General features: G+C 32.0%; 46 protein-coding genes. 33 read left to right on the forward strand and 13 right to left on the reverse strand.

Going from position 1 to position 45,828, the window contains the following annotated elements; translation table 11 throughout:
• Positions 1–60 precede the first annotated feature (60 nt).
• Positions 61–507 (reverse strand): RidA family protein, encoded by a 447-nt coding sequence (locus KHA90_RS22140; protein WP_213306782.1) that lies wholly within the window; start codon positions 505–507, stop codon positions 61–63.
• A gap of 163 nt (positions 508–670) precedes the next feature.
• Here KHA90_RS22140 and KHA90_RS22145 point away from each other — a divergent pair, with 163 nt between their 5' ends.
• The 11 genes from KHA90_RS22145 (at position 671) to KHA90_RS22195 (ending at position 12,483) form a co-directional block, all read left to right on the forward strand.
• Positions 671–1,564, forward strand: a complete 894-nt coding sequence (locus KHA90_RS22145) for a helix-turn-helix domain-containing protein (protein WP_213306785.1) — start codon at positions 671–673, stop codon at positions 1,562–1,564.
• Positions 1,565–1,956: 392 nt separating this feature from the next.
• Positions 1,957–2,382, forward strand: coding sequence for a helix-turn-helix domain-containing protein (locus KHA90_RS22150; protein ID WP_213306788.1), 426 nt, complete (start codon positions 1,957–1,959; stop codon positions 2,380–2,382).
• A 187-nt stretch (positions 2,383–2,569) separates the two neighbouring features.
• Complete coding sequence (locus KHA90_RS22155; protein ID WP_213306792.1) at positions 2,570–2,974, forward strand: septal ring lytic transglycosylase RlpA family protein; 405 nt, start codon at positions 2,570–2,572, stop codon at positions 2,972–2,974.
• A 177-nt stretch (positions 2,975–3,151) separates the two neighbouring features.
• A complete protein-coding gene (locus KHA90_RS22160; protein WP_213306795.1) occupies positions 3,152–5,728 on the forward strand; it encodes a DUF2339 domain-containing protein in 2,577 nt (858 codons plus the stop codon).
• Entirely contained in the window at positions 5,715–6,941 is a 1,227-nt protein-coding gene (locus tag KHA90_RS22165; protein WP_213306799.1) for a hypothetical protein, read from the forward strand. The genes KHA90_RS22160 and KHA90_RS22165 overlap by 14 nt, the downstream gene beginning before the upstream one ends.
• A 244-nt stretch (positions 6,942–7,185) precedes the next feature.
• Positions 7,186–7,953 carry a ParA family protein gene (locus KHA90_RS22170; RefSeq protein ID WP_213306802.1) on the forward strand — a complete coding sequence of 256 codons (768 nt, stop codon included), beginning with the start codon at positions 7,186–7,188 and terminating at the stop codon, positions 7,951–7,953.
• Between the two features lie 5 nt (positions 7,954–7,958).
• On the forward strand, positions 7,959–8,861 hold the full coding sequence (locus KHA90_RS22175) for a ParB/RepB/Spo0J family partition protein (RefSeq protein WP_213306805.1): 903 nt from the start codon (positions 7,959–7,961) through the stop codon (positions 8,859–8,861).
• Positions 8,861–9,421 carry a DUF5683 domain-containing protein gene (locus KHA90_RS22180; protein WP_213306808.1) on the forward strand — a complete coding sequence of 187 codons (561 nt, stop codon included), beginning with the start codon at positions 8,861–8,863 and terminating at the stop codon, positions 9,419–9,421. Before KHA90_RS22175 ends, KHA90_RS22180 begins: the two co-directional genes overlap by 1 nt.
• A 37-nt stretch (positions 9,422–9,458) precedes the next feature.
• Entirely contained in the window at positions 9,459–10,160 is a 702-nt protein-coding gene (gene dapB, locus KHA90_RS22185; protein ID WP_213306811.1) for a 4-hydroxy-tetrahydrodipicolinate reductase, read from the forward strand.
• Positions 10,161–10,222: 62 nt separating this feature from the next.
• Positions 10,223–11,779, forward strand: coding sequence for a signal peptidase I (lepB, locus tag KHA90_RS22190; protein WP_213306814.1), 1,557 nt, complete (start codon positions 10,223–10,225; stop codon positions 11,777–11,779).
• 89 nt (positions 11,780–11,868) lie between these two features.
• On the forward strand, positions 11,869–12,483 hold the full coding sequence (locus KHA90_RS22195; protein WP_213306817.1) for a WbqC family protein: 615 nt from the start codon (positions 11,869–11,871) through the stop codon (positions 12,481–12,483).
• 283 nt (positions 12,484–12,766) lie between these two features.
• Here the strand turns inward: KHA90_RS22195 and KHA90_RS22200 are convergent, their stop codons facing one another.
• The 6 genes from KHA90_RS22200 to KHA90_RS22225 form a co-directional block, all read right to left on the reverse strand.
• Positions 12,767–13,783 carry an endonuclease/exonuclease/phosphatase family protein gene (locus KHA90_RS22200; protein WP_244860532.1) on the reverse strand — a complete coding sequence of 339 codons (1,017 nt, stop codon included), beginning with the start codon at positions 13,781–13,783 and terminating at the stop codon, positions 12,767–12,769.
• Between the two features lie 48 nt (positions 13,784–13,831).
• Positions 13,832–14,695, reverse strand: a complete 864-nt coding sequence (locus KHA90_RS22205) for a rhomboid family intramembrane serine protease (RefSeq protein WP_213306823.1) — start codon at positions 14,693–14,695, stop codon at positions 13,832–13,834.
• 43 nt (positions 14,696–14,738) lie between these two features.
• Positions 14,739–15,488 carry a rhomboid family intramembrane serine protease gene (locus KHA90_RS22210; RefSeq protein ID WP_213306826.1) on the reverse strand — a complete coding sequence of 250 codons (750 nt, stop codon included), beginning with the start codon at positions 15,486–15,488 and terminating at the stop codon, positions 14,739–14,741.
• On the reverse strand, positions 15,485–17,392 hold the full coding sequence (gene mutL, locus KHA90_RS22215) for a DNA mismatch repair endonuclease MutL (RefSeq protein WP_213306829.1): 1,908 nt from the start codon (positions 17,390–17,392) through the stop codon (positions 15,485–15,487). Before mutL ends, KHA90_RS22210 begins: the two co-directional genes overlap by 4 nt.
• Before the next feature lie 164 nt (positions 17,393–17,556).
• A complete protein-coding gene (ribH, locus tag KHA90_RS22220; protein ID WP_213306832.1) occupies positions 17,557–18,129 on the reverse strand; it encodes a 6,7-dimethyl-8-ribityllumazine synthase in 573 nt (190 codons plus the stop codon).
• Between the two features lie 81 nt (positions 18,130–18,210).
• Positions 18,211–18,996 (reverse strand): tetratricopeptide repeat protein, encoded by a 786-nt coding sequence (locus KHA90_RS22225; protein WP_213306835.1) that lies wholly within the window; start codon positions 18,994–18,996, stop codon positions 18,211–18,213.
• A gap of 403 nt (positions 18,997–19,399) precedes the next feature.
• On the opposite strand from KHA90_RS22225, the gene recF reads away from it, so the two are divergent.
• The 13 genes from recF to KHA90_RS22290 all read left to right on the forward strand — a co-directional run bounded on the left by recF (position 19,400) and on the right by KHA90_RS22290 (position 30,788).
• Positions 19,400–20,482, forward strand: coding sequence for a DNA replication/repair protein RecF (gene recF, locus KHA90_RS22230; RefSeq protein WP_213306838.1), 1,083 nt, complete (start codon positions 19,400–19,402; stop codon positions 20,480–20,482).
• A gap of 308 nt (positions 20,483–20,790) precedes the next feature.
• Positions 20,791–21,489 (forward strand): thioredoxin domain-containing protein, encoded by a 699-nt coding sequence (locus KHA90_RS22235; protein WP_213306841.1) that lies wholly within the window; start codon positions 20,791–20,793, stop codon positions 21,487–21,489.
• Between the two features lie 10 nt (positions 21,490–21,499).
• Positions 21,500–22,177 carry a DUF2461 domain-containing protein gene (locus KHA90_RS22240; protein ID WP_213306844.1) on the forward strand — a complete coding sequence of 226 codons (678 nt, stop codon included), beginning with the start codon at positions 21,500–21,502 and terminating at the stop codon, positions 22,175–22,177.
• Between the two features lie 134 nt (positions 22,178–22,311).
• Positions 22,312–23,373 (forward strand): glycosyltransferase, encoded by a 1,062-nt coding sequence (locus tag KHA90_RS22245; protein WP_213306847.1) that lies wholly within the window; start codon positions 22,312–22,314, stop codon positions 23,371–23,373.
• 211 nt (positions 23,374–23,584) lie between these two features.
• Positions 23,585–24,688 carry a histidinol-phosphate transaminase gene (hisC, locus tag KHA90_RS22250; protein ID WP_213306848.1) on the forward strand — a complete coding sequence of 368 codons (1,104 nt, stop codon included), beginning with the start codon at positions 23,585–23,587 and terminating at the stop codon, positions 24,686–24,688.
• Positions 24,689–24,796: 108 nt separating this feature from the next.
• Positions 24,797–25,810: a UDP-N-acetylmuramate dehydrogenase gene (gene murB / locus KHA90_RS22255; RefSeq protein ID WP_213306849.1), complete on the forward strand. Its 1,014-nt coding sequence runs from the start codon at positions 24,797–24,799 to the stop codon at positions 25,808–25,810.
• Positions 25,811–25,838: 28 nt separating this feature from the next.
• Positions 25,839–26,348, forward strand: a complete 510-nt coding sequence (locus tag KHA90_RS22260; RefSeq protein ID WP_213306850.1) for a hypothetical protein — start codon at positions 25,839–25,841, stop codon at positions 26,346–26,348.
• A 5-nt stretch (positions 26,349–26,353) separates the two neighbouring features.
• Positions 26,354–26,821 (forward strand): GNAT family N-acetyltransferase, encoded by a 468-nt coding sequence (locus KHA90_RS22265; protein WP_213306851.1) that lies wholly within the window; start codon positions 26,354–26,356, stop codon positions 26,819–26,821.
• 2 nt (positions 26,822–26,823) lie between these two features.
• Entirely contained in the window at positions 26,824–27,438 is a 615-nt protein-coding gene (locus KHA90_RS22270) for an FMN-binding negative transcriptional regulator (RefSeq protein WP_213306852.1), read from the forward strand.
• Positions 27,439–27,521: 83 nt separating this feature from the next.
• Positions 27,522–28,628 carry a glycosyltransferase gene (locus tag KHA90_RS22275; RefSeq protein WP_213306853.1) on the forward strand — a complete coding sequence of 369 codons (1,107 nt, stop codon included), beginning with the start codon at positions 27,522–27,524 and terminating at the stop codon, positions 28,626–28,628.
• Complete coding sequence (locus KHA90_RS22280; RefSeq protein WP_213306855.1) at positions 28,619–29,170, forward strand: RNA polymerase sigma factor; 552 nt, start codon at positions 28,619–28,621, stop codon at positions 29,168–29,170. The genes KHA90_RS22275 and KHA90_RS22280 overlap by 10 nt, the downstream gene beginning before the upstream one ends.
• A 154-nt stretch (positions 29,171–29,324) precedes the next feature.
• On the forward strand, positions 29,325–30,143 hold the full coding sequence (locus KHA90_RS22285; protein WP_213306857.1) for an energy transducer TonB: 819 nt from the start codon (positions 29,325–29,327) through the stop codon (positions 30,141–30,143).
• A gap of 264 nt (positions 30,144–30,407) precedes the next feature.
• Positions 30,408–30,788 (forward strand): PH domain-containing protein, encoded by a 381-nt coding sequence (locus KHA90_RS22290; RefSeq protein ID WP_065450978.1) that lies wholly within the window; start codon positions 30,408–30,410, stop codon positions 30,786–30,788.
• Positions 30,789–30,853: 65 nt separating this feature from the next.
• On the opposite strand, the gene KHA90_RS22295 is transcribed toward KHA90_RS22290, so the two are convergent.
• Entirely contained in the window at positions 30,854–31,729 is an 876-nt protein-coding gene (locus KHA90_RS22295) for a M48 family metalloprotease (protein WP_213306859.1), read from the reverse strand.
• 327 nt (positions 31,730–32,056) lie between these two features.
• On the opposite strand from KHA90_RS22295, the gene lipA reads away from it, so the two are divergent.
• The 3 genes from lipA to KHA90_RS22310 all read left to right on the forward strand — a co-directional run bounded on the left by lipA (position 32,057) and on the right by KHA90_RS22310 (position 36,275).
• Positions 32,057–32,923 (forward strand): lipoyl synthase, encoded by an 867-nt coding sequence (lipA, locus tag KHA90_RS22300; protein WP_213306861.1) that lies wholly within the window; start codon positions 32,057–32,059, stop codon positions 32,921–32,923.
• A 151-nt stretch (positions 32,924–33,074) separates the two neighbouring features.
• Complete coding sequence (gene gap, locus KHA90_RS22305; protein ID WP_213306872.1) at positions 33,075–34,073, forward strand: type I glyceraldehyde-3-phosphate dehydrogenase; 999 nt, start codon at positions 33,075–33,077, stop codon at positions 34,071–34,073.
• 30 nt (positions 34,074–34,103) lie between these two features.
• A complete protein-coding gene (locus KHA90_RS22310; protein ID WP_213306875.1) occupies positions 34,104–36,275 on the forward strand; it encodes a tetratricopeptide repeat-containing hybrid sensor histidine kinase/response regulator in 2,172 nt (723 codons plus the stop codon).
• A 30-nt stretch (positions 36,276–36,305) separates the two neighbouring features.
• Here the strand turns inward: KHA90_RS22310 and lpxK are convergent, their stop codons facing one another.
• The 3 genes from lpxK to KHA90_RS22325 are packed head-to-tail and all read right to left on the reverse strand — an operon-like array spanning position 36,306 to position 37,832.
• Entirely contained in the window at positions 36,306–37,328 is a 1,023-nt protein-coding gene (gene lpxK / locus KHA90_RS22315) for a tetraacyldisaccharide 4'-kinase (protein ID WP_213306878.1), read from the reverse strand.
• A 4-nt stretch (positions 37,329–37,332) separates the two neighbouring features.
• Entirely contained in the window at positions 37,333–37,584 is a 252-nt protein-coding gene (locus KHA90_RS22320; protein ID WP_244860526.1) for a Txe/YoeB family addiction module toxin, read from the reverse strand.
• A 5-nt stretch (positions 37,585–37,589) separates the two neighbouring features.
• Positions 37,590–37,832: a DUF2683 family protein gene (locus tag KHA90_RS22325; protein ID WP_213306884.1), complete on the reverse strand. Its 243-nt coding sequence runs from the start codon at positions 37,830–37,832 to the stop codon at positions 37,590–37,592.
• Positions 37,833–38,032: 200 nt separating this feature from the next.
• Here KHA90_RS22325 and KHA90_RS22330 point away from each other — a divergent pair, with 200 nt between their 5' ends.
• The 3 genes from KHA90_RS22330 (at position 38,033) to KHA90_RS22340 (ending at position 41,022) form a co-directional block, all read left to right on the forward strand.
• Positions 38,033–39,127 (forward strand): Nif3-like dinuclear metal center hexameric protein, encoded by a 1,095-nt coding sequence (locus KHA90_RS22330; RefSeq protein WP_213306898.1) that lies wholly within the window; start codon positions 38,033–38,035, stop codon positions 39,125–39,127.
• A 3-nt stretch (positions 39,128–39,130) separates the two neighbouring features.
• Complete coding sequence (locus tag KHA90_RS22335) at positions 39,131–39,910, forward strand: zinc ribbon domain-containing protein (RefSeq protein ID WP_072964878.1); 780 nt, start codon at positions 39,131–39,133, stop codon at positions 39,908–39,910.
• 239 nt (positions 39,911–40,149) lie between these two features.
• Positions 40,150–41,022: an alpha/beta fold hydrolase gene (locus KHA90_RS22340; RefSeq protein ID WP_213306901.1), complete on the forward strand. Its 873-nt coding sequence runs from the start codon at positions 40,150–40,152 to the stop codon at positions 41,020–41,022.
• A 234-nt stretch (positions 41,023–41,256) separates the two neighbouring features.
• Here the strand turns inward: KHA90_RS22340 and KHA90_RS22345 are convergent, their stop codons facing one another.
• Positions 41,257–41,937 (reverse strand): ArsR/SmtB family transcription factor, encoded by a 681-nt coding sequence (locus KHA90_RS22345; protein WP_213306904.1) that lies wholly within the window; start codon positions 41,935–41,937, stop codon positions 41,257–41,259.
• Positions 41,938–42,070: 133 nt separating this feature from the next.
• Between KHA90_RS22345 and KHA90_RS22350 the strand changes: the two genes are divergently transcribed.
• The 3 genes from KHA90_RS22350 to rluF all read left to right on the forward strand — a co-directional run bounded on the left by KHA90_RS22350 (position 42,071) and on the right by rluF (position 44,546).
• Positions 42,071–43,162 (forward strand): cytochrome P450, encoded by a 1,092-nt coding sequence (locus tag KHA90_RS22350; RefSeq protein ID WP_213306907.1) that lies wholly within the window; start codon positions 42,071–42,073, stop codon positions 43,160–43,162.
• A 14-nt stretch (positions 43,163–43,176) separates the two neighbouring features.
• On the forward strand, positions 43,177–43,524 hold the full coding sequence (locus tag KHA90_RS22355; protein ID WP_213306910.1) for an antibiotic biosynthesis monooxygenase family protein: 348 nt from the start codon (positions 43,177–43,179) through the stop codon (positions 43,522–43,524).
• 170 nt (positions 43,525–43,694) lie between these two features.
• The gene (gene rluF / locus KHA90_RS22360) at positions 43,695–44,546 is read left to right on the forward strand and encodes a 23S rRNA pseudouridine(2604) synthase RluF (RefSeq protein ID WP_213306914.1); all 852 of its coding nucleotides are present in this window, start codon (positions 43,695–43,697) and stop codon (positions 44,544–44,546) included.
• A gap of 68 nt (positions 44,547–44,614) precedes the next feature.
• Here rluF and KHA90_RS22365 read toward each other — a convergent pair whose 3' ends face one another.
• On the reverse strand, positions 44,615–45,565 hold the full coding sequence (locus tag KHA90_RS22365; protein ID WP_244860528.1) for a magnesium transporter CorA family protein: 951 nt from the start codon (positions 45,563–45,565) through the stop codon (positions 44,615–44,617).
• Positions 45,566–45,828 lie beyond the last annotated feature (263 nt).

The following is a 45,828-nucleotide window of genomic DNA, read 5'->3' on the forward strand; positions in this document are numbered from 1 at the left end:
TCAAAATGTTCTACTAAAAAATCAGGAAGCATAAATTTTAAAAGATCTATAGGAGTCATATCAAATTCTTAGATTGCAAATTTCTGATTTTATTTTGACATTCCTCCCCAGGTTTTGTTCTTGATCCGCAATAACTTCTATTTCAATAAAAATATCACTTCTAAACAAGCCTTTAACTTCTAAAAGTGTACTTGTTGGTGGCGTATCAAGATTGATAAACTGATCTCTGGCTTCTCTATATCCTGCAATTTGAGAAATATCCGAAGTAAAAATTCCCAGTTTTACAATATCATTTAAATTGGCGCCGCACGTTTCTAAGATGTTTTTAATATTTTCGAAAATTTGAATTGTTTGGGTTTTTACATCATTTCCAACTAATTCTCCTTGTTTATTAAACGGAATTTGCCCGGAAAGCATAATCATTTTCTGATTCTCGAACGGAATAACAACTGCTTGGGATAAACCTTTAATATTTAATACTTTTTCTGAATTTTTAAATTTTGACATAATTTCTATAAATTAAATTTTGACAAAGATCTATTACATTCTTTATTTTGATTTTTCTTAAAATGTCATACTTCATGACTATTTGTTTCAATCACAACTTATTTAGCTTTATAAAAAACAAATCAATGGTAAGAAAATTTATACATTCGTAAAAAAAAAATTCATGAACGTTATAAAACAAACAGAAGATCAGGATTCATATCCGGGAACACATATTATTATAACATCTGATAAAATTGGTAAAACAGAAATTTGCCGACAACAACATAAAACTCCATTTCATAAACAGAATTTGTTGAAAGATCATTTTTTGTTATTTGCTGTAGAAGGTTCAAATGAATTGCAGATTGGAAACCAACAATTTTCATTAAAAAAAGGTGAAATGTTATTAATAAAAAAAGCGACTTACGTTGAAATTGTAAAAACCGGAGATCCTTTAAATAATTTCATGTACGAAAGTGTGTCTTTTTCCCTGAAGAAAGATATAATTATCGATTTTATTAAATTGATCGAAATGGACAATTATCAAGAAGCAGGAAATTATGACAAAGCAATTATTCACCCGTATGGAGAACGTTTAAAATCATTTCTCACCTCGCTGAAACCTTATTTTGACGATAACGAAAGTATAAAAACGGGATTATTCAAACTAAAAATATTAGAATTACTTTATGATCTTTCACAAGCAAATCAATCATTTTTGAGTGAGTTAATAAACATCGATCGCAATGAAACAAAAGATTTATTAAAAACCATAGAACAACATTACCTACAACCTTATTCTCTTAAGGAACTTGCCTATATTTCCGGAAGAAGTTTATCGAGTTTCCGCAGGGAATTTGAATCTTTGTTTCATACAAAACCTGCAAAATGGATTCAGGAAAAGCGATTAAATAAAGCAAAGGAATTGTTTCTTACCACTCAATTAAAAATTGCTGATGTTTGTGACGAAGTTGGATATGAAAACGTTTCACATTTTTCGCGCTTGTTTAAAAGTCATTTTGGATACAATCCAAGTGAAACTAAAAGCAAACAATTTAAAACTATCGTAGAATAATAAACTCCCTTTCAAAATTCAGTTTCTATTACTACTTATACCCGTTGGGTGTATTAAAAAAAACATATATTTCGACGCAGATTTGACGGATTCGTTATCACGAAGACACAGATTTACACGGATCTTTTTTAAATTCTATATAAAAATCTGCGTAAATCTGCGTTTTTGCAAAGCAAATCTGTTTTATCCGCGTTCTAATTTATAGAGTTTGTATTTTTAACTTAATTGCACCCAACGGGTTACTTGTATGAAAAATTGTATTTTTGTTTTATACATTTCAGTAATGCAGTTTATTACATGATCCAACATTAACTTTTATTGGTATCGTAAAAAATTACGTTTGTATTTTACCTTTTCATCAATATATTATTTGTAATTATTATCTTTGAGCTATGAGCACATTAACAAAACCAAGTCATATAGGACGAAAAATTAGCCGGATTCGTGAACTGAAAGACATGAAACAAGAAGCATTGGCTGAAGCTTTAGGATTATCACAACAATCTATTTCTAATTTAGAAAACAGCGAAACAATTGACGAAGATAAACTTATACAAATAGCAAAAATTCTGGGCGTAACGGTTGAAGCAATCAAAAATTTCTCTGAAGAAAATATGATTAACTATTTCAATACTTTCACTGATAATGATTTCAGCAACAGTCAAGGTGCTAATTTTGGACATGTCAATGCATGTACATTTAATCCGCTTGATAAATTAATTGAATCTCAGGAGGAAATTAAAAAACTTTATGAACGTTTATTGCAAGCCGAGAAAGATAAAATCGAGTATTTAGAAAATATAATAAAGACGAAATAATCTTTATAAAAACATACAATTAAGTTAAAAGAGGTTCGAAAGAGCTTCTTTTTTTTTGGTTTAAAACCAAAGATTTTTAGCACTCAACAAACTAAAAATATGTCCTTATATAACATAAAAATATCTTTTATGATCTTCTGGATTTCCTGCGAATAGTTCTCTTTGCGCAAAATTTAGAAATCTTAAAATGAAAAAACTATTACTGTATATTCTCTTTTTAATCGCCATATCAGCAAATGCGCAACAAAATTCAACATCAACAATTGAAGAAATTAAAATTGAGAAGTTGAAACCCTACAAAGAAAACGTTCATGCGTCGTATTATCACGATAAATTTACCGGAAGAAAAACGGCAAGCGGCATAAAATTCGACAACAATAAATTGACCGCAGCGCATAAAAAACTTCCATTTGGTACGATGCTAAAAATCACCAACAAAATCAATCAAAAATCTGTAATTGTAAAAGTAAATGACAGAGGTCCGTTTATAAACGGACGAGAAATTGACCTGTCTAAAAAAGCATTTATGGATATTACTTCAAACAAAAAAAGTGGCGGAATGATTGTAACAATTGAGATTCTTGAAAATTAAAAATAATCTTAAACGCTTCTAAAAACCCAATAAAAATTACATATAAATCTTAAAACATCACGAAATATTCTATTTATTTTAAAACGGTTTCCATTTTGGCTTCTTTTTAAGCAAAAAAAACTTACCGCATTAAAATGTTATTATATTTACCACTTATAACACAATACTTATTTGTTTATGGAAGGTTTTCTTTTAGCTGCGTTATTTGGTTTTTTAATCTATATTTCTAATAAAATCAAAGGTCGTTTTGATCATCTTGAAAATGATATTCAAAAACTGAGTAAAAAACTAGATCTTTTAAAGGCAACAGAAAAACCTGTTGAAACTATTCCGGTTGCTCCTATTTCTGCTATTAAAAAAGATGAATTTAAAATAGCTGCCGATCAATCAAACGATGCCACTTTTGAACCTGCCAACTCAGAAATTGCAGCACAAGTTATTGATAAAAAAATCACAGACGAACAATTAGAAAAAATTGCATTATCGGCTAATATTGAAAACATAGGAAAACCTGCAGAAATTAAACCCGAAAAACCACTTTTTCCTATTGAGTTGCAAGTTGCTCCCACACGCAAGGAAGTTGTCAGAAAACCTGTTGAACCGCAAAAATCATTCTGGGAAAATTTCAAAGAACAAAATCCTGATTTAGAAAAATTCATTGGCGAAAACTTAATCAATAAAATTGGCGTTTTAATTCTGGTTTTAGGAATAAGTTATTTTGTAAAATATGCCATCGACAAAGACTGGATCAACGAACCTGCACGTGTAGGAATTGGGGTTTTATGTGGCGTTCTGGTTATGGGAATTGCTCATAAATTACGTAAAAATTACGCTGCGTTCAGTTCGGTTATTGTCGCAGGCGCCATTGCTATCTTCTATTTTACAATAGGCATTGCGTTTCACGATTATCATTTATTCAATCAAACCGTCGCCTTTAGTATAATGGTGATTATTACGGCTTTTAGTGCTTTAATATCATTATCCTACGACCGACTCGAATTAGCAGTTCTATCCTTAATAGGCGGCTTTGCAGTTCCGTTTATGGTGAGTACCGGCGAAGGAAATTATGTCGTGCTGTTTACATATATCATTATTTTAAACATCGGAATTTTGGCTTTAGCCTATTATAAAAAATGGAATCTCGTTAATATTCTCGCCTATATATTTACGGTACTTTTATATGGCGCGTGGTTGTCTAAAGAATTAAGTTCAGACAAACCTCATTATTTAGGAGCGTTAATTTTTGGTTTTGCCTTTTATTTTATTTTCATTTTAATGAATATTATAAACAACATTCGATCAAAAGGAGAATTTTCTAAAACTCAGCTTACCATTTTAGCCAGTAATACATTCTTATTTTACGGCGCAGGAATGGCAATTTTAAGTCATTATCATCCGGAATTAAAGGGTTTATTCACGACAGTTCTTGCCGTTTTAAATTTAATTTATGCCTGGATTTTATACAAAAAATTCGACCTCGATCAAAAAGCCGCTTATTTATTAATTGGCTTGACATTGACATTTATAACATTGGCAATTCCTATTCAGTTTGAAGGAAATTATATTACTTTATTCTGGGCTGCCGAAGCTGTTTTGTTATTATGGCTTTCGCAAAAATCAAAAATTTCAAGTTATCGATTCGGTTCTTTAGCCGTTCATATTTTAATGATTTTCAGTCTTATAATGGATTGGAACAAATATTACAAAGGCACTTTACCGCTCAATATTATTATTAATCCAATATTTATTACGGGACTTTTTGCTTCGTTTTCCTTATTTTCAGTTTGGTATTTATTAAAAAGTGAATCCGAAGATACAACTGAAAACCCGACTTCATTTAATGTTGTATTTGATACTAAAAAATACAAAGAATGCCTTTTAGGAACTGGATTTTTAATAACTTATTTAACAGGTTTATTTGAAGTTATATTTCAATCAAGCAGTCATATTCAAAGTATTTACAGCTCGATTTCGTTACCAATATTATATCATTTAATATTTTCGGTCGTATTTTCAACTTTCATGATTAGAAAAAAAACCGAATCAGGATATCAGGCTGCAACATTAATTATTATTGCAAATATTGTTTTGTTTGCCTTTTGGTTGTCGAATTATCCATTTTTCGAACACGAAGAAATTATCAGCTCCGGAACCGGAAAATCAATCGCATTTTATATCCATTACATTTCATTGTTTATCACGATTTACACAGGATATCAATTGTTTTTAATAAGCAGGAAATTCAATTTTTCATTTTTTAAAAGTCCTTATTTTATGTGGATTGCTGCTTTTTTCATTATTTATATCGCCAGTTCAGAAGTTATGCTTCACGGACTTGTGTTGATGAATTCTCCGGTTACGCCTCAGGACATACAAACAAGCCCAATGTTTGCCAGTTATAAATCAAACTTACCGTATTTACGTGATTTTATTGCTGATGATTTTATCGGATTGGCAAGAACAAAAATCATCAAAACAGGATTTCCGGTTCTTTGGGGAATTCTTGCTTTTGTATTTTTAATTATCGGAATAAAAAAACAATACAAATCACTTCGAATTATCGCTTTGACTTTACTTGGATTAACCATTTTAAAATTATTTTTATACGATATCAGCAATATTTCCGAAACCGGAAAAATCATATCGTTTATACTTTTAGGAATCTTAATTTTGATCATATCATTTGTATATCAAAAAATCAAAGTCTTAGTTATTGATGAAAACAAGCCACAGGAAAACAATGAAACTAAATAAATTTATACTCTTATTATTTATTGCAAACCTTTCGTTTGGGCAATATCAAACGACCGGAAAATTAAAAAAGGTTACAGAAAATGGTTTTCATGAAATCATTTTGTCGCCGGAAATTAGGTCATATTCTAAACAGGATTTGAGCGATATTAGAATTTTTGATTCGAAAGGAAATGAGATTCCGTATTTTATTCAAAGTGACAATACGGTTTCATCGAATACTTTTGAGGAATATAAAATTGCTTCAAAAACGGTTTTACCAAAGAAAAGTACTTCGATTATTATTGCTATTCCACCAAATAAAGCTAACAATCAGCTTTCTCTTTTTATTGCTAATTCTAACGTCGAAAAAAAGTATTCGATTTCCGGAAGTGACGATCAAAAAGAATGGTTCGGAATCTCTGATGCGCAATATTTATCTGATTTAAACAGCTCGACGGAAACAAGCGTTGTGAAGAATATTTCTTATCCGTTAAGCACTTATCATTATTTAAGAATTGATTTTGATGATCGAAAAACGCTTCCGATAAACATTTTGAAAATTGGAAATTTCACCACACAATTACCCAGAAGTTTAGTTCAGGAAACTGTTCCTAAAAAATCGGTAACAACCGAAATTCCTTCAGAAAAAGAAACTCAAATCCATGTTCTTTTTGATGCGCCGCAAGTCATCAATCAAATTACTTTTGACGTTTTAAAACCAACTTATTATAATCGAAGAGCTATTTTATACAAAAAAGTAAAACGAGATGTAAAAAGGAAATCACAAATATTTGATGAACAAATCATTTCTTTTGAACTGAATTCGAACACAAAAAACATATTTACAATTCCTGAAATATTCGAAAAGGAGTTTTATATAAAAATTGAAAATCATGACAATCAGCCTTTGTCACTTTCAAAAATAAAATACGATCAAAAATTAATTTCTGTAATTGCAGATTTAAATACAAACGAAAGTTATATCCTGAAAACAGGCAATAAAAACCTGACGGAACCGGAATATGATCTTTCGAATTTTAAAAATAAAATTGCCGCTATTTTGCCGCAAACCTACGTGTATGATATTGAGCAAAGAACGAATGCGAAAAGTGACATTCAAAGTAAATCATTTTGGCAACAACCCTGGTTTATGTGGATTTGCATAATCCTTGGCGGAATTACAATTCTATTTTTTACGGCGAGCTTAGTAAAAGATTTAAAAAGAAAGAATTAAAAAACAGAAATCAATTTTAACATTTCAGTCTTTTTTAAGATTTAAACTTAAGATTGGTTCTTTTATACTAAAAACAAGAAAAAAATACTACAGGTTTTTGTTGCTATTTTTGATTAAGTGAGAAATAAAATCCCGCAAAACAAGCGCTATACAACGGTTAATGGAAGTTTCTTAAATGTTAACAAAATAGATTTTCAGAAACCATAAATAATTGTATTTTTACGGTTCAAAATTCAGAAAATAAATGGGCAAAATCATTGCGATTGCTAATCAAAAAGGAGGCGTTGGAAAAACTACTACATCAGTAAATCTTGCTGCCTCATTGGGTGTTTTAGAAAAAAAAGTATTATTGATTGACGCTGATCCTCAAGCAAATGCTACATCTGGTCTTGGGATTGATGTAGAATCTGTTGAAATAGGCACCTACCAGATACTTGAACATAGTAATACTCCCAAAGAAACCATTATTAAATGTTCGGCTGTAAATGTTGACGTTATTCCTGCGCACATTGACCTTGTTGCCATCGAAATCGAATTGGTCGATAAAGAAAACAGAGAATACATGCTTAAAAAAGCATTAGAAAGTGTAAAAGACGAATATGATTATATCATTATTGACTGCGCGCCTTCATTAGGTTTATTAACCTTAAATGCCTTAACAGCAGCAGATTCAGTAGTTATTCCTATTCAATGTGAATATTTTGCACTTGAAGGATTAGGAAAATTATTGAACACTATAAAAAGTATTCAAAAAATACATAATCCGGATCTTGATATTGAAGGTTTGTTACTAACAATGTACGATTCAAGATTACGTTTATCAAATCAGGTTGTTGAAGAGGTTCAAAAACACTTTAACGATATGGTTTTTGATACCGTTATTCAGCGTAATGTAAAATTAAGCGAAGCTCCAAGTTTTGGCGAAAGCATCATTAATTATGACGCAACAAGCAAAGGAGCAGTTAATTACATTAATCTGGCTCAAGAAATTATAAAGAAAAACAGCAAATAGTTTTTATGACAAAAGCAATTAAAAAACAAGCCTTAGGAAGAGGATTATCAGCATTATTAAAAGATCCGGAAAACGACATTACATCAGTAGAAGACAAAAACGCTGATAAGGTTGTTGGAAATATTATTGAGCTTGAAATAAGTGCTATAGAAATAAATCCTTTTCAGCCAAGAAGTAATTTTAATGAAGAATCGTTACGCGAATTAGCCACTTCTATTAAAGAACTTGGTGTGATTCAACCTATTACTGTTCGAAAATTAGAATTTAATAAATACCAGTTAATTTCTGGAGAGCGTCGTTTACGTGCTTCGACTTTAATAGGCCTGACACATGTTCCTGCATACATTCGTATTGCAAATGATAATGAATCACTGGTTATGGCTTTAGTTGAAAATATTCAACGTCATGATTTAGATCCTATTGAGATTGCACTTTCATATCAGCGTTTAATTGACGAAATTCAATTGACCCAGGAACAAATGAGCGAGCGCGTAGGAAAAAAACGTTCTACAATTGCCAATTATTTACGTCTTTTAAAACTGGATCCAATTATTCAAACGGGTATTCGCGATGGTTTTATTAGTATGGGTCACGGTAGAGCAATTATCAATATTGAAGATTTAGACATTCAAACTGATATTTATCAAAAAATAGTGAGCCAGAATTTATCTGTTCGTGAAACAGAAAGTTTGGTAAAAAACTATCACGAAGGCTTAAAACCAAAAGAAGAAGGAAAACCAAAATCAGAATCATCTTTTGTCATTAGAGAAACACAAAAAAACACTTTCAACGACTATTTTGGTGCGAAAGTTGATGTAAAAGTCGCTGGCAACGGAAAAGGAAAAATTACAATTCCGTTTAATTCTGAAGCCGACTTTAATCGAATTATAAAATTAATAAACGGATAGTGAATAAGATTGTCCCCATAAGTCTATTGTTCTTTTTCATAGGAACCGTTTCTCTTTTTGCCCAGGTAAAAAAAGACACGGTTTTGGTCGTTAAAGACACTAGCAAATTACAAGAAATAGACCCGCTTACGCCAGCAAAAGCAGCTTTTTACTCGGCAATACTACCAGGTTTGGGTCAGGCATACAATAAAAAATACTGGAAAATCCCGTTAGTTTACGGAGCAATTGGAACCAGCTTATATTTTTATATCGATAACAATAATAAATACCGCGATTATCGCAGAGCTTACAAACGAAGACTTGAAGGCTACAATGATGATGATTATCAGTTTCTGGACGAAAGCAGACTTGTTGCCGGTCAGAAATTTTATCAGCGAAACAGAGATTTATCTGCTTTGTTTGTGGTGGGTTTTTATGTTTTAAACATTATCGATGCTAATGTTGATGCCGCTTTAATTCAGTTTAACGTAAACGAAAGATTATCAATGCGTCCGGAAATTTATCCTAACGATGTAACTTTTCGACCAAACGTAGGACTAACTTTTAATTACCAATTTTAAATAGCTCTCGTTATTTAAAAATTTAAATATTTACAAAATGAAAATTGCGCTTTTAGGATACGGAAAAATGGGTAAAGTAATTGAACGAATTGCTTTAGAAAGAGGTCATGAAATTGTTTTAAAGAAAGACGAATCCAATACCTTCGACGGACTTTCTACTGCTGATGTTGCAATTGACTTTAGCGTTCCAACGGCAGCAGTAAGCAACATTTCGAATGCTTTTAATAATAATGTACCTGTAGTTTCTGGAACAACAGGATGGTTAGAGCATTATGACGAAATGGCTGCACTTTGCAATGAAAAACAAACTGGTTTTATATCAAGTTCAAATTTTAGTTTAGGAGTTAATATTTTCTTCGAATTAAATGAATATCTGGCGAAGATGATGTCTCAGTTTGACACTTATAAAGTAACGATGGAGGAAATTCATCATACTCAAAAATTAGATGCCCCAAGCGGAACTGCAATTTCTTTAGCAAAAGGCGTTATCGAAAATAGCAATTATGCAAACTGGACTCTTGAGGAAGCTAAAAATAATGAAATTCATATCGAAGCGAAACGAATTGGAGATGTTCCCGGAACTCATACCGTAACTTATGAATCAATTGTTGACAGCATCGAATTAAAACATACTGCTCATAATCGCGAAGGTTTTGCTCTTGGAGCTGTAATTGCTGCTGAATGGCTTGCCGGTAAAAAAGGTATTTACAGCATGAAAGATGTTTTAAACTTAAAATAACAAAATTAAAAGTCCAAGGTTTTAATCAACAACCTGAAACTTGAAACATAAATTAAAAAACTATGACACTATATCTTTGGTTCGTATTTTTCTTAGCCGTACAAATAATTCACTTTCTGGGAACCTGGAAATTGTATAAAGCAGCAGGAAGAAAAAGTTGGGAAGCTGCAATTCCGGTTTACAATTCAATAGTATTAATGAAAATTATCAGTCGACCAACTTGGTGGACGATATTACTTTTCATCCCGATTATCAACCTGATTATGTTTCCTGTTGTTTGGGTAGAAACCTTAAGAACGTTTGGAAAAAAATCTACTTTAGATACTTTATTAGGGATCTTTACTTTCGGATTTTATATCTATTACATCAATTACACGGAGAAATTAGTGTATAATGCAAATAGAGAATTAAGACCGCAAAATAAAACTGCCGATACTATTAGTTCATTACTTTTTGCTGTTATCGTAGCAACTTTAGTACACACTTATGTTGTGCAACCTTACACAATCCCGACTTCATCGCTTGAAAAATCATTATTAATTGGTGACTTTTTATTTGTGAGTAAAGTAAATTACGGTCCCCGCGTACCTATGACAACTGTTGCGTTGCCTATGGTTCACGATACAATTCCGTTTTTAAAAAGAAAATCATATTTAAGCTGGCCGCAATTGCCTTATTTCAGATTGCCGGCTATAGAAAAAATAAAACGAACAGATATCGTTGTTTTTAACTGGCCAGTTGATACAGTTCATTATTTTTATGAGCCAAAAGGAAGACCCGGAGTTATTAAACCTATCGATAAAAAATCGAATTACGTAAAAAGATGTGTTGGTATTCCAGGTGATAGTTTATCTATTGTAGACGGATTTGTTTTTATTAACGGAAAGAAATTAGTTTTACCGGAAAGAGCAAAACCTCAATATACTTATGCAGTAGCTTTAGACGGAAAAACATCTATTGATTTTGAATCCTTGATGAAAGAGTTGGATATTACTGATGGCGCATATATTAAAGATCAGGAAAAAAGAGATACTATTTATTTCAGAGCTTTAACAGAAGCTAGTGCAAACCGCTTAAAAAGCACTCCCGGAATTACTGCTGTAAAAAGAGAAATTGCCAGAGGAAACGACAACTCAATTTTCCCACATATCAACAAATGGAATCAGGATAATTTTGGCCCTATTTATATTCCTCAAGCAGGTAAAACAGTTGCATTAACAAATGAGTCTTTGCCATTTTACAAAGAAATAATCACAAAATACGAAGGGAATACTTTGCAATTAGATGGTTCTCATTTCTTAATCAACGGAAAACAAGCGAACACATACACTTTCAAACAAGACTATTACTGGATGATGGGAGACAATCGTCACAACTCTGAAGATAGTCGTTATTGGGGTTATGTTCCTGCAGATCACATCGTAGGAAAACCGGTTTTTATCTGGATGAGCTGGGACACTAACGGAAAAGGAATTAACAAAATTCGCTGGAACAGAGTTTTCACAACCGTTGATGGTGAAGGACAACCACAATCTTACTTTAAATACTTCCTGTTTATTCTTGCAGCTTATTTTGTTGGAGAATATTTCTGGAAAAAAAGAAAAGAAAATAAAGCTTAGAAAAAACGTCAATTCGTTAAACTGATAAATCGTTTAATCGTGTCTCAAAAAGTACGGTTAAACGATTTACCAATTAAACCAAAATACAAATGAACTCTTTACTACTTCCTACCTATTTTCCGTCGATTAGCCACTTTGCAGTTATGGCTCAATCTGAAAATATTACTTTTGAAATGGAAGATAATTTTCAGAAACAGACGAACAGAAACCGTACTTATATCTATAGTCCAAACGGGATTCAGTTATTAAATATTCCGGTCAAACATTCAAAAGCAGCACATCAAAAAACAAAAGATGTTTTAATAGAGAATGATTTTGACTGGCAAAAACAACACTTTAAATCCTTAGAAGCCGGATATCGAAGTTCGCCTTTTTTTGAGTTTTTTGAAGATGATATTCGTCCTGTTTTCGAAAAAGAATATACCTATCTGATGGATTTAAATATGGAAGTTTTAGATATTACGACAAAGTGTTTAAGAATGAAATTAGACTTTGCAAAAACGACCGAGTATTTTGTTGAAACAGAAAACGTAACTGACTTTAGATTTCTTGCAAACGGAAAAAAAGACCCAAATACATTCGAAAAATATACTCAGGTTTTTGATGACAAACACGGATTTATCAACAATTTAAGTGTTCTGGATTTACTTTTTAATGAAGGTAAATTTGCTATGGATTATTTAAAAAGCCAAAAAATAGTTTAATCTATTTATACTGAATAAAACCTGTAGAGAGAAAAAAAATTATCACAGAGAACGCAAAGTATCTTAAATATGCATAAGTTTAGTAAAAAACAAAGTTCACAAAGCTTTGTGTACTTGGATTGTTTAAACGCACTTAAATCTTAGTGAACTCAGCGAAAACCTTTGCTTTCTCTGCGTTAAAAAACAATTGGGAAATATAAAATTTTAACGTTCTCACATTTAGGATGATTCTTTATACTTTCTAAAAAATTAAAATTTTGGAATTTGGACTTTTAAAAAAACTTTATTCCATCGAAAGTCTTGCCATTATAGGATAGTGATCTGAGTTTTCAAAATCAGAAAAGCTTTCAAATTGTTTGACTTTCATTTTACTGTCGGTAAAAATATAATCAATTCTGGCAGGATAATAACGGAACTTATAAGTTGCTCCAAAACCTTCTCCCGCTTCTTCAAACGCATCTTTTTGTTTTCCTTTTATGCTTCGGTAAACGTAGGAGAACGGACTATTATTCATATCTCCACAAATGATAAAAGGTGTTTTACATTTTTTAATATTCTCCTTAAAAATTTCTGCCTGTTCTTGCTGCTGCCTGAATCCTTTACTAATTCTGCCGTAAATTAGTTGTCCCTTTTCCTGATTTACATTATCGATATTATTAGATATATCACTCACATCAGGTGAAATCTTAATAGACTGCAAGTGCATATTATAGACGCGAATTACATCTTTACCGCGTTTTATATCGGCATAAATAACATTATTATCTGATTTTGGAAAAATAATATTGCCTTCGAAAATAATAGGAAACTTTGAAAAAATTGCCTGACCGGTTTTAATCTGATTTCCATCAATAAAAATATAACGGTGCGGATATACTTTTAAATCGATATTAGCAGAACTTGAGTATTCCTGAATACAAAGAATATCAGGATCTTGTTCATCGATAAACGTTTTTATATTCTCTGGAATATCATCACGATCCAGCCATTTGAAAACATTAAACAGCCGTACATTATAACTCATTATAGAGAAATCTTTTTCGTCTTTGATGTATTCTTTGGCGGAAAATTTATAAAACTTACTAATAAAGGTAATTCCTGTTAACAAAACCAAACCGGATAAAATAAGGCGTTTTTTAAACTGAATTCCCCAGTAAACGAAGAACAACCCGTTCAACACAAAAAAAGCCGGCATAAACAGCGTCAGCACCGATAAAAGCGGAAAGCTTCTAGGTGCTAAGAAAGGCAGAATATAAATACTAAATGTCACAACAGTAAGTACTATATTCAAAAAGAACATTATTTTATTAAACCACGAAAGGTTTTTCATATTTTCTTGCTAAAAGGATTATTTTCCAGCTTTAAATAAAAACTCTTTTTCTTCTTTTGTCAGACAATCATAACCGGACTGGCTAATTTTATCTAAAATTTCATCTATTTGTTGTTGCGTTTTATCTTTCGTAACAATTCTTGATGTAACTTTTTCTGTAGGTTTTTTGTAATTCTTATGAACTTTTGTGAAGGGGGTCGTAGGGGATTTTCTAAAAAGATTGGTAAAGAAATCTAATGTTTTAGATATTACGATACTTAAATCTGTTCCGTTTTGAAGCAATTTTATAAATATAAATCCAAAAAATGCTCCGGCTAAATGTGATATATGTCCGCCAGTATTATCTAAACGGAACTGCATTAAATCAAGAACCAGAATTACTGCTGTAATATGCCAAAGTTTAACATTACCAATAAGTAATAAACGCACATTCATTAATGGCTGATAGGTTGTTACGGCAACTAAAATTGCCATGATTGCAGCCGAAGCTCCAACAATAGATCCTGCAACATTTAAAAAATAAAAACTCAATGAAAAAACAACACCGGAAAAAACAGCACTTAAAATGTACAATCCCAAATATTGTTTTTGAGTAAAAAAGGTCATGAATAAATTGCTGGCAAAATTCAAAACCATCATATTAAACAGTAAATGTAAAAATGTAGCATGAAAAAATGCATAAGTCAAAAATGTCCATGGTTTAAACATAAACACATTTGGATCTGATGATAATGCAAGCCAGTTTGGATACGCAAAACCACCTCCGGAATATTGATAGAAGAATGCTAAAGAAATCAGGAAACAAGCAATGTTCCAATAAATAACACGCATTGCAATACCGCCTAATTTATATTGTAGTTTTAAATCATCAAGAATATTCATAAAAGCTTCTTTTGGTTTTTATTTGCGCTATTAAAATTAGAAATTAATTCCAACGATTACTATTAAACTGATTCTTTTTCCAATACCACATAATTAAAAATCCGGTTAAAGCTCCGCCAACGTGTGCAAAATGAGCAATTCCCGTTCCCCCACTTCCAAACAAAGAGCTTCCTCTAAATCCTAAAAACAAATCAATTGCTAAAATTCCGGGAACAAAATATTTAGCTTTGATAGGAATAGGAATAAACATAAGAGCTAATTCAGCATTAGGAAACATAAATGCAAAAGCAGTTAACAAACCATAAATAGCGCCTGAAGCTCCTACAACTGTACCGATATAAGAATCAGTAAAACTTGCAAATTGCGAAACCGAAACTAAATCCTGCCATCTTGTATCTATTTTACCTTCGCTTAAAAGTTTCAAAATCTCATCTTTTTGATATCCATTAGTCATTAAAACATTCATTGTATCATGAAAAGAGTAATAATTTACTGCTGTATGTAATAATGCCGCTCCCAAACCACATGAAATATAAAAAAATAAAAACTTTTTACCTCCCCAAAAATGTTCTAAGGCAGAACCAAAAGAAACCATCGCAATCATATTGAAAGCAATATGCATAATACCGCCATGCATAAACATATGTGTAATAGGCTGCCACGCTTTGAAACTTGGATTTTCCGGAAAAAACATAGCAAAATATTCATAAGAAACCGGAACTAATTGAGAACCAATAAAAAATATGATATTAATTATCAATAATTGTTTTACTACGGGAGTCATATTCATCATAAGGCAAACTTTTTATCTATATCTTCCACACGCATTGTGATGAAAGTTGGTTTTTGAAAAGGTGAAATATTTGGATCTTTACAAGCAAACAAACCGTTTACCAGATTATCTTGTTCTTTTTCGGTTAAATAAGATCCTGTTTTAACTGCTAAACTTTTCGCCATTGATTTGGCAATAGTATCATTTTGACTGTAACTGCTTGCGGGAATTCCGTCTTGCAAATCGCTTAGTAATTGTTCAATTACCATTGAAACTTCGCTTTCGGTAATATTTACAGGAATTCCGGAAATGACGATATGATCTGTTTGCGCATCTTCAAAAACAAAGCCTGTAGTTTCCAGAGAGGGTTTTAATTCTTCGATTAAGATCATTTCATCTGAAGAATAAAATAAATTCAACGGAAACAACAATTGCTGACTTGAAGCCTGATTTACAGTCATATTCAATAAAAATTGCTCGTATAAAATACGTTGGTGCGCACGTTGCTGATCAACGATTACCATTCCGGATTTTATTGGCGATACAATGTATTTTTTATGAATTTGATACGTTCCCTGACTTGCCTGCTCAATTTCATTATCATTAAACAATGACGAAGTTACTTCTTCCTCATTTTCGAATGTAAAAGGTGAACTTTCTATAGTATCGGTTTCTAAACCTACATATAAACTTTCCCACGTTGCCGTTGGTTCTACTCTTTTATTATATCCCGAATAAGAACCTGAACCCGATCCGGAACTGTAAACAGAACCTGATCCTGAACCTGATTTAGAATAATGCTGATTAGTTTTATCATCCGTAAACGGATTAAAAGTTCCATCAACCTGAATTGTAGGCGTTTCACCTTCTAAATCTTTATAATGATAAGGCGTATCTAAATTAGCATCACGATCAAAATCAAGAACAGGCGACACATTAAATTGCCCTAAACTATGTTTGATCGATGCTCTCAAAATAGCGTATAAAGCTTGTTCATCATCAAACTTAATTTCTGTTTTAGTGGGATGAATGTTGATATCGATTGTATTAGGCGGAACTTGTAGATACAGGAAATAACTTGGTTGCGAACCATCTTTCAAAAGTCCGTCGTAAGCCGCCATTACAGCGTGATGCAAATAACCGCTTTTAATGAAACGATCATTTACAAAAAAGAATTGTTCTCCTCTGTTTTTCTTTGCAAATTCGGGTTTTGAGACAAATCCCTGAATATTGATAATCTCTGTATCTTCGTTAACAGGCACTAATTTTTCATTAGTTTTACCGGACATAATCCCAACAATACGCTGGCGATAACCTGCTGCCGGCAAATTATACATTTCGCTTCCGTTATGATAAAAAGTAAAATGAATGTTGGGGTGCGCCAATGCTACACGCTGAAACTCATCCATAACATGACGAAATTCAACCGTATCTGATTTTAAGAAGTTACGACGCGCCGGAATATTGAAAAATAAATTTTTAACAGCAAATGACGTTCCTTTTGGTAAAACTGCGACTTCCTGCGAAACAAATTTACTTCCTTCAATTATAATATGTGTTCCAAGTTCTTCCTGATCCTGCTTGGTTTTCATTTCCATGTGTGCAATCGCCGCGATAGAAGCCAGTGCTTCACCACGAAAACCTTTTGTGCATAAGGAGAATAAATCTTCCGCCTGACGAATTTTAGAAGTCGCGTGACGTTCAAAACACAAACGCGCATCGGTCACGCTCATTCCTGAACCATTATCGATAACCTGAACTAATGATTTTCCTGCATCTTTAATAATCAATTTAATGTCAGTTGCTTTTGCATCAACAGCATTTTCTAACAGCTCTTTTACAACTGAAGCAGGTCTTTGAACCACTTCTCCAGCGGCAATTTGGTTAGCAACGTGATCAGGAAGTAATTGAATAATACTGGACATTAAGAAAAAAAGGTTTAAAGGTTAAGGTTTAAAATTTTGAAACCAAGAAGCACAAATTTAATGAATTTCTCTTGGCTTTTAGAATAAGTGACATCATAAAAAAAACAAAAAACCTATACTATTTTTACACAGTATAGGTTTTAGCATTTTAAAACAAATGTGTTTTATTCTTTCTCGATCTTTATTAGTGTTTCTTCAATTTGAATTGCTCCAGAAGACAACAAAGGTTGATTAAATGGGTGCGACATTGAAGCTTGCTGGCGAATATATGCCATTTTGATAGCAGCAATTGCAGCTTCAGTTCCTTTGTTTCCGTGAATTCCTCCACTTCTGTCAATGGACTGTTGGATATTATTATCTGTTAAGACACAAAAAATAACCGGAATATCAGTTTGAACATTCAAATCTTTAATTCCCTGTGTTACGCCTTCGCACACAAAATCAAAATGCTTGGTTTGTCCCTGGATTACACATCCAATTACAATAACCGCATCTACATTTTGCGTTTGCAGCATTTTTTTTGCACCATAGATCAGCTCAAAACTTCCGGGAACATTCCAGCGGATAATTTGTCGGGCAGGAACTTCATTATCAATCAATGCTTCAAAAGCACCATTGTAAAGTCCTTCAGTTATAGTTTCATTCCACTCAGAAACAACAATCCCAAATCGAAAGTCTTTCGCATTTGGGATCGTGTTTTTATCGTATTCTGATAAATTTTTATTTTCGGTAGCCATCTGTAATATTTTTGATTTTTGATTTCAGAACTTAGATTCTTAAATACAAATCTACAATCTTAAATCTAAAGTCTAAAATTTTTATTGCGCTAATCCTATCAATGCATCAACAGAAGCTGCTTCAGGAGTTGTATCGTAGTTGTCTTTGATATCTGTTAAATATTTTAAAGCGTCTTCTTTTTGACCTAAAGCCAAAGCAGTTTTACCGGCTTTTAATAAGAAACGAGGTGTTGTAAAATCGTTTTTGTTTGATTCAGCAGCTTTTACATAATAGTCTAAAGCTTCTTTTTGTTGGTTTTTTTGAGAATAAGCATCTCCAATTGCACCTTTTGCCAAAGCACTTAAAATTAAATCATCAGATTTAAAATCACCTAAATACTTAATAGCATCATCAAATTTACCTGTATTTAAATACGCCATTCCAGCATAGTAATTCGCTAAATTTCCAGCATCAGTTCCAGAATATTCGTCAGCAATTTTCACGAATCCAAATTTACCTTCAGAACCATTCAACGCTAATTTATATAATGAATCACTTGCTACGCCATTAGTTGCTTTATCAAAATTTTGTTGAGCAACAAACATTTCTGTTGCAGCTTCGTCTTGTTTAGGAGCTTCAATGAATTTTTGGTAAGCCAAATATCCAATAGTAGCAACTGCAATACCGGCAACTAAACCAATAATGATTTTTTGATTTTTAGCAACCCAATCCTCAGTCCTTGAAGCAGTTTCATCTAATTTAGAAAAAACGTCAGCTGTAGTACTATTTTTTCCATCAAGAATTACTTGTTGTTCTTCATTTACAAGTTCTTCTTTAACTTCCTTTTCCTTTGGTGCCTTATATCCTCTTTTATTGTAAGTAGCCATTTAAATTTAATTTAGTGAACGGCAAAAATAAAATTTTTATTGAAACTAAAGCAAAAAAAAGCAAATTTATATCCATTTTAAAAAAATAATTCACTAAACAGCTTCTTCTTGCTGTTTTACAGCGAAATAATTCGTCCTGAAATTTTCTAAAAACCAAATTATTTGGTAATTTTTGGTAATTTGCATTTGATTATTTTTTACTCATTATTAAGTGGCAAATCTCCCAAAAAGCAATTTTTAGCCACAGATTTCACAGATTCTCACAGATTAAGAATTTATTAAATTAAATTTGCTGAACAAAATCCTTTTTAATCCTTTCATCTGTGGCAGAAAAAAACCTAATCTGCAGGGAAAAGTCATAATTTGGGAACGTTAATTCTTATCATCACAGTTTCAAACAAAAATGCATTTAAATAAAATTTCTTTATTCAATTATAAAAATTTCTCCGAAGCTAGTTTTGATTTCGACCTGAAGATCAATTGCTTTGTGGGCAAAAACGGAATTGGAAAAACCAATGTACTTGACGCAATTTATCATTTAGCTTACGGAAAAAGTTATTTTAATCCGTTAGCGGTACAAAATATCAAACACGGAGAAGAGTTTTTTGTTATTGATGCCGAATTAGAAAAAAACGAAAGAACGGAACAAATTGTCTGCAGTTTAAAAAAAGGACAAAAGAAAATCCTGAAAAGAAACGGAAAAGCATATGATAAGTTTTCAGATCATATTGGGTTTATTCCGTTAGTAATTATTTCTCCGGCAGATCGTGATTTAATTGTTGAAGGAAGCGAAACACGCCGTAAATTCATGGATAGCGTGATTTCGCAATTAGATTCTACCTATTTACATCAGCTTATTCAATATCAAAAAGTAATTGTACAGCGAAATGCGTTGCTTAAATATTTTGCTTTGAATCATGTTTTCGACAATGATACCTTATCTATATATAATGAACAGCTGAATAGTTACGGAAAATCTATTTTTGAAAAACGAAAAGATTTCCTGGAACAATTCATACCTATATTTAATGAACATCACAAAACGATAACTGGGTCTGAAGAAACCGTGCAATTAGTTTATGAAAGTCATTTATTCGAAAAAGATTTATTGACCCTTTTACAAGAAAATATAAATAGAGATCGTGCGCTTCATTATACAAGCGTAGGAATTCATAAAGATGATTTATCATTTGAAATAGATTCACATCCAATAAAAAAATTCGGATCGCAAGGACAGCAGAAATCTTTTTTGATTGCTTTGAAATTAGCTCAATTTGAATTTTTAAAGAAACAAAGCGGTGTAAAACCTCTTTTATTATTTGATGATATTTTTGATAAATTAGATGAAACCCGTGTTTCTAAAATTATCGAAATGGTAAACAGCGAAACTTTCGGACAGCTTTTTATCTCGGATACACATCCGGAACGAACCGAAGCAATTGTGAAATCGACGCATCAGAGTTATAAGATATTTAATTTAGGATAAAGTTTTTTTTAGCCACGAATTTCACGAATTAACGCGAATTATAAACTTGCCACCCAGAATTCAAATAAAAATCCGTTTTTATCCGCGTCTTTGCGAAGCGAATCAGTTTAATTCGTGTTTTATTTTGAGACAAGTAATCACAAAGTAACAAAGTAACCACAAAAATGCGCAGACCACCTATGTCAAAGCTAAGCGTTAAGGCATTATTTATAAATTCGTGCTAATTAGTGAAATTCGTAGCCAAACCAAAACCGAACATATAAAATCAAAAATCATTACTTTAGCAATACCATTTTAAATTCAGAATCATGAAATTCCCCAAAATTTTATTATTAATAATTTCAGTTCTATTCATTTCCTGTAACGACAAGAAATCGAATTCTTTTGAATCAATTGCGCCAAAGGAATTTGCAAAAAAAATTAAAACAACCGAAAAGCCACAAATTTTAGACGTGAGAACTCCCGAAGAATTTGAGTCTGAACATATTGATAATGCCAGAAACGTAAATTGGAATAGTGACGATTTTGCATCAAAAGCAGGATCTTACGACAAATCAAAACCTATTTATGTGTATTGCTTAAGCGGAGGAAGAAGCAAAAAAGCAGCTACAAAACTAACTGAATTAGGTTTTACTACTGTTTATGAACTCGAAGGCGGAATCATGAACTGGAATGAAGAAGGATTTGGAAAACAAGCAACAACCGAAGTTGGAATATCAATGAACGACTTTAATGATTTATTAAATACAGATAAAAAAGTTTTGGTCGATTTTTATGCCGAATGGTGCGGACCTTGCAAACAAATGGAACCGTATATTTTGAAAATGCAAAAGGAAATGACAGACAAAGTTGTCGTTATCAGAATTGATGTTGACAAAAACAAAACGATGGCAACTCAACTTAAAATTGATCAGCTTCCAACTTTGGTTTTATACGAAAACAAAGCGGTTCAGTGGAAAAATACGGGACTTATCAGCGAAAAAGATTTAAAAAAACAACTGCAATAAATACAGAGATATGCTTACCAAAGAATCATTGCAATTTATAGACGACTTAAAAAAGAACAACAATAGAGATTGGTTTCAGGACAATAAAAAACGATATGAGATTTTCAAAAAAGATTATCATCAATTAGTGGGTGATTTTCTGGATGCTATGAAACCGCTTGATGCTTCATTAGAATTACTGGAAATTAAAAACTGTACTTTCAGAATCAATCGTGATATTCGGTTTTCAAAAGATAAATCTCCTTACAAAGCACATTTAGGCGTTTGGCTGTCGTCTGGTGCAAAAGGTCAAAACCGTTCCGGATATTATGTACATATTGAAAAAGGCGCCAGTTTTATTGCGGGCGGATTTTATTCTCCGGATCCTGACCAATTAAAAAAAGTCAGAAAAGAAATTGCTTTCTTTCATGATGATTTAGAAGTTATCTTAAAAGATAAAAACTTCAAAAAGGAATTTGGAAATTTAGATATCGACGAAAATAATTCGCTTAAAAATCCGCCAAGAGGTTATGAGAAAGACCATCCTGCAATTGAGTTTTTAAAATTGAAAAGTTTCACGACAACTCAGAAATTTGATATTTCTGAAGTCACTCAAAAAGATTTTGTCGCAAAAATGAGCAAGAAGTTAATCGCTTTAAAACCATTAAACGAATTCATTAATCGCGCTTTAGAAACAGAGGAATTTTAAAAATTTAACCACAAATTACGCAAATTCACACAAATTTATTTAGAAAAACTAAACAGTCTAAAACTTTCAATTACAATTTCCAAAAATGCAATTTGTGCTAATTTGTGAAATTTGTGGTAAAAATCAAATCCCAAATGACTAAAAAGAAAATACTTTTTCTTGGAGAATCGTACCGTACCGACGCTATTACATGGATGAATGGTTTGAAAGAATTTGGAGATTTTGAAATTTGCACTTGGGAACTTCAAACACCAAACAATACAAAACTCAACAGGTTCAAGCGCATTTTAGAATACGCCTTCTCTCCTATTTCTATTCGGAAAACAATTCGTGAGCAAAAACCCGATATGATTATTGCCGAAAGAACCACGAGTTATGGTTTTCTCGCTGCAATTTCAGGAATGCATCCTATTGCAATTGCACAACAAGGCCGAACTGATTTATGGCCAGATGGCTCTGTTTTATTGCCTTTCAAGAAAATAATTCAGAAACACGCGTTCAAAAAAGCCGATTTAATTCATGCCTGGGGACCTGTTATGACCATTTCGATGAAAGCAGTTGGCGTTGACATGAATAAAGTTTTGGTTATCCCGAAAGGAATTGACCTAACGCTTTTTTCTCCTTCAATTAATAATTCGAATAAAATTGAGGCGATTGTAACGCGTTCTTTACAATCCGAATATCGTCATGATTCTATTTTGAAAGCTTTTGCAATTCTACATCAAAAAGAAATTGATTTCTCTCTGACAATTGTTGGCGATGGAACCCGTTTACAATCCTTAAAAGATTTAGCCGCAGCTTTACAAATTGAAAACAAAGTAATTTTTACAGGCAGAATTCCAAATACAGAACTTCCTAAATTATTACAGCAATCTAATATTTATATCAGTATGCCAATTACCGAAGGCGTTTCGGCTTCGTTATTTGAGGCAATGGCTTGTAATTGTTATCCGGTAGTTTCTGATATTCCCGGAAATCAAAGTTGGATCAAACATCGCGAAAACGGACAATTAATTGAAATTGATAATATCGAAATGCTTGCCGAAGAATTGATCTGGTCTTTTGAAAATACTGAATCCCGAAATAATGCAATTCTTCAAAACAGAAAATTTGTTGAAGAAAATGCTAATTACGATATCAATATGAAGATTATTGCCGATAAATATCACGAGTTATTGGATTTGAGCGAAAATTAACCACAGAGTGCACCAAGATTTTATAAATAGAAAAACACAGAGTTCGCAAAGCTTTATCAACACAAAGCTTTGCGAACTTTGAGTTTTTAACATACAAATAAGTAAAAAAATCTTTGCGAACGTTGCGGTAAAAACCTCACAACACGTAACAATTTTACAATCTTAACGTCATACTGTTTCACTGAATTTTTTAATTTAATCTAAAAAAGAGATGAATAACAGAAGAAACTGGCTAAGACAAATAGGTTTAGGCACAATAGGTTTAGGTTTTATTCCATTTGAAACGTTTGCAAATCCTCTAGCAGAAGATTATGTTTTACCTGATTTTGATAATTCACCTATATTATTAAGATCAAATGAAAATCCTTACGGTCCTTCTCCGCTTGCTCGAATCGCAATGACAAAAAGCGTCAATAATAGTAATCGATACGGCTGGAATCTTGAATCGGAATTAATTTCGGCTCTTGCCAAAAAGAACAATGTTGCAGACAATAACATTTTACTTGGTGCAGGTTCAACAGAAATTTTAGATTTAGTACTTCAATATACTGCTTTAAAGAAAGGTAATTTTATAATGGCAGAAACCACATACAATTACTGGACAGCTCCTTGTGAAAAATTAGGACTTAAAAAAATTAAAATTCCATTAACCAAAGACAAAAAACATGATTTAACGGCAATGCTGAAAGCAATTGACGCCGATACAAAAATGATCTACATCTGTAATCCTAATAATCCAACAGGAACAATATGCGATAGAGAAAAACTGGTATCATTTATAAATGAAGCAACCAAAAAAGTTATTGTATTTGTAGACGAAGCTTATATCGATTTTACTAAAGAGCAATCATTGAGCAACTTAGTTACAGAGAATAAAAACCTAATCATTGCTAAAACTTTTTCAAAAATGTATGGATTAGCTGGCGCACGCATTGGTTATGCCATTGCAAATCCTGCTACTATTGAAGAAATTGGCAGTTTAAAATCATCTGCTAACGATTCCGTAGGCGTTGTTTCAACTGCAGGCGCAATAGCATCTTTACAAGATGAAAATTTCGTTAAACAAGTAAATTCCAACAATGAAGAAGTTAAGAAATATACTATTGACCAACTTACCCAATTAAACTTAACTTGTATTCCGTCTTATTCGAATTTCATTTATTTCTCTTTAGAAAACTACAAAAAAGATTATTTTAAGCAATTAGAAAATCATAATATATTAGGAACAAAAATCTATGAAGAAAACGGAAAGTGGACCAGAATCACTATTGGAACTATGAAGGAAATGCAGCTTTTTATTGCAGCTTTAAAGTAAAATTTTATTATCCGTTATTTTTCAGAAAATCTATTCAAATAAATTATAATCGTTACTTTTGATCTCAGAATTATCCCGAAATTTCGGGATTCAAAAAGCATTTTATTTATGGAAATCCAATCCAATTTTTCTTTAAAAAACTACAATACTTTTGGCATTGAAGCCAAAGCAAAACAATTTGTTGCCATTCATTCTGTAGATGAATTGAAAACCATTTTAGAAAAATATAAAAACGAGAAAAAATTTATTTTAGGCGGCGGAAGCAATATGCTTTTGACCAAAGATATTGATGCGTTGGTGATTCATATTGATTTAAAAGGCAAAAAAATCATTAAAGAAGATGAAGATTCTGTCTGGGTTGAAAGTCAGGCGGGAGAAACCTGGCATGATTTCGTACTTTACACTATCGAAAACAATTTTGGCGGTTTAGAAAACATGTCGCTTATTCCCGGAAATGTTGGTACAACTCCGGTTCAGAATATTGGCGCTTATGGAACCGAAATAAAAGACACTTTTGTTTCTTGCGAAGCTATCAATATTAATTCTCAGGAAATAAAAACATTTATAAATGCTGAATGTAATTTTGGTTACAGAGAAAGCATTTTTAAAAATGAAGTTAAAGATCAATATATAATTACATCTGTAATCTATAAATTGACGAAACGCAATCACAAAATCAATACTTCATACGGAGATATTACGGCTGAATTGACCAAAAATAATATTACAACTCCAACTCTTAAGGAGGTAAGTAATGCCGTAATTGCAATCAGACAAAGCAAATTACCGGATCCGAAAGAACTGGGAAATAGCGGAAGCTTCTTTAAAAATCCAATTTTATTAAAATCTGATTTCGAGAAAATTCATCAAAAATTTCCGGAAATGAAATATTATGAAATTTCAGCAACTGAAGTAAAAGTTCCTGCTGGATGGTTAATTGAACAAGCGGGTTTTAAAGGAAAACGTTTTGGAGATGCGGGAGTTCATAAAAATCAGGCATTGGTTTTAGTAAATTACGGGAACGCAACAGGACAGGAAATTTTAGCCGTTTCCAGAGATGTTCAAAAAACTGTTTTTGAAACTTTTGGCATTCATATCGAAGCCGAAGTAAATGTAATTTAATCGCTGATTTACGAATCATATTCTATAAATGAAGAAACTTAATATCAAGGTTGCTGTAATTCAATTATTGGGAATGATTTTCCTTGTTAATGGTATTATGCAATTACGATTTTATACTGTTGCAGAAAAAATGATTTGTGCAAAAACTCATTTTTCAGATCAAAAATCTGAATGTTGTGATAAATTTTTTCCAACAAAAGAAGATATTCCTATTTTTTGGCCCAACGTTTACATCTGGATATTTTTTGGATTATTATTCGGGATCATAATTGTTTCTTTCCTCAACTGGAAAAATAAACTTTCCCCATTAAACAGTATTATAGTTGCAGTCGCAATGTACTTTATTTTAAGACTTAAGTTTTTTAGAAAAGGAGTAATATCACGTGTATTTAACTTTTTCAGAACCGCATTTTCTGATGATTTTGAAACACAATGTTTAATTGAAGGTGTTACTTTCACTATTATTGGAATTTTCACTTTATATTTAAGTACGAATCGAAGTTCATTTAATTTGAACAAAAAGGGTATTGAAATTTAAAAATAATGGCAGAAATAATTTCTATCAGGACAGTAAATCCAGACAATGAAAAAGTGCTGGCAATCACGGAAGAATTGTCTGAAAATCTTTATCTTCGTTTTGGAAGTGACGGAAAAAATTCTTTTCAGGATTGGCAAAACAACAACTCGAAATTTGTATTTGTTATTGCCGAAATTAATGATGAAGTTGTTGGTTGCGGAGCAGTCCGACCTATCGACGAAAATACGGGAGAAATAAAAAGAATGTATTCTAAATTTCCCGGAAAGAAGATTGGTAAAACTATTTTATTATTTTTAGAAGAAAAAGCAGCAACACTGGGATATACTGATTTGGTTTTAGAAACACGATTAAAAAATGAAAGTGCTATTCAATTTTATCAAAAACAAGGCTATAAAATCATTCCGAATTACGGAAAATATACAGATCGACCAGAAGCTATTTGTTTGGGAAAATCTTTAAATCAAAATTCATAAAAATGTATACTCCTACTATATACAAAGACGAAGATCCAGAATCAATCAGAACTTTTTTGAAAGAAAATAGTTTTGGAATCCTCGTAAATCAGACTCAAGGAAAATTTTGTGCCACACATATCCCAATAGAACTTGAAATTAATGCTGACGGAAAAGAAATTTTAGAAGGTCATATTTCAAAACTGAATCCGCAAGCAGAAGGTTTTAACGAAAACGATCAGGTTTTAGCGATATTTTCAGGTCCGCACAGTTATATTTCATCTTCATGGTACGATCATGAAAATGTACCCACCTGGAACTATATAGCCGTACATGTTTATGGAAGAATCAAAATTGTTGACTACGAAACAGGAGTTGAACAACTCAAAAAATTAGTAGATAAATACGAAGCAAATTCAAAAAATCCCGTTCGTGTTGAAGATTTGTCTGTAAAAACAATGCGCGAAGCGAGAGGAATTTTTGCTTTTGAAATTGAAATTGATGAGATTCAGGCAACCAAAAAACTATCTCAAAACAGAGATGATCACAATTATAAAAATATAATTTCAGAGTTAGAAAAAACCGAAAACCCTCAGGCTATTGCTGTTGCGAACGAAATGTCAAAATGCCGAAAGTAAATTGGCTTTAGCCATTGAAATCTAGGAATTCATAAGTACATTTGCACGCGCAAGATTCAGAAATTAAAAGACATTAAAATCAGATGCTTATAACTTTATTTTACTTCTTTATTGCTATTGTTTTTATTCAAATTTTCTATTACTTAGGAATTTTTGGAAAATTTGCTTTTGGAAAACCACAAGAGATTACATCAAAAAAACTCCCCGTTTCAGTAATTGTTTGTGCTAAAAATGAAGAAGAAAATGTCAAAAAGTTCATTCCGCTATTAGCAGAACAAGATTACCCTGATTTTGAAATTGTTTTAATTGACGATGCTTCAAGCGACGAAACATTAGAAGTGTTTGAGCAATTTGAACAACAATATCCTAACATTCGTTTGGTTAAAGTACAAAATAACGAAGCATTTTGGGGTAATAAAAAATACGCTTTAACTTTAGGGATCAAAGCTTCAAAAAAAGAATATTTACTTTTTACAGATGCAGATTGTTACCCAACTTCAAAAGACTGGATTACTGCAATGACTTCGCAATTTACCATGAACAAAACAATTGTTCTGGGTTATGGCGGTTACGAAAAAATCGAGCGTTCTCTATTGAATAAAATTATCCGTTTTGAAACTGTTTTAACAGCTGTGCAATATTTTTCGTGGGCAAAATTAGGACTTCCTTATATGGGCGTTGGTCGAAATTTAGCGTATAAAAAAGAAGAATTTTTTAATGTAAATGGTTTTATTGAGCACATACAGATTCGTTCAGGCGATGATGATTTGTTTATCAATCAGGCTTCAACTAAAGAAAATACAACCATTTCATATACACCGGAAAGTTTCACTTATTCAAAACCAAAAGAAACTTATGGAGAATGGTTTACTCAAAAAAGAAGACATATATCTACTGCTGAACATTATAAGTTTTTTGATAAAATGCAGTTAGGTTTATTCTTTATCTCACAATTATTTTTCTTTTTATTAGTTATTATATTATTGGCTTTTCAATTTCAATGGATTGCTGTATTGGCCATTTTAGCAACACGATATACTATAGTATGGACTGTAATTGGATTTTCTGCAGGAAAATTAAAAGAAAATGACCTTAAAATTTGGTTTCCTATAGTAGAAATCATGCTTATATTCACGCAAATTAATATCTTTATAACTAATATCTTTTCAAAACCTGTATATTGGAAATAAATTCTAAAATAGAAAAAGCAAAAAAGGGCGATCAGATCGCCTTTACTTTTTTATTAGATTATTTCTGGAATGAAGTTTACGGCTTTATGCTTAAACGTACAGAAAACGAAACTACTGCCGAAGATATTACTATTGAAACCTTCTCGAAAGCATTTGACAAAATAGCATCTTACAACCCTGAATTTCAATTTAATACCTGGTTAATTGCTATTGCAAAAAATGTTTATATTGATTTATTACGTAAAAAGAAAACCAATCTTTTTATAGAAATCACTGATACCGAAGACCAACAGGCTTATAATATTGCCGATACCACTCCATCTGCGGAAGATGCTTTAATTAAAGAACAAAATCTTTCCCGCTTACTTCAATGCATCAAAGAACTTAAACCACATTATCAGGAAGTAATTCATTTACGCTACTTTCAGGAAATGACTTATCAGGAAATCGCACTTAAAATCGATGAGCCTTTGAGCAACGTAAAAGTAAAATTACTTCGCGCTAAAAAATTATTAGCTGAAATTATCGAACGTAATAGATAATTTATTATCTTTAGATAAAGAATAAGATATCATTCGATTTATTCTTAAAAAAGTAAACTTTCCACACTTTAAAACTACAACATTCTGTTGTTAGCTAAACCCAAAACCTTATTGCTTATGAGTTAAACGTTACTTAACCTTAAAATCCATAATCATGTCTAAATCCAGTATCTACAAAGCAAGTTGGACCAATCTTGTTTTCGAAAACAAAAACAAAGAGTACGGTGCGTATCAATTACGCCAGGAGAATTCAAAAACCACCATTACCGCTCTATTTATGGGTTTGCTATTATTAGCAGCTTTAGCAAGTGTATCAATGTTAATTAACAAATTTAGGACGGTAGCTCCCGTAGAAGAGCCAGTTATTTACGAGCCTTTAACTCCTGTGGACATGACTCCAATGCCAGTTCAGCCAGTTAAACCTGAACCAACTATTCCTCAGCAACAAAGTGCAGCCGCAGCACCGTCTACAAGTACGCAATTAACACATCCTGTTATTGCTGCACCAGATCAGGAACTTCCGGAAATTGCTACTAATGTAAATAACACAACGGGAATACAAAATCCTGAAGGAGCAGGACCTGGTGTGAATACAATGCCAGCAACTGGCGGAAATCCAGAAGTTGTAATGGCAGTACCAATAACCAACGAGGCTATACCAACAGATGCTCTAGATAAACTACCAGAATTTCCGGGAGGAATGGCTAAGTTTTACACTTATGTAGGTAATAACTTTAACAAACCTGAACTTGATGCTGACAGAACATTAAAAGTGTACGTTTCGTTCGTAATTGAAAGAGACGGTTCTATTACTGATATCATGGTAAAAAATGATCCTGGTTACGGACTTGGAAAAGAAGCGATCAGAGTTTTAAAATCACTAAAAACAAAATGGATTCCCGGAGTATTAAACGGGAAAGCAGTTCGAACTGCCTATAATCTTCCAATAACTATAAAAACGGAAGCAGAATAAATAAACAAAAAGCAGAATTTAGGTTCTGCTTTTTTTATGCTTTTCATTGAAATTAGGAAATTAAAAAAAGATTAGTTTTTTTTTAAATCACGCAAAGTCCCGAAGTCGCAAAGTTTTTAAATTTAACTCTTTGCGACTTCGCGGCTTTATGCTATTAAATTTTAATCTCTTAATACTTAGAAAAACGATATTATTTTTAATTTTAATTACTTTTACAACTCCTAAAAAGGAAAATCAAAATCTATTAAAATTAAAAACTAAAAAATGGGAATATTTTCAGCTATTCTTGGTAACGCTGGTTCAGTAAGTCAGGAAGATTTAATTAAAAAATACGGTCAGCTTTTAACTGATAATGAAGAAATCGAAATGGGTTTTAAACTTATTCGTGACACGTTTATTTTCACGAACAAACGATTAATTCTGGTTGACGTACAAGGAATTACAGGAAGTAAAACCGAATACAAATCAATCGCTTATAAAAGCATTACTCGCTTTAGCGTAGAAACTGCCGGAACTTTTGATCTTGATGCCGAATTAAAAATATGGGTTTCAAGTGAATTAAATCCAAGTATCGTAAAACAGTTTAATAAATCTGTAAATGTGTACGATGTACAAAAAGTATTGGCTTTTCACGTTTTAGGCTAGACCATAAAACAACAAACCCGACAAATTTAAAATCTGTCGGGTTTTGTATTTTTAAACTAAAGATATTATTTCTTTTTAGTCGTCGTTTTTTTAGTTGTGGTCGTTTTCTTGGTGGTTGTTTTTACAACCGGCGCAGTATTTACAATTTTTTGTTGCACATATGCTTTATACAAACCATCTTTTTCTGCTCTGGCTTTAGCATCATCAGCTCTTTGTTTTGAATCCGGATGTGAACTCATCATCTGATCAATGAACGAAGCTTCAGTACCTTCACTCATTTTTGCCAGAATTCTAAAAGCAGATTCTTCAGCATTTACATTGTATCCATTTTTCTTTAAAAAGTTATAAGAAAATAAATCCGCTTCTGATTCTTGCTTACGGCTAAATTTACTGTCAATAATAGAACTTCCTATTTTTCCTAACTGACTATCAGTTACACTTGCAATTGTTGCTGATTGTGAAGCTGCTCCTTCTAATAAAGCTTCTTTTCTATACGCTGCTTTTATTGCATCTCTTGAATCATTATTAGCAACGTGACCAATTTCGTGACCAATTACAGCTAATAATTCATTATCATCCATAATATCCATTAATCCTGAATATACACGAACACTTCCATCTGCAGTTGCAAATGCATTTACTTCTTTAAGTTTGTAAACTTTATAGTTTAAGGTATAACCATCGCCCGCAGTATATTTCCCAAATACTCTGTTCAATCTTAAAGTATAAGGATCAGTCGCTGCTGCAACTTCATGCTCCGTATCCATTTTATCTACTGCAGCTTTAGACAGCGCAGCGGCATCAGCATTACTAAAAGTAAAACCTGTCACTCCTTTTTGAACAGCTCCAAGGGCTTTTTCTCCAAAATTAATCTGCGCATTCATTTTAGTAAAACCAAAAGTGGCAAACAAAACTCCCAATACAATAAATTTCTTTTTCATGTTTTATATTATTACAATTTAACAACAAATGTATTACAATGTTTACGTATTTCTATTTGAATTAAAATCATTTTATAACAAATAAAGATATAAATATTAAACGAGTAAAAATCAGCATTATGTCATTATTATTCTTCTTATTGAAATTTTCAAACAAAAGAAAGCCATTTTAATTAGCATCATGATTTAAAAACAATAATTTAACACGACCGTAAATTTATTATCAAAAAGGTTTTTTCAAACTATTACCGATCAATATCAAATTAAATCCTAAACGAATCTCCAAATAAACTACATTCGTTATCTTTGTACTTTGAATTTTGATATATGGAAACAGTCGTTGAAAATGTACCTGTTGGAAAACCTAAATGGTTAAAAGTTAAACTTCCAATTGGACAAAAATATACTGAACTTCGCGGTTTAGTCGATAAATATAGCTTAAACACCATTTGTACCTCAGGAAGTTGCCCAAATATGGGTGAATGCTGGGGCGAAGGAACAGCAACTTTTATGATTTTAGGAAACGTTTGTACCCGTTCATGCGGATTTTGCGGTGTAAAAACTGGTAGGCCTGAAACGGTAGACTGGGACGAACCTGAAAAAGTAGCGCGTTCTATAAAAATCATGAATATCAAACACGCTGTAATCACAAGTGTTGACAGAGATGATTTAAAAGATGGCGGTTCTATTATCTGGATTGAAACTGTAAAGGCAATTCGCAGAATGAACCCAAATACTACGCTTGAAACTTTAATCCCTGATTTTCAGGGAATCGAAAGAAATATTGACAGAATTGTAGAGGCAAATCCTGAAGTGGTATCTCATAATGTTGAAACGGTGCGCCGTTTGACTCGTGAAGTACGTATACAGGCAAAGTACGATCGTAGTTTAGAAGTTTTACGTTATCTGAAAGAAAAAGGAATCAACAGAACTAAATCCGGAATTATGTTAGGTCTTGGAGAAACTGAAGAAGAAGTTTTCCAGACTATGACAGATTTACGTAATGCAAATGTTGATGTTGTTACAATTGGCCAATACCTACAGCCAAGTAAAAAACATTTACCAGTAAAAGAATTTATAACACCAGATCAGTTCGCAATTTATGAGAAATTTGGTCTTGAATTAGGTTTCCGTCATGTTGAAAGCGGACCTCTTGTTCGTTCTTCATACAAAGCACAAAAACATATTCTTTAAAAAAAATTTAATCGTTTATTCGTTTGATTGGTATATCGATTAAACGAATAGACTGTTAATAAATAAACAAAAAGTTTAATCGTTTATTCGTTTAGCCATCAAGATGAGAAAACAATAAACAGTTAAACAAATAAACAAATAAACAAAAAGTTTGAAAACTAGAATTGCTATTAATGGTTTCGGAAGAATTGGTAGAAATTTATTCCGTTTACTTTTAAACCATCCTGACATTGAAGTTGTTGCCATCAACGATATTGCCGATAATAAAACCATGGCACATTTAATAAAATACGACAGTATTCACGGTGTTTTGCCTTTTATTGTGAGTCATGACGAAAAAGGAATCATTGTCAACGAAAAACATTATTTGTTTTTTCACGAAAAAAAAATTTCAAATTTAGACTGGAAAAGCCATAATATTGATTTTGTAGTAGAATCTACAGGAAAATATAAAACGCACGAAGAACTAAATACACATCTTGAAGCAGGAGCAAAAAAAGTAATACTTTCGGCTCCATCAGAAGTGGATACTATAAAAACTGTAGTTTTAGGCGTTAACGAACACATTCTGGACGGAACAGAAGACATTGTTTCTAATGCAAGCTGTACCACAAATAATGCTGCTCCGATGATAAAAATCATTGATGAGTTGTGCGGAATCGAACAAGCTTACATTACAACAATACATTCTTACACAACAGACCAAAGCCTTCACGACCAGCCACATAAGGATTTACGTCGTGCAAGAGGCGCAAGTCAGTCAATTGTTCCAACAACTACAGGTGCAGCTAAGGCATTAACAAAAATTTTTCCTAAATTGCATGAAAAAATCGGAGGTTGTGGAATTCGCGTTCCTGTTCCCGATGGTTCATTGACAGATATTACGTTTAATGTAAAACGTGCTGTTACTATTGAAGAAATTAATAAAGCATTCCAAAAAGCCTCAAAGACAAATTTAAAAGGAATATTAGATTACACAGAAGATCCTATCGTTTCTGTTGATGTAATTGGCAATACACATTCGTGTTTGTTCGACGCACAATTAACTTCCGTTATTGATAAAATGGTAAAAGTTGTGGGCTGGTACGATAACGAAATTGGCTATTCATCAAGATTAATTGATTTGATTTTACTGATAAGAAAAACATAGAATAGATTCATTGTAAAAGCATTGCCATACATGAAATATCACCTTTTTATTGTTGCTTGTTTTTTTAATTCATTTTTGTATTCTCAAACCAAACAGAATACGGATAGTGTTTGCTATTACAACAAATTAGTAGACACTAACCTCTGCAATAAAAAATACAATAAGGCGGTTTTTTATACTAAAAAGTCAATTGATTTTTGCAAATCAAATCATAAAGAAGAAAATTTAGCCAATCAGACTTTTAAGCTTGGTAAAATTTATTACAATCAAAAAAATTACGAAGATGCACTTAAAAACTTTCATAAAAGCATTTCTTTATTTGAGAACATAAAACCAACTTGTACCAAAGTTCTGGCGTTACATTATATTGGCGTTACAAATACAGCAAAAGGCAATTACGACATCGCCGACATTTATTACAAAAAAGCCGAGAAACTTTTAAAGGAACTTAAAATTGTTGACAATGCAGAAGTTTTAAGGTATCAAAAGGCGATGGCTCTTAAAGCAAATAACAACTTACCCCTGGCAGCAAAATATTTTCGCCAAATTATTCAAAAAAGAGACAATCCTTCTTTAATAAAAAACAAAGCTAATTCGTATTATCAACTTGGTTTAATTGAATCACAGCTAAAACGAAATGACTCGGCTATTATTTATTTTGACAATGCTTTAGACTACAATGAAAAAAACGCAAATCTGGCACAGAAATCGAAAATTATTTTAGCAATAAGTCAATATTATAAACAAAATAAAAATTTTGACCTCGCTTACTCCTATTTAGACGAACATTATCAGATAGAGAATTATCTTTTAAAAGTAAAAAATGCAAAATTAGATCTTAACGAGTTTGAGGAATTCAAAAAAAATCAGTCGTTAAATAGTACTCTTAAACGCGAAAGCGAAGAAAAAATACAATTAAAAACATATCGTTATTCAAAACTGGTCAGCATTTTAGCTATTGCACTTATCTCAATATTATCACTTTTGAGTTTGGCACTTTATAAAAATAATATTATTCGAAATCAGAATAATTTACTTTTAAGAGAGAAAAACAAAGAACTTATTATAGCCAAAAATAAAGCGGAAAAAGCATCAAAAGCCAGATCTGAATTTTTATCAACAGTAAGTCATGAACTTCGAACTCCGCTAAATGCTATTAACGGAATCACACACTTACTTCTTGAGGACAATCCTAAAAAAACGCAATTAAAGTATTTAGAATCTTTAAAATTTTCAGGAAATTACCTTACTACTTTCATAAACGAAATCCTGGAAATAAATAAAATCGACTCGACTAAGGTTGAAATAGAAAATATTTGCTTCAATTTAAAAGAGTTGTTATTTAATATTCAAACCTCATTAAAAGAATTAGCTACTGCTAACAAAAACTATTTTAATCTAGAAATTGACGAAGCAATTCCGGACAATTTAATTGGTGATCCTACTAAAATATCTCAAATTATTTTAAATCTGATTAACAACGCATTAAAATTTACACAAAACGGAAATGTAAATGTAATTGCAAAATTATATGCTATAGCGGAGGAAAATGCCACTGTTTATTTTGAAATTGTTGACACCGGAATTGGGATTCCCGAAGATAAATTACAAACGGTTTTTGAAAGTTTCTCGCAAGGATCCATTGAAGTCAACCGAAAATATGGCGGTACTGGTTTAGGGCTTACCATCGTAAAAAAACTGATTGAACTTTTAGGCGGCGAAATAAAATTAAAAAGTGAAGTTGGCAAAGGTTCTACTTTTACTTTTAAACTTAACTTTAATATTAACAAAGAACCTTTGGAAGTTTCAGAAGAAACAAAACCATATAACGACAAACAATTAAAACACAAATCGATTTTGTTGATTGAAGATAACAAAATCAATCAGATGATTACTCGTAAAATGCTTGAAAACAAAGTAATTACCTGCGAAATAATCGATAATGGCGAGGATGCTGTTGAACTTTTAAAAGTAAAACGTTTTGATATGATTTTAATGGATGTTCATTTACCGGGAATCAACGGAACAACTGCCACCAAACTTATTAGGGAATTTGACAAAACAACGCCTATTATCGCTTTAACCGCTATTTCGCTTGACGAAAATAAGGATATGCTGTTATCTTTCGGGATGAACGACGTGATTACAAAACCATTTGTTCCGGATGAATTTTACAGTACAATCGCAAGGTTTTTTGATTGATTTTCTGTAAGTTACTAAGGTTCTGAGGTGTTAAATAACTAAGCTTGTTTTTATGTATTCTAAAATCGTTGTGTCAAAATTTTGATGATGATTTATAAATGTACTTTTTATGGGTAAATAATACAATTGCGAAACCAGTTTAGAATCTTTTAAACGTACATAATCTTTTTCTGTTGTAATAATCTTTTTATTTCCAGCCTTATTCTGAATCGATTCTAAATCTGAATCAGAGAAATTATGATGATCCGGAAAAGTCAGACATTCGTCATTTTCATTTTTTAAATAATCAAAAAACGGAGTTGGTTTTGCAATTCCTGCAAGAAGTAATTTCGATTCGTTTTTAATTTCACTTACAGCGACTTTTTCATCATTGCCATAAATATCATCATCATAATCTATAAAAGTGAAATATATTTGTTGCGAACAAGTCAGTTTCAATTTCAGGCGAATTTTTTCTTGTTCATCATCAGATAAATTCGTCGGACATTTTGTAACTATAATTATATTTGCCCTGTTTGCTCCGCTTCTGCTTTCGCGCAAATTTCCGGTTGGCAGCATAAAATCATCGGCATACAAATCGCCGTAAGAACTTAATAAAATATAAAACCCAGCTTTTACTTTCCTATGTTGATACGCATCATCTAATAAAATTACTTGTGGTTTTTCAGGCTGTGAAAGCAATTGCATTATTCCGTTTGTTCTGTTCGCATCAACAGCAACCTGAATATTGGGGAATTTTTGATAAAACTGAAAAGGTTCATCTCCTAAAATTTCAGCATTTGAAGTTGCACTGGCTAAAACAAAACCTTCAGACTTTCGTTTATAACCGCGGCTTAAAGTTGCAACATTATATTGATTGGCTAATAACCGAATAAGATATTCAATTTGAGGTGTTTTTCCGGTTCCGCCTACGCTTAAATTCCCAACAGCAATCACTGGAATATCAAATGAAGTTGATTTTAAAATCCCTTTATCAAAAAGTAAATTCCTGATTGTAGTAATGAATCCGTATAAAACGGAGAAAGGAAAAAGTATTTTTCGAAGTAAGTTCATAAAATTATTTATCAGAATAATGTCCCATTGCAGAAATCACAAAAACGGTCACAATATCTTCCTGTACATTATATATAATTCTGTCCTTAGCATTTATTTCTCTTGACCAAAATCCATTAAGTCCGTGTTTTAATGCTTCTGGTTTTCCAACGCCTTCAAAAGGCGTGTCACTAAGTTCATCTAATATCTGACTGATTTTTTTAATACTAGCCTGATTACCAGCTTTAAAATGTTTTTTTAAATGTGACTCGGCCAATTTTTCTATTTTAAGCCTAAACTTCCCCATACATCTTTTGGATCAATTTCTGTATAATCACCTCGTTTCGCTGAATCTAAAACCATTTTTACAAATTCAGGATTATAAGTAGTTTCATCTTTTTTAATTTTCTTTGAATCTGTTTCAATAATTTCAATCCCATCAACACCTCTAAAAGTATCAGACATCGCAATAAAAGCTTTTCCAGCCTTTGTGCGTTCGTTTATTTTTATAGTTAGCGTTTTCATAGTCATTTGATTTAAATACAAAGATACAAAATTAGTAATATGAGTAATACGGTATTACTGGTAATACTAATTTGTAAAAAACAATATCACTCAAATATTTCAAAGTTGATGCGTTTATTCGTTAATTTGTTTCACGTTTCAAGTTTTTATTAGTAACATGAAACCTGAAACAAATAAAACCTGAAAACTAAAAATTCAAAATGAAAATCAAAGAAATATTAGCAGTTCTCGAAGAAATGGCACCTTTGGCTTACGCCGAAGATTTTGACAATGTTGGTCTTTTAGTTGGCGATAGCGAAACTGAAAGTACCGGAATTTTGGTTTGTCATGATGCTCTTGAAAATGTAATCGATGAAGCTATTGCTAAAAAATGTAATCTTGTAGTTTGTTTTCACCCGATATTATTCTCCGGAATTAAAAAAATTACAGGTAAAAATTATGTCGAACGTGCGATTTTGAAAGCCATCAAAAACGACATCGCAATTTATGCCGTTCATACTGCGCTTGATAATCATTCGGCTGGCGTAAATAAAATATTCTGCGATGCTTTAGATTTAACGAATACTAAGGTTTTGATTCCGAAGCAAAATTTTATTCAAAAACTGGTTACTTATACCACTCCTGAAAATTCTGAAAAAGTTAGAAATGCCATGTTTCAGGCTGGCGCAGGAATAATTGGTAATTACGAAAATTGCAGTTTTAATACCGAAGGCTTTTTTACCTTTCAGGGTAATGAAAACAGCAATCCGGTAATTGGAGAAAAAGGAAAATTACATACAGGAACCGAAATAAAAATTGAGGTTATATTCGAAAAACATTTACAATCCAAAATCCTGAAAGCGCTTTTTGCGAATCATATATATGAAGAAGTAGCTTATGAAGTTTATGATCTCAAAAATTCACATCAAAATATTGGTTTGGGAATGATTGGCGAACTTGAAACTGAAATGGATGAAAAAGATTTTTTACACTTCGTTAAAGATAAAATGACTGCAGAAGGAATTCGACATTCTGCATTTTTAGGAAAGAAAATAAAGAAAGTTGCTGTTTTAGGCGGATCTGGAAGTTTTGCCATAAAAAGCGCAATCATGTCCGGAGCCGATGCTTTTTTGACGTCTGATTTAAAATACCATCAATTTTATGAAGCAGAAAACAGGTTACTTTTAGCCGATATTGGTCATTTTGAGAGCGAACGCTATACAAAAAACTATATTGTTGATTATCTTCGAAAAAAAATCCTTAATTTTGCCATCATTTTATCAGAAGAAAATACAAATCCAGTTAAGTACTTATAGAATATGGCGAATACGAAAGAATTAAGTGTTGAGGACAAGTTAAGAGCAATATACGATTTACAGCTTATTGACTCTAGAATTGACGAAATCAGAAACGTGAGAGGTGAACTTCCTTTAGAAGTGGAAGATCTTGAAGATGAAGTTGCAGGTTTAAGCACGCGTTCAGAAAAACTGAAAAGTGAACTTGAGGTTATTGAGGATCTTATCAAATCAAAGAAAAATGCGATTGATGAGCACAAAGAGGTTATCAAAAAATACACAAAACAACAAGAATCAGTTCGTAATAACAGAGAATTTAATTCTTTGACTAAAGAGGTTGAATTTCAGGAATTAGAAATTCAATTGGCTGAAAAGCAAATCAAAGAAATGAAAGCTTCTATCGAACATAAAAAAGAAGTTACTTCTAATTTAAAAGAAAAACTTGACGCTAAAAGTTCTCATTTAAAACATAAAAAATCTGAATTAGACGCTATTATGGCTGAAACTCAAAAAGAAGAAATCTTCTTATCTGAGAAATCAGCTGAGTTTTCTGCTCAGATTGAAGAAAGATTATTAGCTGCTTATACAAGAATCAGAACTAGTGTTCGTAACGGTTTAGCTGTTGTATCTATCGAAAGAGGAGCATCTGCAGGATCATTCTTCACTATTCCGCCACAAACTCAGGTTGAGATTGCTTCAAGAAAGAAAATCATTACTGATGAGCACTCTGGAAGAATTTTAGTTGACAGCGCATTAGCTGAAGAAGAAAAAGAAAAAATGGAACAATTGTTCTCGAAATTCTAAATACGAGTCCCGATTTAATCGGGACTTTTTTTTGCCTTTTTTTTGCCACAGATTAAAATGATTTTCACAGATTAGTAAAAAGTTCTGCCACGAATTTCACGAATTAGCACGAATTAATTAGTGGGAATTCGTGAAATTTGTGGCGAAAAAATACAGCTTAGTAAAATCTTTTAATCTGTGGCAAAACATTTTTCAGCAAGTTTAAAATCATATTTTTTATCTTTATAAAAAAATAAGTTTTGAGAATTAAAAAAGGAATATGTTTTATTACATTAAAATCTGTTGGGCAATATATCAACTTCTTAAGTTATGTTCGTCCACAAAAAGCTGTCGCACTTTCTTACGCACTTTTTAGCCAGCCCAGAATTGGAAGACTCCAAAAAGAAAACTTACCCAAAATATTAAAAAATACAGAAACGGAAACGTTTCATCATAACGAACATCATTTTCAAACCTATATCTGGAAAGGAAACGAAACTAAAATTTTATTAGTTCACGGATGGGAAAGTAACGCTTCGCGCTGGAAAAAAACTTTGCCACATCTTCAAAAATCCGGAAGTACTATTATTGCAATTGATGCTCCGGCTCACGGACAAAGCAGCGGTAAAGAATTTAATGTTCCGCTTTACGCCGAATTCATCAATAAAGCAGTCGAAAAATACCAGCCGACAATTATTATCGGGCATTCTATTGGTGGCGCAGCTTGTGTTTATCACCAATATTTATTCCCGAATACGAGTATTAATAAAATGGTGATTCTTGGCGCTCCATCTGATTTAAAAACATTGATTGACAATTATGTTTCAATGTTAAGTTTAAATACCAAAATATTTTCGCTTTTGGAAAGTCGATTTTTAACGCATTTCAATTTCAAACTGGAAGATTTCTCGGGACAAAAATTTGCTTCAGAATTTAATGTTGCAGGACTAATTGCACACGACACTTCGGACAAGATTGTAGCTTTTGCAGAAGGTAAAAAGATTGCCAGTAATTGGAAAAACAGTCAGTTTATCGAAACCAAAGGTTTAGGTCACGGCATGCACGATGACGATTTGTATGATAAAGTGATTGAGTTTTTGTTTTCGGAAGGTTCTGAGCCGCTAAGTCGCTAAGGCACTAAGTTTTTTTATTACTTTATGCATATTGTGCATTTTTTGCGGAGTTTCTAGTGTGGTCCTTCGTTCCTCAGGATGACAAGATTGGGATTAGAAAATTATGAGAATAAAAATCCGTCTAAATCTGCGTTTTTACGAAGTAAATCTGCGTCATCCGCGAACGAATTGTTTGTGTTAGTTTCTTACGGAGATCCTTCGTTCCTTAGGATGACAAGATTTTGCAGAAAAAATCTAAACAACTATTTTAAAATACTTCAAAAATTCTTTTTCTCCTTTTCCTGTAATAACAATTGCTCTTGAATTTGCGGTTCTTCTGATCCAGTCTTCATTGAGCATTTTATTTAATAGCAAGGTTCCTATTGAACCTGCGATGTGATTTCTTCGTTCGCTCCAATCCAGGCATGGTTTTAAAAATATTCGCTTTTGTTTTTGGGCTTCTTCAATATTAATTCCAAAATCTGAGAACCATTTTTTGCCTTCAGAACTAATTTCAAAAGTATTATTTTTTTCGATAATTATTTTTTGCTCTAATAAACTATCGGTTAAAGCTACACCAATTTTCCCCGCCAAATGATCGTAACACGTTCTGCAATATTTTACTGGAGGATAATTTTCAGGTTTGTTTTTTGAAGAAATTTCAGGTTTGGGTATAAGATTTGCCATTGACTCCACAACATAAGCTACTTCTTTATTTGAAAATCTATAGTATTTATGACGGCCTTGTTTTTCTACGCAAAGTAAATTGGCTTCAAGAAGTTTCCCTAAATGCATACTTATATTTTGCGGAGATGTATTTGCAGAGATTGCTAATTCTGTAGCCGTAAAAGCTCTTCCGTCCAGTAAAGTCCACATAATTGAGGCACGTGTTGGATCGCCAATTAATGCTGCCGCTTTTATAAATTGATCTTCCATTAAGTATTCATAGTTAAGTATAGAATGAAGTATTCCTTTGTAAAGTTAAATAACTTTGCTAAAAACAATTGATATGTCTTCTACTTTATTTCTTCAGTCTGATGTCTAGGATCCATTTTTAATATATGAAAATATGTTGGACAAAAACCCGATATATTGGGATGACGATAATAAAATCTGGACAATTTATTCTTATGTATATTGTGTTCAAATTTTAAAAAATCCTCACGCATTTATTCCAACTGTGAATAAAAACAATGAGCAAAAACTCAACAAATATGCTTTAAAAGTTTTGGTTAATTTAACTCGTTTATCAAATGGAATTGAGCATGAAATTTCGAGAGAGATTGCAAAGTTGCTATTTTCAAATATGAAATCTATTACTATCGAAACAATCATTTCTCCATTAATTGAAAAGGATCTAGTCGAAAATAAAATAGACTGGGTTAATTCGGTTTGTAAAAAATTACCAATTCTTATTCTCTTAAAAAGTTTTAGTTTTAGCAATAATGATTCTGATTTTATTTCGGATAAAATAGCAATTATATCCAAAATTATGCTTCCGAATAAAACGGAGGAACAGATAAAATCTATAAATGAAATTTCAGAATATCTTTATTTGATAGTCGAGAATCATTTATCATCTCAATCTTTATATGAAGATTCATTAATCAAAATGTCAAAATCAAATACACTTTCGCTTGACGAAATCAAAACAAAATTTGTGAGTAATTTGATTGGGCTGTTTATTCAATGCTATGATGCCGGGCGTGGAATTTTGAGTAATTCGTTATTACAGATTATCAAACATAAAACTTTTACCGATAAAACCGAAATTGAAAAATCTATTATCGAAACTTTACGATTTGATCCGCCAATTCATAATACACGAAGAATTGCGAATGATGATATTATCTTAGGAAATGCTTTAATTAAAAAAGGTGACTCTGTTTTAGTTGTCCTTGCAGCAGCAAATCGAGATTTAGAAAAGTTTGAAAATGCATCAATTTTCAATAGTAATCGTATCAATAATATTGAAAATCTAACTTTCGGCATTGGCGGTCATCAATGTTTGGCAAAACATTTTTCGGTTCAAATAGCAACAGAAACTTTATGGTATTTATTTGAAAATTATAAAAACGTTACTGTTTTAGAAAACAACATTCAGTACGAATCATTGATTAATGCCAGATTACCAAATGAAATCTGGATTTCAGCAAAATAATAAAAACACAAATTATGATAGCAGTAATTTTTGAAGTAATTCCTAACGAAGGAAAAAAGGCAGAATATCTAGAAATTGCAGCAAATCTGCGACCTGAATTAGACAATATCAAAGGTTTTATTTCGATAGAACGTTTTCAGAGTTTTAGCGATCCTGAAAAAGTTTTGTCTTTGTCATTTTGGAAAGATGAAGAAAGTATTCAACAATGGAGAAATCTGGAAATGCATCGCCACGCTCAGCAAAAAGGTCGAAATGAAGTTTTTAAAGAGTATCATTTAAGAATTGCAAATATTGTTCGCGATTATGGAATGTTCGACCGGGATGAAACGCCTGAGGATAGTTCGGAATTTCATAGTAAATAAAGGTGCAAAGTTACAGAGGTGCAAAGGGACAAAGGTTTTTTTTAGACTCTGAGGTTCTGAGTTACTAAGTTTTTTTGTGAATAACTTGTAGAATTCAAAATAATCCAACAATCTAAGAAGTCTAATAATCTAAAATTCTAACAAGTCTAAATTTTGACTACTTTTGCAGTATGGAAGAGAATTTAAAACGTCTGAATAAATTTATTGGTGAAACAGGATATTGTTCCCGCCGTGAAGCCGATAAACTTATTGAGGAAGGACGCGTGACAATAAATGGTGTTGTACCTGAGATGGGAACTAAAGTTTCTCAGAATGATGAAGTACGTATTGACGGAAAATTGATTGTAGAGAAACATGAAAAACTCGTGTATCTTGCTTTCAATAAACCTGTTGGAATTGAATGTACGACGAATTTAGAGGTTCGCAATAATATCGTGGATTATATAAATTACCCGAAACGTATTTTCCCAATTGGACGTTTGGACAAAGCCAGTGAAGGATTAATTTTCATGACGAATGATGGTGATATTGTGAACAAGATTTTACGCGCCAGAAATAATCACGAAAAAGAATATACCGTTACAGTAAATAAACCTATTACGGAACGTTTTATACAACGTATGGGAAATGGTGTTCCCATTTTAGATACGGTTACCCGAAAATGTAAAGTCGAACAAATTAGCCAATTCACGTTTAAAATCATTTTAACTCAAGGCTTAAACCGACAAATTCGTAGAATGACTGAATATTTGGGTTATGATGTTACGGCGCTTAAACGCATCAGAATTATCAATATATCGCTGGATATTCCGGTTGGTCGTTATCGTGATTTGACCGATGATGAAATTAAAGAGCTGAATCATTTAATTGAACCTTCGAGTAAAACCGAGGAAGCGAGTTTGCCAAAACCGGAAGCTCCAAGACGACGAACTGATTTTCTCTCGAAAGACGATGTTCCTAAACGAAGAACTGATTTTATCTCAAAAGATGATCCCCGATTTAAGAAAAAAGGAGATTATTAAATCCCATAAAAAAAATCCATTCGTTGATTCGAATGGATTTTTTTTATCTCTATTTAGAATCTGTTTTATCAGAACCATCTTCTTCTTTTGAATAAAAAAACGCCAAAAATCGATAATACAACAGATACAAAAAGAAGTATCCAAATACCGTATTTACTTTCTTCTAAACCATTTGGCACGTTCATTCCGTACAAACTGGCGATCAAAGTCGGTATCATAAGAATTATTGAAATTGAAGTCATTTGCTTCATAATATCATTCATGTTATTTGATATTACTGAAGCATAAGCATCCATCATTCCTGTCAAAATATTGCTGTAAATATTAGCTGTGTCTTGCGCCTGACTTAATTCGATGTCAACATCTTCTAATAAATCCTGATCAAAGTTTTCTCTTTGGGCTTTTAGATTTTTTATTCTGTGAAACAAAACATCATTTCCCTTTAATGAAGTAATAAAAAATACAAGACATTTTTCTATTTGTAAAAGTGCTTGTAATTCTTCATTTTTGATCGATTTTTCTAAGTTATCTTCGGCTAATTTTATCTTCTGATTAATTTGTTTCAGATATTTCAAATACCAAACACTTGATGACAATAACAATCTTAAAACAAGATCTAAGTTGTCTTTTATGATAATGTTTTTACGGTTCGTGTACTGTACAAAATCAGCAATAATTTCTGTTTCATAAAAACTGATGGTTACACAAACATCATCTTTAAAAATTAATCCTAGCGGTATAGTTTGAAAAGGTAATTTAATATCATTGCTTTTTATGGGAACACGCATGATAAATAAGGTCCAACCATCTTCAGATTCCATACGTGGTCTTTCGTCGATATCTTCGATATCATTGTAAAAGGCTTCGGGAATTTGAAGCTCTTCTAATAAGTATTTTTTTTCTGTTTCTGAAGGAGATTCAATGTTGATCCAGCAGTTTGGGGTCCATTCTTGTATCTCGATTAATCCGTTGTTGTTTTTGTAAAAGGCTTTCATTTCAAAATTGCAGGGTTTTATCATAGCATTTTGAAAAAATTCAAAAGCTATTTAATTTAATACTAACGAATAATAATCGTCCATTGGAGAAGTTTTTTTTAAGTGTTGCAAAAGTATCCTTTATTTTTAAGACCTAAAACTTTAAAATTATAATTAAATACATTAATGTCCGATAAAAAATAAAACCAAAAGAATTTATTTCTTATATGTCTCATTGTCAGTGTTTTAATTTTTTATTATTGTATTTTTTTAAAAACAGGTTATAAAATAAATGATAGTTGTTCTGA

Source organism: Flavobacterium psychroterrae (assembly GCF_018380615.1).
Lineage (GTDB): Bacteria > Bacteroidota > Bacteroidia > Flavobacteriales > Flavobacteriaceae > Flavobacterium > Flavobacterium psychroterrae.

Bases quoted from the DNA above. Each gene is read 5' to 3' on its own strand.
- KHA90_RS22140 (WP_213306782.1), bottom strand. From the start codon at position 507: ATGTCAAAATTTAAAAATTCAGAAAAAGTATTAAATATTAAAGGTTTA.
- KHA90_RS22145 (WP_213306785.1), top strand. From the start codon at position 671: ATGAACGTTATAAAACAAACAGAAGATCAGGATTCATATCCGGGAACA.
- KHA90_RS22150 (WP_213306788.1), top strand. From the start codon at position 1,957: ATGAGCACATTAACAAAACCAAGTCATATAGGACGAAAAATTAGCCGG.
- KHA90_RS22155 (WP_213306792.1), top strand. From the start codon at position 2,570: ATGAAAAAACTATTACTGTATATTCTCTTTTTAATCGCCATATCAGCA.
- KHA90_RS22160 (WP_213306795.1), top strand. From the start codon at position 3,152: ATGGAAGGTTTTCTTTTAGCTGCGTTATTTGGTTTTTTAATCTATATT.
- KHA90_RS22165 (WP_213306799.1), top strand. From the start codon at position 5,715: ATGAAACTAAATAAATTTATACTCTTATTATTTATTGCAAACCTTTCG.
- KHA90_RS22170 (WP_213306802.1), top strand. From the start codon at position 7,186: ATGGGCAAAATCATTGCGATTGCTAATCAAAAAGGAGGCGTTGGAAAA.
- KHA90_RS22175 (WP_213306805.1), top strand. From the start codon at position 7,959: ATGACAAAAGCAATTAAAAAACAAGCCTTAGGAAGAGGATTATCAGCA.
- dapB (WP_213306811.1), top strand. From the start codon at position 9,459: ATGAAAATTGCGCTTTTAGGATACGGAAAAATGGGTAAAGTAATTGAA.
- lepB (WP_213306814.1), top strand. From the start codon at position 10,223: ATGACACTATATCTTTGGTTCGTATTTTTCTTAGCCGTACAAATAATT.
- KHA90_RS22195 (WP_213306817.1), top strand. From the start codon at position 11,869: ATGAACTCTTTACTACTTCCTACCTATTTTCCGTCGATTAGCCACTTT.
- KHA90_RS22200 (WP_244860532.1), bottom strand. From the start codon at position 13,783: ATGTTCTTTTTGAATATAGTACTTACTGTTGTGACATTTAGTATTTAT.
- KHA90_RS22205 (WP_213306823.1), bottom strand. From the start codon at position 14,695: ATGAATATTCTTGATGATTTAAAACTACAATATAAATTAGGCGGTATT.
- KHA90_RS22210 (WP_213306826.1), bottom strand. From the start codon at position 15,488: ATGATGAATATGACTCCCGTAGTAAAACAATTATTGATAATTAATATC.
- mutL (WP_213306829.1), bottom strand. From the start codon at position 17,392: ATGTCCAGTATTATTCAATTACTTCCTGATCACGTTGCTAACCAAATT.
- ribH (WP_213306832.1), bottom strand. From the start codon at position 18,129: ATGGCTACCGAAAATAAAAATTTATCAGAATACGATAAAAACACGATC.
- KHA90_RS22225 (WP_213306835.1), bottom strand. From the start codon at position 18,996: ATGGCTACTTACAATAAAAGAGGATATAAGGCACCAAAGGAAAAGGAA.
- recF (WP_213306838.1), top strand. From the start codon at position 19,400: ATGCATTTAAATAAAATTTCTTTATTCAATTATAAAAATTTCTCCGAA.
- KHA90_RS22235 (WP_213306841.1), top strand. From the start codon at position 20,791: ATGAAATTCCCCAAAATTTTATTATTAATAATTTCAGTTCTATTCATT.
- KHA90_RS22240 (WP_213306844.1), top strand. From the start codon at position 21,500: ATGCTTACCAAAGAATCATTGCAATTTATAGACGACTTAAAAAAGAAC.
- KHA90_RS22245 (WP_213306847.1), top strand. From the start codon at position 22,312: ATGACTAAAAAGAAAATACTTTTTCTTGGAGAATCGTACCGTACCGAC.
- hisC (WP_213306848.1), top strand. From the start codon at position 23,585: ATGAATAACAGAAGAAACTGGCTAAGACAAATAGGTTTAGGCACAATA.
- murB (WP_213306849.1), top strand. From the start codon at position 24,797: ATGGAAATCCAATCCAATTTTTCTTTAAAAAACTACAATACTTTTGGC.
- KHA90_RS22260 (WP_213306850.1), top strand. From the start codon at position 25,839: ATGAAGAAACTTAATATCAAGGTTGCTGTAATTCAATTATTGGGAATG.
- KHA90_RS22265 (WP_213306851.1), top strand. From the start codon at position 26,354: ATGGCAGAAATAATTTCTATCAGGACAGTAAATCCAGACAATGAAAAA.
- KHA90_RS22270 (WP_213306852.1), top strand. From the start codon at position 26,824: ATGTATACTCCTACTATATACAAAGACGAAGATCCAGAATCAATCAGA.
- KHA90_RS22275 (WP_213306853.1), top strand. From the start codon at position 27,522: ATGCTTATAACTTTATTTTACTTCTTTATTGCTATTGTTTTTATTCAA.
- KHA90_RS22285 (WP_213306857.1), top strand. From the start codon at position 29,325: ATGTCTAAATCCAGTATCTACAAAGCAAGTTGGACCAATCTTGTTTTC.
- KHA90_RS22290 (WP_065450978.1), top strand. From the start codon at position 30,408: ATGGGAATATTTTCAGCTATTCTTGGTAACGCTGGTTCAGTAAGTCAG.
- KHA90_RS22295 (WP_213306859.1), bottom strand. From the start codon at position 31,729: ATGAAAAAGAAATTTATTGTATTGGGAGTTTTGTTTGCCACTTTTGGT.
- lipA (WP_213306861.1), top strand. From the start codon at position 32,057: ATGGAAACAGTCGTTGAAAATGTACCTGTTGGAAAACCTAAATGGTTA.
- KHA90_RS22310 (WP_213306875.1), top strand. From the start codon at position 34,104: ATGAAATATCACCTTTTTATTGTTGCTTGTTTTTTTAATTCATTTTTG.
- lpxK (WP_213306878.1), bottom strand. From the start codon at position 37,328: ATGAACTTACTTCGAAAAATACTTTTTCCTTTCTCCGTTTTATACGGA.
- KHA90_RS22325 (WP_213306884.1), bottom strand. From the start codon at position 37,832: ATGAAAACGCTAACTATAAAAATAAACGAACGCACAAAGGCTGGAAAA.
- KHA90_RS22330 (WP_213306898.1), top strand. From the start codon at position 38,033: ATGAAAATCAAAGAAATATTAGCAGTTCTCGAAGAAATGGCACCTTTG.
- KHA90_RS22335 (WP_072964878.1), top strand. From the start codon at position 39,131: ATGGCGAATACGAAAGAATTAAGTGTTGAGGACAAGTTAAGAGCAATA.
- KHA90_RS22345 (WP_213306904.1), bottom strand. From the start codon at position 41,937: ATGGAAGATCAATTTATAAAAGCGGCAGCATTAATTGGCGATCCAACA.
- KHA90_RS22350 (WP_213306907.1), top strand. From the start codon at position 42,071: ATGTTGGACAAAAACCCGATATATTGGGATGACGATAATAAAATCTGG.
- KHA90_RS22355 (WP_213306910.1), top strand. From the start codon at position 43,177: ATGATAGCAGTAATTTTTGAAGTAATTCCTAACGAAGGAAAAAAGGCA.
- rluF (WP_213306914.1), top strand. From the start codon at position 43,695: ATGGAAGAGAATTTAAAACGTCTGAATAAATTTATTGGTGAAACAGGA.
- KHA90_RS22365 (WP_244860528.1), bottom strand. From the start codon at position 45,565: ATGATAAAACCCTGCAATTTTGAAATGAAAGCCTTTTACAAAAACAAC.